Raw genomic sequence first — 52,501 nt, 5'->3', positions numbered from 1 at the left:
TAGAGCGTTTCCGTTTTTCTCTGAATCGAATGCGCTTCCCAAATCAGTTTTGTTCTGATTCACTGATGCTGGCTGGATGGAGGCCAGCGTTGGATGACCGCACCGATATCGAATGATCTTCGAGAGCGCGTTATTGCCGCCGTGCTGAGTGGCGAAAGCGTTCGTTCAGTGGCGACGCGGTTTGAAATTGCCGCATCTTCAGTCGTAAAATGGTCCCAGCGCCATCGTGCGACCGGATCGGTTCATCCCGGCAAGATGGGCGGCCACCGCAAGCGGATACTCGAACCGCATCGTGATATCATTGTGCAACGGCTCGCCGAGAACCCACACCTGACACTCCATGGCCTGAAGGCGGCGTTGACCGAGCGGGGTATTTCCGTCTCGCACAATACGATCTGGGAATTCATTCGCAGTGAAGGGCTGCGCTTCAAAAAAAACACTATTCGCCCTTGAGCAAGCTCGTGCCGACGTCGCTCGCAAAAGACAGCGCTGGAAGACCCTGCAAAATCACCTTGATCCCGAACGGCTGGTCTTCATTGATGAGACCTGGATCAAGACCAACATGTCGCCGATCAGAGGCTGGGGTCCAAAAGGCAAGCGACTGCGGGCATTTGCACCGCATGGCCACTGGCGCACGCTGACATTCCTGGGCGCTTTGAGAAACGATCAGCTTACAGCACCCTGTGTCTTCGACGGACCGATGAACGGCCAGTGTTTCCGCGCCTATGTCGAGCAGCAGTTGGTCCCGGTGCTCAAGCCAGGCGACATTGTCGTCATGGACAATCTCGGCAGCCATAAGTCGGCAACCATCCGTCAATTGATCAAAGCCGCCGGTGCGCGGCTCTGGTTCCTGCCACCCTATTCGCCGGACCTCAATCCGATCGAACAAGCCTTTTCCAAGATCAAGCATTGGATGAGAAATGCACAAAAGCGCACCATCGAAGACACATGGCGTCATATCGGCAGGCTGGTCGAAACCATCCAGCCCGCCGAATGCCAAAACTATTTGGAAAACGCCGGATATGGTTCCGTTAAAAGGTGAAACGCTCTAGACGCATAGTCTTATCCGAAAAGTCTGCAACTTTTCGGGACTGTGCTTGGTCGTACACTGCGCTCCGGTTCTCGAAACCCACCATTTTCACTACGGCCGGACGACCTTTCGATTCAGGCATTACCCCAACCAAATGCTGTTTCTTTATGGCACGGTTAATGAGTTGCTAAGGCTTCAACGCTACTATCCGGAATACCGACCCATGCGGGGAGCACTTCCGCATTAACCGGCTGCTGCCGGATGCGCGATCTGCAATTTGGGACAGGTGAGTTGTGTGTGCCTACCGGAGTATTCTGCGTGACAAATGATCAGTTCCGCGCCCTGGAGGATATTTCAGGCCACCGGAGCCCGTCGGATTCAAAAGCGGGGAGCAGCAAGGCGGACGACCTTCTGGCGGCCGCAATTTCGGCGTTCGCGGGTATCACGCGTCCCGGACGGCAGGATATGCAACAGCTTGAAGATCTCGCCATGCCGCTACTGCAATGCGCGTCCACCCGCGGCAAGCGTCATGCAGCCAATGCGCTGGCACAATTGGAAGACGCACCGCGCCGCCTCATTCTGACGCTGGCCGACGACCCCGTCGAAATCTCCGCACCGATCCTGTTGCGCTCTCCCCTTCTGCGCCCTTCCGACCTCATCGAGATCATCGGCAAGAACGGTCTTGCCCATGCGCGTGCCATTGCGCGACGCCAGTCCGGTGACGTTCTTTTACAAGGCGTGCTGCGCAGTTTCGCCGATCCGGTCATCGATCGCACGCTGACACTTCAGGAAAATCTCGCCAATATCGAGGCCGAACCGCTCGAAAGGCCCGATGTACCCGACCTTTCTGCCGCCAGAGCGCCGCTGATGAAGGAAGACAGTTCCGAACGACTGGCGCGCGCGCTGCAACAGCCTTTCTTCGAGGCTGGCGCAACTACCGGCTCACAGCATCTCATCGATACCGCACTGCTGATCGACAGCCAGTTTTTCCGCAATGCGCTGGCCGATACGCTCGACCTGTCCTTTGAACGGTCCGACGCGATCATCGGACAGTGGCCGGATTCGCATCTGCCGATTGCACTCAAGGCGCTCGGATTGTCGCCTGCGGAATGCTATCTCGTCATGACTGCCATTCTGGGGCCTGTCGACACCAACCGCGACAGCCTGCGTGAGTTTGTGCATATTTATCGCTCCATCGACCGCGAAAAAGCGATGGCGCTTGTGCGGCGCTGGAAGGCGGAAGACATGTCGGCCATGCTGCGTGGGAAATTGCGTGAAATGGCCGAGGACGACACGCCACTCGCCGACGCTGCCAATTCCGATCACCCGTCGGTTCAGCGATTGGTGAAATAGAGTTCATCAGGAAGAAGTTTTAGAAGGCTTCTCCGTCCTGCGAAATCGAGAACAGTGCCGACGCATCGGCTATATCTTCGAGTTCGACCAGCCACAGGTCGGGGTCGAAGCGGGTTTCCCGCGCCATACGGTCACTTGCCGCCATGTCATCGGCATCGTGCAGAATGCGCAGGAACATGCGCTCGCCGTCATTATCCTCTTCATAAGAAGTTTGCGGTGCAGGCGAATATAGATCGCAGGTGCCGAAACGTGAGCTTACTTTGATGAAGATTGCGCCCGCCTCCGGCGATCCGCGACGGGCAAGATAGGCAAAGCCGCCCTTGCCCTGAACCTTGCGGATCAAAGCCGAAACCCAGAAGTCTGATGTCAGGCGCATCGGAAACCCATCAGCTTATCAGGCCGATCTCGCGCATCTTGGTGATGAGCGTCGCATCGATTTCGCCGGTTACCGGCATACTGAACAGTTTCTGGAATTCGCGCACCGCTTCCTGTGTCGTCTTGCCCGGCTGTCCGTTCACCGGCACGGTGTCATTGCCGAATGCTTTCAACCCGGCCTGTACGCGGATGATATCCTGCGAACTCACTTTCACCGATTGCACGGCGGGTGTTGCCGCCACCTGCTTTTTCGGCGCGGGCTTTTCATAGGAAGCGAGAGCGGGTTTCGGTTTTGAAACTGTTTCCGTCTTCAAAACGGCGGGCTGCGGGCGCGGCGTCGGAACCGCTACTTCGATGACTTTGGCAACATCGTCCTGAGCCGGGGCACTGTTTTGGGCATCGGCCTGCAACTGCGCCGGAATATTTGCTTCCTGCACGCCGAGCTTCTGCTGCAAAGCGCGCCAGCGTTCCACCGCTTCGCGGGTCTGTGGCCCGGTGAATCCATCCACCGGCCCCTTGTAAATTCCAAGCGTCGAAAGACGTTGCTGCAGCCGTGCGATTTCCAGATCGGCATTGGGCGCAAGTGCCGGCAGCATGTCATCGACCGATGCGTTCATATTAAACCGATCCGCCGACAGACTTGCAGCTTCCAGTGGCTGGGTTGTTTCATTGCTTGCAGGTTCGGCAGCGACAGTCTCGGTGGGCTTCGGGGCGTCATCGTTTGATGAGGCAGTCCCCGGCAGGACCGCACGCGGTGTCGGCTTGAACACGAAATCTGGCCTTGTGCTGAAGAACACGGCCTTGTGCGCCTCCGGCTGATACCAGAGCGCGTTAGCCGAGACGAAACTCATTACCACCAAAAACGCAGTTGCCCCACCTGTCAGAACGGGGTTGCGCACAATGAAATCCCCGGCAGCAATTGCAAGCGCCGAAGCCGTGGTGAAGAAGAAATGGAGGAGCCGCGAGCCGAGACTACGCCGTTTTGCGGGTTTGCGCATCTTTCTGCTCCCGGATCTCGTCGCTGTCTTCGTCGTTCTGCCAGTCATTACGCCTTTCCCCCTGGTGACGGTGCATGTCGATCACCGTGCCAAGTTCCTGATATTCGTCTTCTCCCATGACAAACTGCGGGCCTGCCACCGGAAGGCGGATCGTGACGATCGTGCCTTCGCCAGGGCAACTCTTGAGTTGCATGCTTCCCTGATGCAGTTCCACGAGCCCCTTGACCACCGAAAGTCCGAGGCCACTTCCCTCCTGCGCGCGCGTATAGTTATTGTCGGCGCGCACGAATGGCGTGCCGATGCGCTGCATATATTCCGGCTCGATACCGATACCCGTATCTGACACGCTGATTTCCAGCATCTCGCGCCCGCTCACCATCATACGGATCGCATCGATAGTGACGCAGCCGCCACTTTGCGTGAACTTCACCGCATTTCCTGCCAGATTGAGCAGAATCTGCTGGATGGCGCGACGATCCGCTACCAGTTCACCAATGCCGGTGCCGACGCGGTGGCAGAAGGCAACGCCTTTCTTTTCAGCCTGCGGCAGCATGACAGCAGTACACATTTCAACCGCTTCACGGAAAGCAAAGTTCTGCGGGTCGATGCTGTAATTTCCGGTTTCCAGACGCGAATTGTCGAGAACAGCATTCACGAGCTCCAGCAGGTAATGACCGGACTGGTGAATGAGGCCGGCATATTCGCGCTGCTTCTCATTAGCCAGCTTGCCGCCCATTTCATGCGACAGCATATCGGAAAATCCGATGATCGAATTGAGCGGCGTGCGCAGCTCATGGCTGACAGCTGCAAGCAGACGGCCCTTGCCGATGCGCTCCGATTCCAGCTCCGCTTTCAGCGTTGCAATCTCGTCCAGAAGCTTCAGTTCACCTTCGAGCGAGCGGCCAATCAGCATGATGGCGTGAGCGCTTGCGACACCTTCGAGACGATAGGTACGAAAGAACATATCGCCATTTTCGATGGAACGCAGGCGTACGTCTATCTTGCGTGAAGCTGTGCCAGAGCGAAGATCGGCCAGAAGCGAAAGATATTCTACGCGGTCGGCGACATGAACGCGGTCGATCAGGGCCGTGCCTTCCAGCATTTTGGGCTGTACGCCCAGGAGCTTTGCCGAATTCATATCGACCGAGGATACCACTCCATCCGCATCAAGCCCGAACTGCACATCGCCTGCAGCTACACCAACTTGCGGCGTGCTAATCCTGATCTGCGCGGGCCTCGCGGCGCTCGCATAACCACGCGCAACAAGGCTTGCCGCATAAAGTACCAACACAGCGACGGACACATAGCTGCCGCCGGAAATGGCGCCACCGCTTGCCGTCGCAAAATAGCCGAGAATCATGGCCGCGAATGCAGCGCCTGCTACGGCAGCAGGCTTGCGGGTCGCAAACCAGACTTCAAGCGGCAGACCCGCCACCATCAACCATAGAACCACATCGCCATGAGAAAAAGTGCCAATGGCAGCAAGACCCGCACCATAGGCAGCAAAGTTCAGACCAGCCAGAACAGGTGCAGCAACGCCCATCAGCGACAGCGCGCAAAGGATCATTGCGACGCCCGCAAAACTTGCCGCAAGAATAGCGAATTCCGTAAAGCCTGGTGTTACACCCGAAGCGACCACTGCAGCGCAAAGCAGGACCGGCACAGTTATGACCGAACCGATAACACGTATGGAGGCCGCATCAGGATTGGATACCCAGCGGCGGCAGAAACGTTCGTAAAAACGGCTGATCGCCTGCACATTCATGCGGACGGTCTCGGCTGTTTTCAAAAGAATGGCGTTCAACGTGCCGTACTCACTCAATACTCTTGCATAATCAAAACCGGAAAACCGTTCGCCGTGACGACGCTCTCCCAGCCAGCAACAGATTGCAGCCGAGGCTTTAAAGAAACGATAAAACGAGACCGCCCAAAGTGGATAAGTGACACGCCGGGCCTGCTTTTCTGCCTATGGTAAACAGAGAGTAGCGATGAGGCGGTGAAACCACAGCCACGGCACAATTTTGACGTTCAAATGCTTTACCATGACGCGCATCTTGTCCGAAAACCGTTTCACACGTTTCGGGATGTGCTCCAATAAACCGAACAGTTACGGAATCTTTTCGAATTCATCGGACATTGGCGCAAACCGAAGGCACGCAACCGCAAGAAGGCAATGATCCGTTTTCTCCTCAAATCCGTATTCTGGTTGTCGTTGGCATTCATCGTGATGCCGCGCTTCTTCCCTGCGGATGAGCAAAACAAGCCGCAGGAGAAGCTAGCCATTGCCGAGACGAAGCGGGAGCCGGATTCAATCGACCAGCTTCTCGCCAATGGCAAAACCGCCGTGGAACTGGGCAAGCTGTGCATCGACAACTCTTCCTTCTGCCAGAACGGTACCTCGCTTGTTTCCAACGCCGGAAGCGGCCTTCTGGAAGGAAGCCGCGTGGCCCTTGAATATCTGAGCGACCGTTTCGGCGCCAAACCGCAACCGCCTGCAAAAGTGGGACCGACAGCCGCCACCCCTGTACAGGCCGCAACAGGCATCCCCATCCCGACATCGCGGGAAGAAGCCCTGCGCGCACTGGACCGTCGCTCGACTGGTTCAATTGTGCGCTAGTTTTCCGTGACCTTGCAGAGTTTCATGACTATATAAGCGGCAAGAAACTTCTTTCAGGCGAGTATTATGACCACGACCATCGATAGCATCATATCCGATTTCGAATTTCTCGATGATTGGGAAGACCGCTATCGCTATGTTATCGACCTCGGTAAGGAACTGCCGCCCTATCCCGACGATGCGCGCGATGCTGCACACAAGGTTCAGGGCTGCGTCAGCCAGGTCTGGCTGAAGACGCTTCCACAAGACGGTAACGATCCGGTTATCGAATTTCTCGGCGATTCCGATGCGCATATCGTGCGCGGTCTGGTGGCCATTGTGCTAGCGCTTTATTCTGGCCACAAGGCTTCAGAAATTCTCGCCGTCGACCCGGAGGCCATCCTGAAAAAGCTCGGCCTTGATGAACATCTCACGCCGCAGCGCTCCAACGGCCTGCGCGCCATGGTGGCACGCATCCGTCGTGAAGCTGAGCTCGCGAAAGAATCAGCCTAAGAGCTGCTCCAAAAGTCGCCCTGTGCGGCTGCAAATGGCAATTTACCTGCGTTCCGGTGCTCATCTACCTAAAAGTACATTGCGCTCCGGCACTCGAAAATTACCATTCTTGCACTCACATGCCGCTTTTTAATTCAGGCTCCAAGAGTTTCTCAACCGACAGGGCTGCGGCGAGCAGCCTTTTGTCCGTGCCGCCGCGCGCGCTGAGCATGAAGCCCGTCGGCAGCTTCATGCCCAACATGGGCACGGTGATGCTGCACAGGTCGAACTGGTTTCCAACCTGCGTATCACGCAGCAGCAGCCCTTCCACGCGATCATATTCAGCCTCGTCATTGCTGACTGAAGCGATTGTCGGCGCAACAATCGGCGTAGCGGGCGTTACGAACATATCGAAGCCGCTCAGGCGCTCGTCCATTTCCTCAACCAGCGTTGCGCGTGTTTCCATGATCCCGCGATAGGTTTCCATTGGAACCTTGACGCGGACGGACAGCGGGTGCTTCACCCGGAAATCGACATTGGCATCAGGATCGCCAAGCCAGGTCGATGCGTGGATATGACTTGCCTCGATCCCGGCAATGGAGCCGACGCGAGTTGCCTCGCGCAAACGCTGGATCAGATCATCCACCTCCAGATCGACAATGATCACTCCCGCCTTTTCAAGAAGCGCAACCGTTGCCTCGAAGTGCTTTGCGACGTCGGGCTCCATATCGGCCAGAAGATAGCCCTTTGGCAACGCGATGCGCAGACCCTTCAGTGGCAAGGCATCCGGCAATATTGGTGTTTCGCCTGCCATAACGGCATCGGTGATGATCGCATCAGTAACCGTCTTGGTGAGGGGGCCGACGGAATCGAGCGACGGCGCCAGCGGAAACGCACCGTCGAGCGGAATGCGCCGGGCGGTCGGCTTGAAGCCGACAATGCCGTTTAGCGCCGCCGGAATGCGCACCGATCCGCCCGTATCCGAACCGATAGCGATTTCGGTTGTGCCTTCCGCTGCCGAAACTGCGGCACCCGACGACGATCCGCCCGGAACACGTGTCGGATCGATCGCATTGCCCGGCTCGCCGTAATGCGGATTGAGACCGACAGGCGTGAAGGCGAATTCCGTCATGTGGGTCTTGCCGACAATGACCGCACCCGCATCGCGCAGACGGCTGACAATCGTAGCGTCCCGTGTCGCCGGGGCAGCATCGCGGCGAATAACCGAACCGGCAAGCGTAGGCTCTCCGGCAACATCGAAAAGATCCTTGATCGAAACAATGCGCCCATCGAGCGGCCCGGCGGAGCGCCCATCACGAAGGCGCGCATCGGCGGCATCCGCCTCAGCGCGCGCCTGTTGTGCATAGACCTTGCTGAAAACGTGTTCGCATGCTGTCCGCGCTTCGAGCCGCGAGAGAATACTTTCCAGCCGATCCCGTACAGAATTCATGTGATTTCTCCCCACTTCCCCAACGGGCCCAGAGCCCCTTCGAGAAAGAGGCGATAGACCTACCCCGGAAAGGTGTCAATGAGGGCGCCACCTCACATATTCTGCGGACGCTTTTGCGGTCGATAGTCGTCTGTTCCCCAATGCAACACGACTGCTTTTTCTCGCTCCTTTTGAAGGTGAGGATTATAGTGCCGGTGCAGCGCGGCCAGCCCCACCTTGAGCAACATCTTGGCAGAACGAACGGGCCATTGCCGCTCATGTTCCACGGTTTCAAGCCCTTTCAGGAAGCAGCAGACATCGACCAGAACGCCGTTCAGTTCCGGCCCGATTGCTTCCAGTGCCCGCTCAACGCGGATACGGCTGGCCAACGCGATATCGGTGAGATCAGCCATGCCCCCCGACCCGCTGCGCCCACTTCCGACATTTGTATCCCAGCGCATGGTGACGGATGGCATGAGCGATCCGCGGGTGAAGTCGGCCCGCAGCCTTTCACCGGCAAGGAACTCGCTCTCCGAGATAAAGGAAGAACCATTTGCATTTTTGCGTCTATAGAGCATGGCAAGCGGCGATTCCTCTGGATTGATCTCAATCTTGTCGCCCCGCTCATAATCGATGGTCTGCAAGCTTCTTGCCGGGTTGGGCAACGGTTTGCCGCCTTCCTTTGCACACTTGATAGCAGCCGGCGATGGAACAAGCCGCTCCTCCTCCCAATGCAGCAACCCCTTTTTCTGCATGGTCTCCAGTTCGGCGCGGGAGGCCGCAATCGTCCCGTGCTCCGTTGCAAGAAACATGCGAAGCGCGAATGGAATCCTGAACCTCACAGCCACCGTTCTTCAGAAAGCTCATGATTCTTGTTTCGGTCGCTGACAGTTGGGTGGTCATGCCGCCATCCTCCAGGCCGTGAAAGCAATTTGTGCAATACGCTCGAACGTCGAGACGATTGCATCGAACTCCGTATCGTCCCGCATGTCTTCCACCAGATGGCAGGCATGCATCACGGTTGTCCGGTCCCGCGCAAATCCGGCAGCCACTTCACGCACAGCTAACCCAAAAGCCGTATGCGCGACGTACATGCCGATCTGCCGCACGCGTGCAACCTCACGCCTGCACCGCAACGGTGACCGCAATTCCATGCCGGACACACCGAACATGGCGGCCAGGAGATCGATAAGGGCATCGCACAGCGCCGTGTTCTGCTGCTCTCGCGATCGGTCGGCGACACCCCCCACCGTTTCGAGGTTAACGCTTCGCCCACGCAGCGCAGCAAGCACCTTCGGTGCTTCGAAAGCTTCCGCCCGCGTATGAATGACATCCGATAGTTTCAAAGACATTCATCTTTCCTCGCCATAGTAGGAATATCTTCTTATACCGGGGAAATTGTAAGTGGGGATAAGTTTCGTAGACAGAATTGCTGTTTCTGTTTATTTTCGACACCCCTAACATAGGCCAAAGCCTTGTCACGACGGCATTACCGAACTCGATCCATAGCGTTCAATCGCCATTTTACTGAAAAATCAGGCAAATTCTAGGAATATTATCCATAATCATTTTTCGTGGCTCATGCTCATTCGCATCAAGAAATGAGGAATGATCGCGATCTGAGGCAAGCCCGCACGCTATTTTTTGCCCGGCAAAAAACACAATCAACTGACCGCGATGCAACGCATTGCGTTACAGATCATTCCGGCATCGATCTTGATGAAGTTCTCTACGCACCGCTTGAAGAGAGGGAACGGACCAAACGGTGTCTGACACGCCTCATGGAGTGAGAGCACCTGAAAGGAGTGCGCGGTGACTGCAGTTATGACCTAACAGACACTCGACCGGATCGGTGAAAAGACCATCAGTTTCCCGAAGCGTTCAAATCCAAAACAAAATGGCCAGTATCATGGAGCGCAAGCTCAACGATACTGGCCATTTCTATAAAGTTCTCGGAACCGATGCGACAAAGCGCAGTATGCTCTAAAGTCGAAGCGATTAAGCGTCCTTAGGCTTGCGGCCCAGGCCCATCTTCTTAGCCAGGCGCGAGCGAGCAGCAGCGTAGTTCGGAGCGACCATCGGATAGTTCGGATCGAGATCCCACTTTTCGCGGTACTGTTCCGGCGTCATGTTGTAATGGGTCATCAGGTGACGCTTCAGCGACTTGAACTTCTTGCCGTCTTCGAGGCAGATGATGTAGTCGTCATGAATTGACTTCTTCGGATTGACGGCAGGTTTCGGCTTCTCGACAACGACAGGCGCTTCTTCGCGTTCGACGTGACGCTTGAAAGCGGCATGTACTTCTGCGATCAGCAGCGGCAATTCACCTGCGCGAATCGAATTATTGCCGACATATGCAGCGACAACATCTGCAGTAAGGCTCAGAAGCAGCTCTGCGCTTTCGTCGTGCGTGTCCAGATTTTCCATTGTATTTCCTTTTTACTTCTTATTGTTGCGCAATCGACGACTGGAGATCCCCGCCTGCCATCGCCGTTACGTATTCCTAAACCCTGCCCCATCCGTTCTCGACTGCGAATATCAGTTGATAATGTCATTTGCAATAGAATTGTCAAACCACATTACATTAACAACAAGTCTTTCTTCTTGAAACATCAAATAGAAAAACTCGAACTCAACCTTACTGAGACAGGGAAACTTTGAATCGCGATGTGTTCGCGTTGCCGCCCCTGCCGTTTATTGAAGGATATGGATGAAGCTGCAGTTCACAGCCGTGCTTCCTTTAATTTGCTCGACCTGCGTTAGCAATAGTTTTCTCCCTCAAGTTTTCTTGTACGAAGTCCAAGACTAGTATGTTACCGTCAGGTAGCTTTTGGCGGCAAAATCGGGCCTCAAAAAGGCATTGCTCAAATATATTTCAACGAAATCAACTCGCTTTCGCCTCTTCGGCCAACTATATAAATGTCACTATCACCCGCCAGAAGGCACGGCTTACCGGCCTTGCAGCAAATTGAAACAGTTTTCATCGGAATTGTGGATGTCTCAAAGCTCCTCCCACCTTCAACCACCGCATGCAGCCAAACATCCGGTCAATGACACTCGTCACGGGATCACCCGCACCGACGATTATGCTTGGTTGCGCGCAGATAACTGGCAGGAAGTATTCAGGGATCCATCGGTGCTGAACCTCGAAATCCGCGCGCATCTGGAAGCAGAGAATGCCTATCAGGCGGCGTTGATGAAGGACACGGAAGCGCTCCAGAAAAACCTGTTTGTCGAAATGCGCGGACGCATCAAGGAAGACGACTCCTCCGTTCCTTCCAAGGATGGCCCTTTCGCCTATGGCGTGTCCTATCGCACCGGTGGCGAGCAGCCCTATTTCATTCGCACTCCGCGCGATGGTGGCGTGGTAACCATCCTTCTCGACGGCGATGTCGAAGGCAAGGACAAGGCCTATTTCCGTCTCGCTTCAGCCGATCATGCCCCGGATCACAAGCTTTTGATCTGGGGATATGACGACAAGGGATCGGAATTCTACAAGCTGAAAGTTCGTGACCTGTCTTCCATGAATGACCTTGAAGACATTGTCACCGACACGAATGGTGGCGGTGCATGGGACGCGGAGAGCAAAGGCTTCTTCTATACGCGCCTCGATGAGAACCATAGACCGTCCAAGGTCTTTTATCACAAAATCGGCACGGACCAGTCGGATGATCCGCTGATCTATGAAGAGAAAGATCCGGGCTTTTTCCTCGGTGTCGGCGGCTCGGCGCTGGACGACTATATCTTCATCGACATTCACGACCATGAAACATCGGAATGCTGGCTCCTGCCCGCCAACGATCCGGCGGCAAAACCGCAGCTCGTCATGGAGCGCAAGACCGGCACGGAATATGACATAGCGCCGGGAGGTGACGTCTTCTACATTCTGACCAATGCGGATGGCGCCAAGGATTTCAAGATTTGTCAGGTGCCAACTGCTGCGCCGCAGCCAGAAAACTGGGTGGAGGTCGTGGCAGAAAAGCCGGGGCGGCTGATCCTCTCGCACTCCGCCTACAAGCACCATCTTGTCTGGATGGAACGCGACAACGGTCTGCCGCGCATCGTGATCCGCGACCGCGAAACCGGCGAGGAGCATGCCATCGCCTTCGACGAGGAGGCCTATTCGCTCGGCCTTCATGGCAACGCCGAATATGATACGGATGTGATCCGCTTCTCCTATTCGTCCATGACCACGCCGGAACAGCTCTTCGACTACAATATGCGGACACGAGAACGGAAGCTCTTGAAAACGCAGGAAGTTCCTTCCGGCCACAACGCCCAGGACTATGTTACGCGTCGGGTTTTCGCTACCGCGTCGGATGGCGAACTGGTGCCTGTGTCCCTGCTCTACCACAAGGACACGAAGCTCGACGGCTCAGCACCTTGCCTGCTCTATGGTTATGGTTCTTATGGCATCACCATTCCTGCGAGCTTCAGCACGTCGCGTCTGTCGCTTGTGGATCGGGGATTCGTCTACGCCATCGCCCATATCCGCGGCGGCAAGGACAAGGGTTTCGCCTGGTATGAAAACGGCAAGCGCGACAAGAAGGTGAACACATTCACCGATTTCATTGCCGCCGCAAAGCACCTCGTTGCAGAGAGATTCACCAGTCATGACCGCATCGTCGCCCATGGCGGTTCCGCTGGCGGTATGCTGATGGGTGCAATTGCCAATATGGCGCCTGGCGCATTCGGCGGCATCATTGCCGAAGTACCATTCGTAGACGTGCTGAATACGATGCTGGACGATACCCTGCCGCTAACCCCGCCGGAATGGCCGGAATGGGGCAATCCAATCACATCGGAAATCGATTACCGGACGATTGCCGGCTATTCGCCTTACGACAATGTCAGCCGTCAGGATTATCCGGCCATTCTGGCCGTGGCCGGGCTTACCGACCCGCGCGTCACTTACTGGGAGCCTGCGAAATGGGTTGCCAGACTGCGTGAACTGAAGACCGATAGCCACCCGGTTTTGTTCCGTATCAATATGGATGCGGGCCATGCCGGTGCGTCGGGTCGCTTCTCGCGGCTCGACGAAGTCGCCTATACCTATGCCTTCGCTCTCAAGGTGACAGGCAAGGCGGGCGACACGCTCTAAACGCCTGAATCCGGCATCGCATCCATGTTTTAAGGGTGCGATGCTTCTCCATAGGAGAAAGCGCTCTGTTTCGATTATAATCTTATAGTATTGTTCTATAGCTATTCTTGCAAGGAGAGACCGATGCTGCGTCAAGTCATTGCTGTTTGCCTCACTTCCGCATCGCTTGCGGTTTCCGGTCTTGTCGCGCTACCGGTGTCGGCTGAAGCGCAGGTGCGCAAGGATGTCAGCGAATATGCAGGCCAGCGCTGCAACGTGCCGAGAAGGGGCAGCGGCATCATTGTCGGCCAGTTCAGCGGCGTGGATGACTCGCCTTTCATCACAGGCGGTGATGGTCTGGTCGCGATCGACCGCGTCCGATGCTTCAGCAGCATGTCTGAATGCAAAGGATGGCTTTATACAATGCAGAGCAAATACACCAATGCCGGTGCCGCTACTCTGGTGCGCTGCACCAAGCGTTGAACCGCAACATAAAAACTGCGGTTTTCACGGAGCCTCATGAATGGCATCCTCCCACCACTTGATGCATCGCCTTCGGGCGTCATCTTCGGTTTGGGAGGATCGGAAATGCAGCAGGCCAGCTATGTTCCAAGCTATGTTCACGGTGCGAGCGACAAGCTTCTCATTGGCAATACGATCGGTCGGCATCTTGACCAGATCGCGGAAAAATATCCCGAACGTCCTGCCGTCATTGTCCGGCACCAGAATATCCGGCTGACCTATTCCGAACTCAGACAACTGACCGATCAGCTTGCCGAAGGCTTCCTCGCCATCGGGCTGCGCCCCGGCGAACGTCTCGGCATCTGGTCACCGAACAATCTCGAATGGATTCTCACCCAGTTTGCGAGCGCAAAAGCGGGACTGATCCTTGTCAACATCAACCCGGCCTATCGGGCGCATGAACTTGAATATGTGCTGGGGAAAGTCGAATGCGCAGCGCTGATCCTCGCGCCGTCACTGAAAACCAGCAACTATATCGATATCCTGCGCAGCATCATGCCTGAACTGGATGAGTCCCGACCCGGTCATGTGATATCCGAGCGGCTTCCCAATCTGCGGTGCGTGATCCGGCTCGGTGCGGAACAGACGCCAGGCACGCTGAATTTCAACGATGTCGCCCAGTCCGGCGACGCAGTCACACGGGAAGAACTGGCGCAGCTTGCCGAAGAACTGCAATTTGACGATCCCATCAATATCCAGTTCACCAGCGGCACAACCGGCAGCCCGAAGGGTGCGACGCTCTCCCACCACAATATCCTCAATAACGGGTTTTTCGTCGGCGAAGCGATGCAGCTTTCCGAACAGGACCGGCTCTGTATTCCGGTGCCGTTCTATCATTGCTTCGGCATGGTACTCGGCAATCTTGCCTGTGTGACCCATGGGTCCTGTATGGTAATTCCAAACGACAGCTTCGATCCTCTACTGACGCTCCAGACTGTCGAGGAAGAGCAATGCACCGGCCTGCACGGCGTGCCGACAATGTTCATTGCCATGTTGGATCACCCGGAATTCAGTCGTTTCAACCTCACCAGCCTGCGCACCGGTATCATGGCCGGATCGCCCTGCCCCATCGAAGTGATGCGGCGTGTTGTGAGCGAGATGCATCAGAGCGAAATTACGATTGCCTATGGCATGACCGAAACAAGCCCGGTCAGTTTCCAGAGCTCGACGAGCGATCCACTGGAACGGCGCGTTTCCACCGTCGGGCGCATCCATCCGAATCTGGAGGTGAAGATCGTTGATGCGGATGGCAAGGTGGTGCCGCGTGGCGAAAAGGGCGAATTGCTGACGCGCGGCTATAGCGTCATGCGCGGCTACTGGAACGATGCCGAAAGTTCCGCTGGCGCCATCGACGATGCTGGCTGGATGCACACAGGAGACCTCGCGACGATAGACGAGGAAGGCTATTGCAACATTGTCGGGCGCATCAAGGATCTTATCATTCGCGGCGGCGAAAACATCTACCCGCGCGAAATTGAAGAGTTTCTCTTTACCCATTCCGCGATCAGCGATGTCCAGATATTCGGTATTCCCGACCGCAAGTTCGGCGAAATCATCTGTGCCTGGGTCAAGCTGCACAAGGATGGTCAGGTTTCCGAAGAAGAACTGATTGAGTATTGCCGACAGCGCATCGCGCATTACAAGGTTCCGGCCCATATCCGCTTCGTGGATCAGTTTCCGATGACCGTGACCGGCAAAATCCAGAAATTCGTCATGCGCCAGGTCATGATCGAAGAACTGGAATTGCAGGAAATTCGAACAGCGTAATTAACCCGTCATTATATCGTCTGGCCACGTGTCATATTCTCCTAGAGTGTGTTTCGATCTGATTGGATCAGATCGAAACACACTCTAGGTTCTTCTATTTCTATCATGTCTCCCAAAACCGGTTCCCACTTTTGGGAGACATGTTTTAATATTTTCGCTCATGGCGGCTTGCAAAGCGAAGGCGAGAATGCATATTACGTAAACGTAAGATTTTTGGGAGAGTTTCCATGGAAGAATTGATCGCTCGCATCACCTCCAAAGTTGGCATCGATGCGGCAACGGCAGAAAAGGCAGTAGGCATGATCCTCGCCTTCCTGCAGAAGGAAGGCCCGGCAGCGGAAGTCCAGAAGCTTCTGGCAGCATTCCCCGGCGCTGAAGAAGCAATCGCGCAGGTCAAGGGCGGCGGGTTTCTGTCCGGCCTCATGGGCGGCGTGATGGGCCTTGGTTCCCAGCTCATGGGCGCTGGACTCGGTATGGGTGAAATTTCCGGCGTTGCAAAGGAAACCATCCGCTTTGCCAAGGAAAAGGCCGGTGACGAACCGGTTGATGCCGTCATCGGCGCAATTCCGGGCCTCGGCCAGTTCGTCTGATCAAACTTTACATGTTCGAAAAGGCCCCGGTTTCCGGGGCTTTTTTTGTTTGGACTGCCCAACCGAGTGTAACGGCACAAATAATGACACGACTCAGTATAAACAATAGTATTTAAGTCATGTTTTTCACGATAACGTGAAATCGATGTAATAATCCCTATAAAATCAGGATGATACTTGCTGCACTGGGGATTTAACCGACGCAATGATTGCAATGCTCCGGATTGTATCGGATATTTGAACCAAGGGACGAAGTCTGTTCAATTTTTAAATGCGGAGGATCGCATGCGTTTGTTTTTCCTGACAGTCAGCTCTGCAGCTATATTGATCGCCGGCGCAGCACAGGCTGACGTCACTGCGGATCGTCAGGCAATCATGAAGGACCTTGGACGCTCGGTCGGGTCAATTGCTCCGATGATCAAGGGTGAGAAGCCATTCGACGCCACCACAGCACTTGCTGCGCTGGAAAAGATCGATGCCGATGCCAAGAAGCTGGATGTGGATGCGTTGTTCCCAGCCGGTTCGGATCAGGGCGATACCGAAGCTTCGCCGAAAATCTGGGAAACCAAAGACGACTTCGTCAAGCACGTTGAAAAATTCCGGACCGACGCTGCTACGGCACTGGCTGCCAAACCGCAGGACTTGGATGCGCTGAAGCCAGCCTTCCAGCAGGTCGCCGCCAATTGCGGTTCCTGTCATCAGGCCTATCGCGTCAAGAAGAACTGATCTTCGCTGTTGACAGAGAGCACACCGAAAGGAAACACTCGGTGTGCAAAGGCTTTTCCAGCAAAAGTGCGGTGCAATTCCAGCGCATCCGTACTTTGGAACTATCACGCTGAATAACGGTCACAAGAGCGGTCCGGCTCATGCTGGAACCGCCTCACGGGAACGGATGGGATGGTCCGAAAACTAGCATATGTTGCAGGCGCCGTGGTCGTCCTTGGAGCCGCTGCCTTCTGGATTCTGACCGCTCCACAAAAGGTGGACGCAACCGTGCTGGACGCTATGAAACCGGGCGACCCCGTGAAGGGCGAACAGGTTTTCTGGGCGGGCGGCTGCGCTTCCTGCCATGCAGCACCAGGCGCATCGGGTGACGCGCGCAAGGTTCTCGCGGGCGGACATGAGCTGGTTTCAGATTTCGGGACTTTCATTGCGCCCAATATTTCCCCGTCCGAGCAGGGAATTGGCACCTGGACCATCCAGGATTTTGCCAATGCGATGCTGAAGGGGGTCGGCAAGCAGGATGAGCATCTTTATCCATCTTTCCCCTACACCTCTTATACCAAAATGCGACCGCAGGACGTGGCCGATCTTTTTGCCTTTATGAAAACCTTGCCTCCCTCCGACAATGTCGCAGCGCCGCACAAACTTTCTTTCCCTTTCACGATCCGGCGGGGGCTCGGCCTCTGGAAACAGCTTTACCTGTCAGACCAGCCTGCGGTGGAAATCGCAAATGCTTCCGACCAGGTGAAGCGCGGCCAATACCTGACCGAAGCCCTTGGCCATTGCGGCGAATGTCACACACCGCGTAATGCGATTGGGGGGGTAGACACAAGCAAATGGCTCGCCGGAGCATTGTCGCCTGAAACCGACAGTGACGGGAAAAAAGGCGTAGTGCCGAACATTACACCGGATGAAGCGGGTATCGGCAGCTGGAGCGAGAAAGACATTTCCTATGCGCTGCAAAGCGGCTTTACCCCGGATTTCGATTCTCTCGGCGGATCGATGACCGACGTGGTTGCGAACATGTCTCACCTTGCCGAAGCAGACCGCAATGCCATTGCCGCCTATCTGGAAGCTATTCCGGCGCACCCGAACGGCTATCCTGCGCGTTGAGGGCAGCGATCCGGCATAATCTTGCCGATCCTCGTTTCACTCCAGTTGGATTTTGCTCTATATCATAAGTTATAGTTGAACAGAGGGAGCAAGCTGCCTGATGACTGCCGAAGACGCTATTTTTCTTGGCGCGAGCCGCAAGCCTGACGACTCCTACCAGCAGCCGGAATATCTAGCGCTGAAATACGGCAACCGGCACGGCCTCGTCACCGGCGCGACCGGCACGGGTAAAACGGTCACGCTGCAGGTTCTGGCCGAAAGCTTTTCAGCGGCTGGCGTTCCAGTTTTCTGTGCTGACATCAAGGGCGACCTTTCCGGCATTGGCGCAATCGGCGTTCAAAATGACGGCCTTCTCAAGCGTGCAGCGGAAGTGAAGCTCGATCCGTACGAAATGCGCGCTGCACCTGTGATCTTCTGGGATATTTTCGGGGAACAGGGTCATCCCGTCCGCGCGACCATTTCCGAAATGGGACCGCTGCTCCTGTCGCGCCTGATGAGCCTGACCGAGGCGCAGGAAGGCGTGTTGAACATCGCCTTCCGCCTGGCGGATGAAGAAGGGTTGCTGCTTCTGGACCTGAAGGACTTGCAGGCGATCCTCGCCGAAATGGCGGAGCGCTCGGCCGAGCTTTCCGGCAAGTATGGCAATGTGAACAAGGCTTCGGTAGGCGCGATCCAGCGCTCGCTTCTAGTTCTGGACCAGCAGGGCGGCTCGAAATTCTTCGGGGAACCGGCGCTCAAGATTTCAGACCTGATGCGCACCACGACCGACGGGCGCGGTGTGGTAAGCGTGCTCGCCGCCGACAAGCTGATGATGAGCCCGCGGCTCTATTCCACTTTCCTGCTTTGGCTGATGTCGGAACTCTTCGAGGAACTGCCGGAAGTCGGCGATCCCGACAAGCCGCGGCTCGTCTTCTTCTTCGATGAAGCGCACCTTCTCTTCGATGAAGCGCCGAAGGCTCTGGTCGACCGTGTCGAACAGGTAGTGCGTCTGATCCGCTCCAAGGGCGTCGGCGTCTATTTCGTGACGCAGAACCCGCTCGACGTGCCGGAAACAGTTCTGGCGCAGCTTGGCAATCGCGTGCAGCACGCCTTGCGCGCCTATACCCCGCGCGAAACCAATGCCGTGAAGACGGCTGCCGATACATTCCGTCCAAACCCGGATTTCAACACGTTTCAGGCGATCACCAATCTCGCCACTGGCGAAGCGCTGATTTCCACACTGCAAGCCAAGGGTGTGCCTTCAATCGTGCAGCGCACGCTCATGCGTCCGCCTTCGTCGCGCATCGGCCCGCTGACGCCTGAAGAACGTGCGAAGATCATCGCCGCAAGCCCGGTTGCCGGGCAATACGATCAGGTACTGGATCGCGATTCCGCTTTCGAAATGCTGGCCCGCAAGGCGCAGAATGCGGCAGCAGCCCAGCAAAAGGCCAAGGAAGAGGAAGAAGGCGGCGGTAGTATCCTTGGCGATCTCGTCGGCACCGCACTTGGCACTGGCCGTCGCTCCGGTCGCCAGACGGTCGCGGAAACGGCCATGAAGTCTGTTGTCCGCTCGGTCGGCAATTCGCTTGGCCGCGCACTTGTGCGCGGCATTCTCGGCGGCTTCAAACGGTAGAAGGCGCCAGAGTCACGCCTTCGCCGGTTTGGCGAGGGCGTAGGCGACAAGGGCATTGGCATGACCATGCCCCATCTCGAATTCCGACTTCAGCCAGTTGACGATTTCCATATGCTTGTCGCCCTTTCGCTGCTCGATCAGCGAAAGCCAATGCTGGACAGGCTGCCCGTATTTTTTCTCGATGGACGGGAAATAGGATGCAGGACCCTTCACGACTTCCTTGGCGGCTCGTTCCTCGAACATGAATTCCCTCTCCTTGTTCCGACGATTTGTCCGCGCGGAAAGTGACTTATTTTCAAGGTGGCGGCAAGTTGGCGCGCGGCTCAATAGAAAAAGCCCCGGACAGTTGGCTATCCGGGGCTTTGCAATTTGCGGTTTCGGCACTCGCTATTACATCACGAGAATTGGTGACTTCGCCGGAACGCGATCATAGAGATCGATGATGTCCTGGTTCAGGAATCGTACGCAGCCCGAAGAGACTGCCTTGCCGATAGACCACCATTCCGGATTACCGTGCAGGCGGTACAGCGTGTCCTTGCCGTCCTGGAAAATATAGAGTGCGCGGGCGCCGAGCGGGTTCTTTAGACCCGGCGCCATGCCGCCGTTCCTGGCGCTGTACTGCACCAGTTCCGGCTGGCGGGCGACCATTTCATCCGGTGGGGTCCAGCGCGGCCACTGGCGCTTGTACTGGATCACAGCACGGCCCGACCATGCGAAACCTTCGCGGCCAATGCCCACGCCGTAGCGCATTGCCTGTCCGTTTTCGAGGACCAGATAGCAGAAGCGGTTGGCCGTATCGATAACCAGCGTACCAGGCAGTTCGCCGGTTGGATCCTGCACAACCTGACGCAAGAAGCGCTTGTCCATCTTCTGGATCGGAATTGCCGGAAGCTGGAAGCCACCATCCTCGACGGCGGCATACATCTGTGCCCAGCCGCCATAGGAAGAGTCGACGTTGGCCTGCGGAGTGCGGTTGATCGGGTTGCCCGACTGATCCACATCAATGATTGGAACATTCTGCCCCAACTGAGCGCAACCGGCCAGACCGGCGGCCGCTGTTGCTGTCATTGCCGTCAGAAAGGAACGGCGGGTAAGGGTCGTTTGCATATGAAAACCAGTTTGGTGACGGGAGGAGTTACAGATACACATTCAGGGTTAACGAATTGCGACCCGGCCAATTGTGGCAGATACGCGGTGATCCAACGAAAGAGCCGTAAATGGTGGGGTCCGGTGTTTGGTTGCACGGAAAACGCCCGAAAAATGTGGCGTACACCCGTTCGGAATGCGGCCTAAACATGGCGAACGCCTACCAGCATGGCTCGTGTTGCAGCCGCGACACAATTTTGGGTGCAGCAGCCAATTTTCCCTAAACCCAAAAGTTCAAATTTTTGTGAGAATTCAATCAAGCAACTGGAGGCTTGGCAGAATCAGTGTCGGAGCAAACTGTTTATATTCGTCGGGCTGGCTGGTCCGATTGATCCAGACCCCGCGCATACCGAACCGTACCGCACCTGCCACATCCCAGCGATTTGAAGACTGGAACGAGATCGCGGATGGATAAAGCCGCCATTGCAGTGTGATGAGTTCATAGACCGCCGGGGATGTCTTGTATTTCTTGACTTCATCGACCGAAATCACATCGTCCAGCAAAACATCGAGCGCTGCCGAACGGACAGCGGAGTCCAGCATTGCGGGCGAACCGTTGGAAAGAATTGCAAGCCGTGCGCCCTTTTCCTTCAAACTTTTGAGGGCAGCGGGTACCTCCGGATAGCAATCGAGCTTCCAATAGGCATCAAGCAGGTCATTACGAAGTGCGGGATCAACGGAAGGATAGCGCGCGAATGCGAAATCGAGCGACTCCTCGGTGAGTTTCCAGAAATCGCTATAGGCACCCATGAGGCTCAGCACCCAGGAATATTCGAGCTGCTTTGCACGCCACAGTTCTGAAAATGCCCGACCGTCCGGCCCGGCTTTATCCGCATGTCGCCGCACCGCAGAATGGACATCAAATAATGTGCCATAAGCGTCGAAGACATAGGAACTATGGGACACCGTTTCCTCCTGTTAGGGTCCGCCACGCATCGCGAAGCATAAAATCTAGAATTGCGTCATCCTACTGTGATTTCAATAATAATTCATTGTCTTGAAGCTGAATTGCTCATTCGCGCCATTGCCGCCCGCACCGATGCGGCCTATGTAGATTCCGCACGCAAGTTTTGAGGCAGCATCTGCTCGGCCCGCCGCAAGCTGCCCACGTAAGCTGCCATGTAAGCAGAAAGAAAAGAGGAGAGTTTCCAATGGCTTTCGAACTGCCCGCCCTGCCGTATGACTATGACGCCCTTGCGCCTTTCATGTCGCGCGAGACGCTTGAACTTCATCACGACAAGCACCATCAGGCCTATGTCACCAACGGCAACAAGCTGCTCGAAGGCTCCGGCCTCGAAGGCAAGAGCCTGGAAGAGATCGTCAAGGAAAGCTACGGCAAGAACCAGGGCCTCTTCAACAATGCCGGCCAGCACTACAATCACATCCTGTTCTGGAAGTGGATGAAGAAGGACGGCGGCGGCAAGAAGCTGCCGGGCAAGCTTGAAAAGGCAATCGAGTCCGATCTTGGCGGCTACGACAAGTTCCGTGCGGATTTCATCGCTGCGGGCGTTGGCCAATTCGGTTCAGGCTGGGCCTGGCTGTCGGTCAAGGACGGCAAGCTTGAAATATCCAAGACCCCGAACGGCGAAAATCCGCTGGTTCACGGCGCAACGCCGATCCTCGGTGTCGACGTGTGGGAACATTCCTACTATGTCGATTATCGCAATCTGCGTCCGAAGTATCTCGAAGCCTTCGTCGACAATCTCATCAATTGGGAATTCGTCGAAGAACTGTACGAAAAGGCCTGATGTCTTTCGTATGAAAGTAAAGAAAAACCCCGGTTTTTTACCGGGGTTTTTTGTTGCCGCTATTCCTTGATTACCTGCACACCCACATGTTGCGCGCGCCCTGCGCCCCATCCGGCGATAGCAGCACCTAACCCCAACACGGCGAAGAAAAGGCCACAGGCGGTAAAGCTGCCCGTTGCGCTGTGGATCAGACCCACGATGAGCGGGCCAATGGCTGCAAGCGTATAGCCGACGCATTGCGCCATGCCGGATAGATGCGCTGCGGTGTGCGAATCCGGTGCGCGCAGCACGATCACCATCATGGCGGCGGCGATGAGACCGCCCTGCCCGATGCCCTGAATGACCGCCAGTCCCCAATAAGTCCATAGCGGCAGATACAGAAAGCCGATCAACGGCAAGGCCGCACAGGCACAAAGAGTGACATTGAGCAGGCTCTGGTTCTTTTGACGGGTAGCAATGGAAGGCACTGCGAGACAGGTAATGACCTGAGCCAATATCGAGAAGGAAACCAGACCGCCTGCCGCTGCCGGGCTGAGGCCCTGCTCGCGCAGGATCGGCGCCAGCCATCCGAACACGATGTAAGCGGTGGAGGATTGCAAACCCATGAACAGGGTTACCTGCCAGGCCAGCTTATCTTTCCACAAGCCGATCACCTTGAAACCCGAATGGGCGACATTGTGTTTCGCACGCATAGCCTGCGGCAGCCACAACAGCAGAACGATTGCCGCCGGAACGGCCCAGAATGCCAGAGCGAGATTCCAGGAACCGCCGAGCATCCCCTTGATGGGAATGGTGAAACCGGCTGCGGATGCAGCGCCGCCACATAGCGCCATTGTATAAAGGCCGGTCATGATGGCTGCGGTTTTCGGAAAATCACGTTTGACGACGCCGGGAAGCAGCACGTTGCCCGTAGCAATTGCCGCACCGGCCAGCGCTGCGCCGATATAAAGCGAATAGAACGAACCAAAGCCGCGAATGGCGGTGCCGACAGTCAGCACGGCCAGCACGAAAAGCAGGACCCGTTCTGCGCCGAAACGCTGCGCCAGCCATGGTGCGAATGGCGCAAAGACGCCAAGGCAGACGACGGGCAAAGTGGTCAGGATACCGGCTGCAACGGACGACATGCCGGTGGCATCGATGATTTCCGGCAAAAGCACGGAAACGCTGGAGAACACAGGCCGCAAATTGGCGGCGATCAGCACGAGGCTCAGGCCCAGTAAAATTCGCAGCGCCTTGCTTGGCGGCTGCTGGACAGGTGGTGGCGGAACGCTGTCCGCTTCCGCATCGACCAGCGCTTCAGGCTGCAGCATCGCCTCGTTTTCCGCCGTGCCCGACAGGGCTGTATTCGTGTGGCTCATGATGCCAGCAACCTTTCAAGTTCTTCAATCAGGGGCGCCATGAAGCGGCGAACCGTTGCACCGGCCCTGTCAGGATCGCCCGAAGCGATGGCTTCGACGATCTGGCGGTGCGCCTCATGGTTTGGCTCCGGCAGTTCGCCGTCGAGCGTAGCTTCTATGGATTCGCGGATGGAGGCGGAGAAAAAGGCATAGACCTCGATCAGTGCGCTATTGCCCGAGGCCGCGACAATTGCCTCATGAAAGGCAAAGTCTCGGGCCACAAAAGTTGCCCGGTCGAGTACGTCACGATTGCCGCGCTGTGCCAGCATTTTCTCAAGATGGGCAATCCCCTTCGGCTTGATGCGCAAGGCGGCCAGACGTGCGGCTTCCGTTTCCAGAACAGCTCGCGTTTCAAACCGGTCGCGCAGACTGGTATGGCGGATACGGTCGAGACTGCGCGCCGTGTCGGCAGTCGAACGGACATAGGTTCCCGAACCCTGCCGGGTTTCCAGCATTCCTTGAGCCACCAGCGCCCGAACAGCTTCGCGCACCGTGCCGCGGCTGACATCGAGCTTTGCAGAAAGTGCGGCTTCATTTGGCAACTGGTCACCTATCGACCAGCGTCCCGACGTGATTTCGCCGCGCAATGCCTGCGTGGCCGAATCCGTCAAAGTCTTGCGGGATATCGCCTTCATATCTTCACCAAAGTCATCTGATGACTTGATGAATTAGACCTATGTAATGGAGCTGTCAACCATCATGAAGAAAGCTGATTGCAGGCTAATGTGGTGGAGTTGAAATTCCTGTCGCCACACTGGTAACCGCCGCCGCATTCCGTTAACAATTTTCACGCACGTGCCCCACAATCCAGCCGCTCGAGATTTCGGGCCAGACTTCAGGTGCCAGTATGATCACACTTTACAGCCTTTCCGGAGACCATCTAGAACAAGTGGAAGTCGAGCCCGGCACTCCGCTGCCCGAGAATGTGATCTGGATCGATCTGTTTGCTCCTGGCGTCAATGAAGACAGTATTGTCGAAGCATGGATGGGCATTTCGATCCCGACGCGCGAAGACATGACGGAAATCGAGGAATCGAGCCGCTTCTACATGGAAACCGGCGCGCAATATCTCACAGTGCCGATCCTGCACGCGGTCGATCTCGACCATCGCGAGCTGGCGCCCGTCACCTTCATCCTGCATGGTTCGCGGCTGATCACTGTTCGTTATGCCAATCCGAAATCGTTCAGCACCTATATCCTGCGCTCCACCAAACCGGGCAATGGGTTGATATCACCCAAATGCTCGGGCCTGTCGATCATGCTTGGTATTACCGAAGCCACGACGAACCGCCTCGCCGACATTCTGGAAGGTGTCGCAGGCAAGATCGATGCTGCCTCGCATTCCATCTATCGCCGTCAGCCGAAAGCGCGACCGATGACGACGGAGGATTTCCGTCACATACTGACCCAGATCGGTGGACAGGGAACATTTCTCTCGCGAATGCGCGAAAGTCTGGCGGGGATCAGCCGCATGCTGGTCTATCTGTCGGCCATAAACAATCCCGCAGCCGGCAAGAAGGAAACGCGCAGCTGGATCAAGTCGCTGGAACGCGACACGCAATCCCTGACCGCCTATGTGGACTTTCTGTCCAACAAGGTCACATTCCTTCTCGATACGATCGTTGGTCTGATTTCGGTAGAACAGAACGCCATCATCAAGATTTTCTCTGTGGCGGCGGTCGGTTTTATGCCGCCGACGCTGGTGGCTTCCATCTACGGCATGAACTTCTCCTTCATGCCGGAACTGCAATCGCCATGGGGTTATCCAATGGCACTTGGTCTGATGATCGCCTCCGCCCTGCTGCCGCTGTACTATTTCCGCCGAAAGGGTTGGCTGTAGCTTGTGGTGACAACGCAGGCGCACCACGTTATATCATGCGTTATAACATAGGAGAGCAGCCATGAACGTGACCCTGCGCAAGATCGGCAATTCCGACGGTGTAATCATCCCAAAGGAAATGCTGGAGCAGTTGAACGTGCAAACTGGCGACACTCTGGTCCTGACCGCAGACAAAGATGGACTGAGACTAACCAGGAGCACGGAAGATCCGGAGGTCTTCGAGAAGAAAATGAAGATTGCCCGCGAGCGGATGAAAAAATATGAGACCGCTTATCGCGTGCTCGCTCAATGATCGGCTTTCATTCGCGAGCTTTCATAGAAGCGCTGCACCAGGAGCAGTTGCGTCTGCATGGTGGTGCAGCGGGTATTCGCGATTCCGGTTTGCTTGATTCAGCGCTTGCGCGTCCGTTGCAAAAGGAAGCCTATGGCGATCCGGATATCTTCGATCTGGCGGCGGTCTATCTGTTCGGTGTGCTGAAGAACCACCCTTTCGTGGACGGCAGCAAGGGAACTGGACTGGCTGCCGCTGACTTGTTTCTTTATTTCAACGGCTTCAGTCTTGAATCCGTACAGGAAGACATTATCCAGCTCGTCCTGATGGTTTCGACGAGTGAAATCGATGAAGCTGGTGCTGCAGCATTTTTCCGTGACCATACCGTCGCTATAGACGAAGACTAAACAATCTTCAGCGACACGATTTCCCATTCGACGTTATTGATTTTCACGACATCGCCAACCGGTTTACCAAACAGCAGGATGGCGACGGGTGCCACATGGGAAATCTTGCCGTTTGACGGGTCAGCCTCGTCCTCGCCCACGATGGTCCAGCGGCGGACCTTGCCGTCGTCCAGATTTTCCAGTTCCACCGTCATGCCGAAACGCACGACATCGCTGTCGGGAGCGGGAACGGAAAGCTCGGCATTTTCGCGCCGCGCCACCCAGTAACGCAGATCACGTGAGATACGCGCAATCGCCGAACGCTCGCCCGCGACATTGGCGTCCGCCAGCTCGCGTTGCAGCCGGGCGATTTCATCCTCGATCATCTTTAAGCCCGTCGGTGTGACGAGATTGCGATGCGGACTAACCGGGCGCTCGCCAAGATCGGTCGGCGCATCGTCCTGTTCTTTGGTGAAAGCTCTACTCATCACCTGAATGTAAGCAGTCTGCGCCTTCCCGGCAAGCCTCCTCCATCATATCCGCCGCCAGCTCTTGTGTGGGGTAAATGCATGATTTGTATGGGTGGTTTTTATTGATTGATGAGTCAATCAACGTTAAACTGACCGCTCGATAGCCTGAGAACGGACCAGGATTATGCCCAAGATCGGGATGGAACCCTTGCGGCGGCGTGAGTTGATCGATGCCGCTATTCGTACCATCGGCCAGCGTGGTTCGCTGGACGTGACCGTCGCGCAGATCGCGCATGAGGCGGGCGTTTCGCCAGCGCTTGCGCATCATTATTTCGGCGGCAAGGACAAGCTCATCCTGGCCACGATGCGCCATCTGCTGCGCGAACTTGGGCAGGACCTCAACGCCGCCATCGGACGGACCGAGACGCCGCAGGAACGTATCGCAGCCATCATTGCGGTCAATTTTTCCGCATCGCAGTTCACACAGGAAACCATTGCCGCCTGGCTTACTTTCTATGTGCATGCGCAACAGTCGGAAGATACGCGCCGGCTCTTGCGTATTTATGCGCGCCGTCTGCATTCGAACCTCGTTTTCGCGCTTGAACAACTGACCTCGCACGAGCGGGCCAGCCGCATTGCCGAGGGTGCAGGTGCCATGATCGATGGCCTCTATATTCGTCACGCACTTGGCGTCGATGCGCCCAATGCTGCCTCGGCCATGGCGCTGGTGGAAGACTATATTGCGGTTCAGCTTACGGGGGAAAAATGAGTATGGAAGCGGATTTCATCATCATCGGCTCCGGCTCCGCCGGATCGGCCATGGCCTATCGCCTGTCGGAAGACGGTCGCTATTCGGTGATCGTGATCGAATATGGCGTGCCCGATGTCGGCCCGTTGATTCAGATGCCGGCCGCCCTCTCCTTCCCCATGAATATGGAAACCTATGACTGGGGCTTTTCCACGGAACCGGAACCGCATATTGGCGGGCGCAGTCTTGTGACGCCGCGCGGCAAGGTGTTGGGTGGCTCGTCTTCGATCAACGGCATGGTCTATGTGCGTGGCCATGCCCGCGACTACGACCACTGGTCGGAAAGCGGTGCACGGGGCTGGGCTTATGCCGATGTTCTCCCCTATTTCAAGCGCATGGAAAATTCGAGTGGCGGCCAGGAGGGCTGGCGCGGCACCAGCGGCCCGCTTTATATCCAGCGCGGCAAACGCGACAATCCGCTGTTCCATGCCTTTGTCGAGGCTGGCCATGAAGCAGGCTTTGAGGTCACGGAAGACTATAATGGCGAGAAGCAGGAAGGCTTTGGCCCGATGGAACAGACGATCCATAATGGTCGTCGCTGGTCTGCCGCCAATGCCTATCTGAAGCCGGCCCTCAAGCGCCCGAATGTCAAGCTGGTCAAGGGTCTTGCGCGCAAGATCGTGCTTGAGGGAAAGCGCGCAGTTGGTGTTGAGATCGAGGCAGGCCGTAGCTTCTCAACCATCCGTGCGCGGCGTGAAGTCATCATTGCCGCCTCGTCGATCAATTCGCCGAAACTCCTGATGCTCTCTGGCATCGGCCCTGCCGCACAACTGAAAGAGCACGGAATTGAAGTGATCGCCGATCGCCCCGGCGTCGGCCAGAACCTGCAGGACCATCTGGAAGTCTATATCCAGCAGGAATGCACGCAACCGATCACGCTTTACTCCAAGCTAAACCTGTTTTCGAAAGCGAAGATCGGTGCAGAATGGCTGTTCTTCAAGACGGGTGACGGCGCAACCAACCACTTCGAATCTGCTGCTTTCGTACGCTCGAAAGCAGGTGTGGAATATCCAGATATCCAGTATCACTTCCTGCCGGTCGCCATCCGCTATGACGGTAAGGCCGCGGCGCAGTCACACGGCTTTCAGGCGCATGTCGGGCCGATGCGGTCGAAATCGCGTGGCAGCGTAACGCTTCGCTCGGCCAATCCGCGTGAGAAACCTGTCATCAAGTTCAACTATATGTCGCACGAAGACGACTGGGCCGACTTCCGCCATTGTGTGCGGCTCACCCGTGAAATCTTCGGACAAACGGCATTCGACGCCTATCGCGGCGCAGAAATCCAGCCCGGCGCGCATGTGCAGAGCGACGATGAAATCGACTATTTCATCCGCGAGCATGTCGAGAGCGCCTTCCATCCATGCGGAACCTGCAAGATGGGTGCGGTTGACGATCCAACGGCGGTGGTCGATGCTGAATGCCGGGTGATCGGTGTCGAAGGCCTGCGCGTTGCAGATTCATCCATCTTCCCGCGCATTACCAACGGCAATCTCAACGGCCCGTCGATCATGGTCGGCGAAAAGGCTTCCGATCATATTCTGGGCCGCACACCGCTGGCGCGCTCCAATCAGGAGCCCTGGATCAATCCGCGCTGGCAAGTTTCCGACCGCTGATAAAATTTAAGGAATAACAATGAAAGCACAACCCAAAGCCTCGCATTTCATCGGCGGCACATTCATGGAAGACAAGGCGGGCAAGTCGTTGCCGGTCATCTATCCGGCAACCGGCGAGGAAATTGCCAAGCTCTATTCGGCGACACCCGATGTGATCGAGGCGGCTTATGCGGCAGCGCTGAAAGCGCAAGGTGAATGGGCAGCGCTGAAACCTGTCGAGCGCGGACGCATCCTGCGCCGCACGGCAGAAATCCTGCGCGAGAAGAACAAGAAGCTATCGAAGCTCGAAACGCTCGATACCGGCAAGGCTCTTCAGGAAACGCTCGTGGCGGATGCAGCTTCGGCAGCGGATGCACTGGAATTTTTCGGCGGCATCATTTCCGGCTTCAACGGCGAGTTCGTGGAACTTGGCGGCTCGTTCGCCTATACGCGCCGCGAAGCGCTCGGCATTTGCGTCGGTATCGGCGCATGGAACTATCCGATCCAGATCGCCGCGTGGAAATCAGCGCCTGCGCTCGCCATGGGTAATGCCTTTATCTTCAAGCCGTCCGAAAACACGCCGCTTTCAGCACTTGCATTGGCAGAAGCATACCAGGAAGCGGGCCTTCCCGATGGCTTGTTCAATGTCGTGCAGGGCTTCGGCGATGTCGGTGCCGCGCTCGTCAATCATCGCCTGACGGCCAAGGTCTCGCTGACGGGTTCCGTACCAACAGGCAAGCGCATCATGGCGCAGGCGGGCGAACACCTGAAGCACATCACCATGGAGCTTGGTGGCAAGTCGCCGATCATCGTGTTCGATGACGCTGACCTTGAAAGCGCTATCGGCGGCGCGATGCTCGGTAACTTCTATTCGACCGGGCAGGTTTGCTCGAACGGCACCCGCGTTTTCGTTCACCAGAAGATGCACGAGCGTTTTGTCGAACGGCTGGTCGAACGCACACGCAAGATCCGCATTGGCGATCCGCTGGATGAAGCGACCCAGATGGGGCCACTGGTCAACGGCGCACAGCGCGACAAGGTTCTGTCCTATATCGAGAAGGGCAAGGCAGAAGGGGCGAAGCTTGCCTGCGGTGGTGGCGTGCCGAAACTGCAAGGCTTCGACAAAGGCTTCTTCATCGAACCGACCGTCTTCACGGATGTGACCGACGAAATGACCATCGCTCGCGAAGAAATCTTCGGACCAGTGATGAGTGTTCTGGAATTCTCCGACGAGGACGAAGTAATAACACGCGCCAACGATACCGAGTTCGGTCTGGCGGCGGGTGTGTTTACCTCCGACATAGCACGCGGCCATCGCGTAATCAGCCAGATCAAGGCCGGGACCTGCTGGATCAATGCTTATAATCTGACGCCAGTGGAAGTACCCTTCGGCGGCTATAAGCAGTCTGGCATCGGACGTGAGAACGGCATTGCCGCGCTGGCCCATTACAGCCAAATCAAGACTGTCTATGTCGAGATGGGCAAGGTCGACAGCCCTTATTGACCGCTATAATCGGCCCGCGGAACTGAGGTCGGTTCTGCGGGCGTCGGCGTACAGTCATAGCGGTAAAGCTGTGGCGATGGCACCGCCTGGGGATAGACGATGGCACGTTGCGACCGTTGGCTGGCTGGAACTGATGGTGAATTCCATAACGGCATGGCCCAGGACGGCCTTGTCACCGTATCGGAAGCACCTGTACCTTGAACGGGAATACGTCGACACTCGGTCCCGAGAGTACCGTTCAATCCGGTTGCGCTCGCAACACTGGTGAAGCTGATCAGAGTAAGCACCAAAGCGGCAAAAAACAGTCTCATATCGAAACACTTTCAAAATAACACTGCCAAATGCCCCAAGGTCGACCAGGCCCAAGACTATGAGGCGTCTCCTCAACCCGGCTCCATGGGTACCGACAAGGCCATTCGGGACATCTTCAAACCTGAAACCAAAGATAGAAGATTTATCCAGGCGTTCAACAGCGGGCCTTGAACGAGACGTTCAAACTTCTGCGAACAAGCAGAGGGTCTATTCTGGCATACTATCGAGAATAATTCCTGTCCGGCATCAGACAACATATAGTGATAGCTTCAAGCGGGTTGATTTTTTCAGTCAAAATCGGGAGGTTTCATTTATATTAGAGTTTAATAATATACCGTTGGGTGGCTACCTAAACTCAAAACCTCATGCAAAAGAATTTATTTCTTCAAATAGAATAACGTATAAAATCTACACCTGAACAAAAAATATTGATAATAATCTTGCATGTTATCAATATTTCACACATCGTGCGATTTCATATCGACAACCTGCCCTGGGCTGAATGACTTGTGATGGCTATGGAGATTTCAGTTTCGACCGACATGGTCGACGACAAGCTTCGCAATGAGTTTTGGCGAACTGCAATCAAACCCATGTATGAAATCGTAGCCGAGAACAGGAATTACCAGTTTTCTGGAACAATTGCTGCTCGCGCGTTCGGCACTTTCCAGATCGGAACAACTTCCTTCAACACGCAGAACTACTCACGTACACGCAAACTCATCGCACAGGGTGGGCTCGATCACTATGTCTTGCAGCTTATTACAGGAGGCAATTTACGCGGTGATTTCAATGGGATCGATGTCGTGGCAAAGCCCGGAGATATCATTATTATCGATCTGACACAGACCGTGGAGAGCCATGCATCCGCTGGCTCACGCATCACAGTGACAATCCCCCGCAATGAACTGGAGGGGATGGTAGGTTGGCGTAATTTGCACGGCCTTGTCTTATCAGCGAATGCTCCCCTGACGCGTCTGCTTTTTGATTATCTCCATAGTCTGCAATCATTGATTAGCAAACTGGACAAGACCCAAGCAAAATCAGCGCACGAAGCAATGCTGACACTGCTTGGTGCAGGCATCAACGGCGTTGACAGAGAAGAAATGCAGAGCCTTCCCGTCAATCTTCCCATGCGCAAGAGCATCCTCGCCTATATCGACGATAACCTGTTCAATCCTCTGCTGGGGCCAAATCTTATCGTCCAGAATCTTCGCGTCTCCCGCTCACGCCTTTACCGGACATTTGATACAGAGGGTGGTATTGCCACAATCATTCGTGAGAAGCGGCTCGATAATGCCTATCGCATTCTGGTCGGCGAGCGCAGCAGACACGTGTCATTCAAGGAAATCGCTTATCGCTGCGGCTTTCATGACGGCGCACAGTTTACCAGGGCATTCAAAACTCGTTTTGGCATGTCTCCAAAGGAAGCTCGCGAGACAAAAGCGCCGTTGCTATCGTCAGATATGGGCAACTTCGATTATACGGTACATCTTGCGGAAGAAGCCGCCAAACTCGGTGTTGTCAAACCGTAACCCGCCATCCGGGGGAAAGGCGGTCCAGAAAGTCATCGCACCAGTGATTGACGTCGTGGGTGATCAGAAAAGCCATCATGCTTTCAAACCGCTCTCTACGCTCCTCAAGCGGCATGGAAAGTGCGCGGGCCATGGCATAAGCCATCGCCTCGGTGTCATACGGGTTGACCAGAATTGCGCCGTCCAGTTCCTGCGCGGCACCGGCAAAGCGGGACAGGACCAGCACACCCGGATTTTCGGGATCCTGTGCAGCGACATATTCCTTGGCGACAAGATTCATACCATCGCGCAACGGTGTAACCAGTCCGACAGCAGCAAGCCGATATAGCCCTGCCAGCACTTCCCGGTTCAAAGAGCGATTGATGTAACGTATCGGCGTCCAGTCGACGGTAGCGTTCGCACCGTTCACTCGCCCGGCAAGTTCCGCCACCGCGCGCTGCATGTCCTTGTACTCTGGCACTTCGGAGCGGGATTTCGGCGTGACTTGCAGGAAAGTGACCTTGCCGCGATTACCCGCATCGACCTTCAGAAAATGCTCGAAAGCTTCCATTCGGTTGGTGATGCCCTTGGAATAGTCCAGCCGATCAACACCGATGATAAGATCGCGGTCGAGCATGCTGTCGCGCATGCGCTTTACCGTCGGGTGGCGTTGGGCCTTGTTCGCTATCTCGGCGAATGCGGCTGTCTCAATGCCAATGCCGAAGCGCTCGGCACGGAACTGATGTCCGAAAGCCTCGAACAACCCGTCATCATCGAGACGCTTGCCGATTTTCTCCCGCCGCAGACAGCCAATGAAATTATCGACGTCGTTCTCGGTCTGAAAGCCCACCACATCATATGAAGCAAGGCCACGCATGATCGTTTCATGCACGGGCAACGTGAATAGAATATCGGCGGGAGGCCAGGGAATATGCAGGAAGAAGCCGATGCGATTGGTGACACCGAGATTGCGCAGTTCGGCGGCCAGTGGAATGAGATGGTAATCGTGAATCCATATCACATCCTCCGGCTCGATCATCGGCAGAAGATGCTTTGCAAACATGCGGTTAACCCGGAAATATCCCGCCATGTCCTTGCGCGTGTAATCGATCAGGTCGAGACGATAATGACAAAGCGGCCAGAGCATACGGTTGGCAAAGCCCGCATAATATTCATCGATATCCTTTTTGTGAAGATCGAGCAGCGCGTAGCGAATGGAGCCCACATCACGGATCGCCAGTTCCTGTGTCTGGCGATTGGGGAGTGTCTTGCCGGACCAACCGAGCCAAATACCGCCGCGTTCGCCGAGCGCAGCCTGCAAGGCAACTGCCAGCCCGCCCGCAGGCGCCTTGCCCTGCTCATCGGGCAACGGAACACGATTGGAGACCACGATCAGTCGGCCCATACGTCAAGTCCTTTCAGTATTATTTTCATTCACGATTCCAGAAAGCCAAACCCATAACTCACCCGGGCTTGCCAGTCTGGCAGCGCCCGGATGGTCGATTGCACGACCGATCACAACGGCTGTACCGCCGAGATCGCTTGCTGCACCAAGCATCGTTAAATCCGTCAGATCATCGCCAAATGCGACCGGTGCCCTCCCCACAAATGGCTTCTCTTTCATAAAGCGGCGCAAGGCAGCACCCTTGTCGCTGATTGCCGGGCGCAGTTCGAAAACCATCTTGCCAGACTGCACAATCCAATCCGGCCCGGCGAGCTTCAGTGCCTTCCTGACGAGATTATGCGCCAGATCGGCTTTTTCTGGCGCAGCGCGATAATGAAGGGCAACCGCACTGCCCTTGTCTTCGACGAGAACGCCGCTGACGCGAGATGCAGCCTGCCGTAGAAAATCCTTTGCGATCAGAAAATGTTCGTCCGGCTCGATCAGCTCGACCAACCCGGATGCGTGCCGGAACTCCGCACCGTGCAACGCGGCTATGGGACCGCGATAATCGGGAAAGCGTTCTTCGATGAACGCAATTGCCCGGCCCGTGACCAGTGCCATCGCACCAGACAGCCGCTCGGAAATGATCGAAAGCGATTTTTGCAGACCAATTGGAACGATAACGCCATCGGGGTTGGCGGCAATATCGAGCAGTGTTCCGTCCACATCGAAGAAAAGGGCGTGTTTTTGAAAGTCGATGACCGGCATACCGATCAGATCGGTAGCCGGATCCTGTTCCTTGCTGGGCATGTAAAGGCAAACATTCCCGGCAGCGAATGGTTCCCGAATAAATGCAACACGCGCCGATTCCCTGCTTAGGTCTCGTCGTTCAGGCGGCCCTACGTGCGCCCATAGACATCATCGAAACGCACAATGTCGTCTTCGCCCAAATACTCGCCGCTTTGCACCTCGATAAGCACGAGCGGCAGGATGCCCGGGTTTTCCAGCCGATGGCGGAAGCCACAGGGGATATAGGTCGACTGATTGGTCGTGAGCAGGATCTCGCGATCGCCGTTGGTGACTTTCGCCGTTCCCGAAACGACAATCCAGTGTTCGGAACGATGATGATGCGCCTGAAGGCTCAAGCGCCGTCCTGGCTTCACTTCGATCCGCTTGATCTTGAAGCCATCACCTTCCTCGAGAACCGTATAAGTGCCCCATGGTCGATGCGCAGTGCGGTGGAGCTTGGCCGCTTCATGACCGCTCGCCCGCAGCTTGTTGAAGACCTTTCGCACTTCCTGCGCCTTGTCGCGATGCGCCACAAGCAAAGCATCAGGTGTGTCCACGACAAGCAGATCGTGAACGCCGACGAGGCTGACGAGCCTGGTTTCGGACAAGACAAAGCTGTCGGTCGTGTCTTCTATAACCGTTTCACCGCGCAGACGGTTACCCTCATTGTCCGGCGTGATGAGATCCGCCATCGCTGCCCATGAACCGATATCAGACCAGCCGCAAGACACCGGAATGCAGGCAATATTTTCGGCCTTTTCCATAATCGCGTAATCGATGGAAATCGCAGGAGCAGTCGCAAAATCATCCTTTGCGATTTCGATGGTTCTGGTCTCACCGTTGACGCCGCGCCGGGCATGTTCGAGCGAAGCCTGCACGGAATTGAAAATTTCCGGCGCGAAATGTTGCATTGCTGCGAGCATGGTTCCGGCCGTGAAACAGAACATGCCGGAGTTCCAGAAGTAACGGCCGCTTTCGACATAGGCCTGGGCGGTTTCTGCGTCAGGCTTTTCGACGAAGCGCAGCACGTCGGTGCCTTCGGCCTCGATATAACCGAAGCCGGTTTCCGGATGATCCGGGACGATACCGAAGGTGACAATACGACCGGTTTCAGCCAGTTGCCGTGCCTTTGATACGGCCTCCGAAAATGCCGCTTCGTCCTCGATCAGATGATCGGCGGGCATGACAAGCAATGTCGCATCCGGGCCGTAAGTCGCTGCGGCATGGAGCGCGGCAACGGCAACTGCGGGTGCCGTATCGCGCCCGAGCGGCTCCAGCAGAAACACATTGTCGACCTTGGGCGCCTTCGCATCTGCATAGGCATCAAGTGTCAGGAACAGGAAGTCACGGTTGGTCACTGTGAGGATGTGGTCCACACCGTCGAGCTGGGCCGCGCGCTTGTAGGTCTTGCCGATCAGGGTGCTGCCATCGGGCAGCTCGATGAATGGTTTGGGGTGCGCATCGCGCGAAAGCGGCCATAATCTGGAACCGGAACCGCCGCTGATAATGACAGGAATAAAGCTCATTGCTCAGTTGTCCTTCGTTGCGTTGCGGGCGATGGCAAGTCCCGTTTCCAGAAGCTTCGCTGCCTGGCTCTCATCTGAAGCTTCCACATAGCATCGCAGCTCCGGCGCGTTACCGGAAGCGCGATAATGGACGGCGTTGCCTGAATGGAAAAAGAGTTTCACGCCATCAATCGTCTCGGACCGAACAATCGGATCGGCGATTTGAAACAATGCACTTCGGGTAGATTCCTTCTTCAGCAAGGACAAAAACGCTACGCTCTTTTCCTGCAGGATATTCTGCAGCCTGTCGCTCAGCGCAAAACGGAAATGGAAGCGGACTGCGATTTCAGATAATGGCTTGGCAAGCTCTTTGATGGAGCCAAGGCAGCCGAGAATTGGTAGCAATGCATCGCGGGTAGACAAGGCAGTCAGCACGCGGTCGCCCCGGCTGATATCCGTACCAAGTAACACACCGCCATTGGCTTCGAAACCGAGAACCGCCTCTATGCCCTCGTCGATGGCCTGCGTCATGCCTTCAATAACATAAGGCGACCCCACCCGTGTTCTGATGACCCGCTCGAAATTTTCTTCCAAAGCGGAATTGGACGTCACTGGCGTCACAATCGTTTTGACGCCAAGCCAGTTCGCGGTAATCGCGCCAACAAGATCGCCCCGAACGAAATGCCCTTTCTCGTCTGCGATCAACGGGCGGTCGGCATCCCCATCGGTAGAAACGATAGCGTCGAAACGACTTTCTTTTGCCCACCGGTCGAGAAGCTCAATATCCTCGGAACGAAGGGCCTCCGTATCGACGGGCACAAACACATCGGATCGGCCGAGCGGCACCGCTTCGGCTCCAAGCTCGCTCAGGATACGGACAATCAGGTCGCGCGCCACAGACGAGTGCTGGTAGACACCGACCCGCAATCCCAGAAGGCTTTCAGGTCCCAGGAAACCGACATAGCGCTTCACATAGCTGTCGGTCGCATCTTCACCATGGGGCGCCTTATGCAGGTGACGAAAGGCAAGATTTTCAGGCAGAGCGGCATAGGCCGCGCTGATGCCGCTCTCGTCGTTCTTATCGATTTCGCCGTCGTTGCGATAGAATTTAAGTCCATTGCGATCATCCGGAATATGGCTGCCCGTGACCATGATGCTCGGAGCTTGCTGCGCGATCGCGTAATAGCTCAGTGCCGGAGTCGGCAGAACGCCGCAGTCCACTGGCTGGAAACCCGCATCCTCGATTGCCGCCATACAGAGTGCCGCAATAGCCGGACTGGACGGGCGAAGATCGCGACCGACGAAGACCCTTGTACCCTTCTGCAGCTTTCCAGCATCGGCCAGCATTCCAACGAAAGCAAAAGAATAGGCATAAGCGGGCAAACTATTCAGTTCGTCCGCCAGTCCCCTCAGACCGCTTGTGCCAAATTTAAGCGATTTACCGCTCATGCTTTCCGCCAGATCTTTTCCAATGTCGAAGAGACAGCCCCTGCGAGCGCCTCTAAGCTCAAAAGTTTTGTCATCTTATAATGTGAACATGAAAACTATCATCCCCACAATGGTGCAATCATATGCACCTTATTGCTGGTGATAATCCGTATATGCAGGCAATTTCAAATCCTTAACGTCGTCTGCGTTAACAATTGCTGTTTTGTGCCTTTTGGCGGGAAATATTGCCACCCGAAACGAAAAACGCGACACCGATCACTGAACGATGCCGCGGTAAAAAATTTGCTTGCAGAATGCTACACGAGTCTGGTCACGACATCCCGCAACGATGATTGCCAATGCGGCGCAGACCAGTTGAACACCTTCTGGAACTTGGCAGTCGACAGGCGCGAATTGGCAGGCCGTGCGGCCTTGGTTGGATAATCGGCTGTCGTGATATCCGTAACACTCGCGGTTGGACCGCCAAGCCTGGCGCTTTCATCGAAGATGGCGCGCGCAAAACCGCTCCAGTTCGTGTCACCCGTACCAACCAGATGATAAACACCGAAAGCGGAGAAGTCCGGCGTCGCCGCCAGATGATCGGCCACCTGAATAATCGCATCAGCAATATCAAGGGCGCTGGTCGGATTGCCCTTCTGGTCAGAAACGACCGAAAGAGAATCACGGCTCTCTGCGAGCTTCAGCATCGTCTTGACGAAATTCTTGCCGAAAGGGCTGTAGACCCACGCTGTTCGCAAAATGATGTGCCGTGGATTGGCTAGCGCAACCAGACGCTCGCCTTCAAGCTTGGAGCTTCCATAAACGCTGCGAGGTCCGGTTTTATCCGCTTCGACATATGGTTCTTCCGCATCACCGGCAAAAACATAATCCGTCGACAGGTGGATGATGGGAACACCGCAGGCCTTTGCCCCTTCAGCAACCGCATCAGCGCCCGTTGCATTCACCGCAAAAGCCAGTTCGCGCTCATCTTCAGCCAGATCCACTGCCGTATAGGCGGCAGCGGAGACGACAAGGTCGGGCTTGATCGCGGCGATTGCGCCTTGCACGGTTTCTGGCTTTGCCAGATCCAGTTCCGGGCGGCCGAGCGCAATCACTTCCAGATCGGGACGTTGAGAGGCCTTCTCAAGAAGGCTCTGGACAACCTGCCCTACCTGCCCGGTTACCAGGATTTTCATGCCTTGACCTCTTTCGCAGGTGTGCCGCCAAGACGCTCGCCAGCATAGGTACCGCTGCGGATCGGCTCCCACCACCAGCCATTATCGAGATACCACTGAATGGTCTTCTCAAGTCCAGTCTCGAAGGTTTCCTGTGGCTTCCAGCCAAGCTCACGCTCGATCTTCGAAGCGTCAATCGCATAACGACGGTCATGACCGGGACGATCCGTCACGAAGGTGATCAGGTCGGCATAGCTCTTGCCGCTTGCACGTGGCCGCTTCTTGTCGAGAATGGCGCAAATGGTTTCAACCACATTCAAATTGGTGCGTTCTGCGCGCCCACCGATATTGTAGCTTTCGCCCAGTTTGCCTGTGGTTGCGACCAGTGCCAGAGCACGGGCATGGTCCTCGACATAGAGCCAGTCACGTACGTTTGCCCCCGCCCCGTAAACCGGCAGCGGCTTTTCATCGAGTGCGTTGAGAATGACAAGCGGGATCAGCTTTTCAGGGAAATGGAACGGCCCATAATTGTTCGAACAATTGGTCAGCACGACCGGCAGGCCATAGGTTTCATGCCATGCGCGGACCAAATGATCGGACGCAGCTTTCGAAGCCGAATAAGGCGACGACGGCTGATATGGCGTCTCTTCCGTGAAAATGCCGCTGTCAAACGGCAGATCGCCAAACACTTCATCCGTCGAAATATGATGAAACCGGAAAGCCGACTTGCGCGGCTCCGGCAGTTCCCGCCAATAGGCGAGTGCGGCATTGAGCAGGCGGAATGTTCCAACAATATTCGTTTCGATAAACGCACCCGGACCATCGATCGAACGATCAACGTGGCTTTCAGCAGCCAAATGCATAACCACATCGATTTCATTGGTGCGCAGGGATTCCAGAACGCTCGTGTCGTCACAAATATCGGCCTGAAGAAAGCTGTAATTCGGGTGGTTTTCAATCTGACGGAGAGATGCCAGATTGCCCGCATAGGTTAGCTTGTCGAGATTGACGACATTGACCTTGGGATCAGACGCCAGATGACGGCACACTGCAGAACCAATGAAACCTGCGCCTCCCGTAACAAGAATATTCATATCATTCCTCAAGCAAAAACTTCTGCATCTGCTAGAAACGGCGCATTCTTATCCTTTTCTGACAGTTGCACATCAGAAGTTGGAATTGGCCATTCTATACCTATTGCCGGATCATCAAAGCGGATTGAACGATCATGCTCCGGCGCATAATAATCTGTGACCTTATATAAGACCTCTGTGTCCTCGGTGAGTGTCATGAAACCGTGAGCAAAACCCTTTGGAACCAGTATCTGATTCCATTTTACAGCAGACACTTCCTGAGCGACCCATCTACCGAAAGTTGGTGAGCTTTTGCGGATATCAACGGCAACATCCAAGATCGCACCGCGAATAACGCGCAGTAATTTATCCTGAGCAAACGGGGGCAGTTGATAGTGAAGACCACGTACAACTCCTCTAGCTGCTGAATAGGAATGGTTATCCTGAACGAAATTGAAGACAATACCCGCTTCACTTAGTGTTTTGGCCTTATAGGTTTCGGAAAAGAACCCGCGATCATCACCGAACCTTTGTGGAAGTATCTCGAAAACACCGTCTAAACCTAAAGGGCGGACTTCCATCAGTTTTTCCCGAGTTCATCAACACGTCGACGCAAATAAGCTGCATATTCGGTTTTGCCAAGCTTGGCTGCGCGTTCCAACACCGCATCACGGCTGAGCCAGCCTTTATCCAGCCCGATTTCTTCGGGACAAGCGATTTTGATTCCCTGACGCTTTTCAATAGTCTGAACAAATGAAGATGCTTCGTGAAGACTGTCATGTGTACCGGTATCAAGCCACGCGTACCCACGTCCGAAGCGCTGAACGTTTAACTCACCCCGTTCGAGATAGACATTATTGACTGTTGTAATTTCTAGCTCGCCACGCGCGGACGGTGTTATCGAACGTGCGATATCGACGACTTGATTGTCGTAAAAATAAAGACCTGTGACGGCCCAATGAGACTTTGGATTCTCGGGCTTCTCTTCTATCGATATTGCTTGGCCGGTCTTGTTATCAAATTCGACAACACCGTAACGCTGCGGATCGTCCACACGATAGGCGAAAACAGTTCCGCCCTTGATGGGCTGGGAGGAGAGTTGTGACAGTTTCGAAAGACCGTCACCAAAGTAGATATTATCACCAAGTATCATGGCTACGCTGTCATCGCCGATGAAGTCTCGACCAATGATAAAGGCTTCAGCCAGCCCGTTAGGGTGTGCCTGTTCAGCGTAAGAAAAATTAATACCGAAATCAGAACCGTCACCAAGCAGCTTTTGGAAAAGTGGTAGGTCGTGCGGTGTCGAGATGATTAGGATTTCGCGAATTCCAGCTAACATAAGAACGCTAAGCGGATAATAGATCATCGGCTTATCATATATCGGCAGAATTTGCTTTGAAACTGCGATTGTTAAAGGGTACAGTCTTGTACCACTACCGCCAGCCAGAATAATCCCCTTCATGCGTTTTCACTTCCTATCATCTTATTTCTTTCGTTTCGTTCATATAAGCACGTAATATGCCTAAGATGATGGCTTCGATTTGACGACAGCCAGAGCTACCTAGTGAACCGAGAATTCAAAGAATGACCAATAGTGTTTCAGCTGCTGATCCTCAAACCAATAAGCAGCCATTGCTAACGATTTCAATCGTAACATTTAATCCTGACTTTGATGAACTCAAAAAAACGCTGGACAGCCTGAAAATTGCACTAAATACGTTCGCGCCCAGATCTTTCTCAATCTCAATTGTGGACAACTCCTCTGACAACGAAGTTGCCTCTTTTTTGCTGCGTTGCTATCCAGAATTGCCAGTTAAACTCATTGAAGGTCACGGAAATATCGGCTTTGGCCGGGCTCATAACCTCGCAATGCAGCAGATGGGTGAATTTCATCTCATTCTCAATCCAGATATCCAGCTCGATCCGGATGCACTGACAAAGGCCCTCGCGTTTATGAGAGACAATGAAAATTGTGGCCTATTGAGTCCTCATGCCGCTTGGCCAAATGCGCAACGACAATATCTATGTAAGCGCTACCCGGCTGTCTTTGACTTAATCATAAGAGGCTTTGCACCCAAGATAGTTCGCTCGCTTTTCTCCGCACGATTGGCGCGATATGAATTGCAAGCTGAAACGCAGAACGCCGTCTTTTGGAACCCTCCCACCGTGAGCGGGTGTTTTATGTTTTTTAGAAGCACTACTTTAAGCAATACAGGCGGTTTCAATGATAAATTCTTCTTATATTTCGAGGATTTCGATCTTTCTTTAAGATCGCGTAAAATTACCGACACAGCTTATGTGCCCACAATAAGAGTGATCCATGCAGGTGGACATGCTTCGAAGAAAGGATTTTGGCATATAAGGGTTTTTATCAAGTCCGCAATGACCTTCTATAAAACCCATGGACTTAAAATATTCTAATATTTAGAAAAAACCAAACAATACTATTGCAATAATAAAAATATATTTATGATTTACTTTTATTTTTTGAGCATCAAGAATATAATGAGGATCGTCCTCACTCGGCAATCGGATATAACGTGCCGATTGCCTTGCATAATCCCGATGGCGTCATCAGCCCGCCATTGGCATAAGAGCCGGAAAATTCTAATTCCCGGCGGTCCAATCTTGGGGCTCAGTGCACACCCCCGGACGAACTCAAAATTGGATAAAACTTGAGGCAAAGGTCAGGATATCGCCACCCGTGCTAGGCGACTGCAGTGACCGCAGCCATCAAAGCGCATCGAAGATCGTGCTTGCACCGGTCAGCAGTTACCGCAGGATGCCTTGGTGCGAGAGACGATTTCTTCGTTATCGACAAGGTATTGATGACGGGCCTTGATGGAAGTCCCGCCGACGCAGCATTCGATCTGAATGTTGATAGCATGCTTTAGGCGAAAAAATTTCGCTTGATAACAGCCAGATGGCGTTGTGGGGAGTGCTGCTCTTCTATTAGCTTCAAAGCGGCTCTCCCCATAGAACGTCTAATCGAGGCACTGCTGCGAATTTTTCTTACCGCTTCTACATAGGCCTCGATAAGTTCTTCATCCGACAGGTGCGGATCAACTAATACGCCGGTGACTCCGTCGATAACGATCTCAGGAATCCCGCCCAACCTAGGAGCAACGACAGGCATCCCGGCCCCAAGTGCTGAAAGAAGGACAGTCGGTATCCCGTCGAACCGCGATGTATAAAGGAACAGATCAGACTGCCGGTAAGGGATATCTTCGAAGGAGGAAAATGTCCCCTTAACTTCGACATTGCTGTGGGTTTGTAGTTGCAAAATGTCTCCTGTTCCCAAGACAGCAGCCCCCCAGACCTCAAGCGTTACTGATGGAAACTCCTCTTTTAATGCATCGGCAAGAAGAGGAAGCAGTTCAGGACGTTTCTGTGGGTCGAAACGTGACGCCCAAATGATACGATCATGTAGGTCTTCGAAGCGGCTGTCTATTTCTTCCGCATCAGTAACTCCACTGGCTACCGAATACAGTACGTCTTGCTTGCCCGCCATATATGGTAATCGGGCGCGGTCTGCATCATTTATATATTTATTGTCAGAGAGAAAGAGCGATATTGTTTCGCCATACTCTGAAATAAAGTTGAAGTCGAAGCCAACGGTGAACGGTAGTGACTGCATTTCAAAGGAACCGTCACAGAAGCGAAGAAGTACACTTTCGTGATCCGTCAGCAGTTTGCCATACCTACCCCAGAAACGATAGCCGTAAGGCGAGCTTTTGATATATACGCGCGAGCCTGGTGCGAAAGCCTGTATTGTCCGCAAAGTCACCAGGTCAAGCGTTTCTTCTGACGCCAAGCGGCAGAAATAGGCAATGTCACACGTCGTAACTTGCTCAGGCAGTCTATCGAGCCACTGGTGCTCACTGAGTCTCATCCCGAAAACGAAAAGGATTTCCTTGGCTGGATCAAGCGACAACAAGTTGTCAATGATATTGAGAATTACCTTCTCAGCTCCGCCCATCGTGAAGAATGGTAGTATGAAGACATCGGTAAACCGCTTTCCTCCAAGCAGTTCGCAAACTTGAAAATATGCGCTGCCCGCTGCAAGGTCGTCTTTTCGATTTGAGAATGTATTCGAGGGATTTATATGACGAAGGTCAATAGCCGGATCTATAAAATTGGCCGCTGAGCATAACTCCAACAAAAATGTTGAAGATGTAAACGCGGAGTACAGGGTCTCTCCCGAAGCTGCCGGACATTTTTCCATGCTATTATATTTCTGGTATGCAGTTGCACATAAATCAATGTACTTTCTTGGAAGAAAATATTCAGAAAATGGTATAATTTTACTAGATGACGAATTAACAGTGTTCAGCATGCTGACACCTTTCTTCCTGTAAAAGAAAACAGTGTCAGGACAGACAATCAATTCAAAACCGTTTGCAGCGAGACTAGCATTGTGATGCCAATCCTCGTAAGCATATGGACCATTAACCGGTACATTGGCTAGCCGTATTTCTTGAGCATGTTCACGGGCCAGAAATGACCGTGAAATGAATGGATGATGGTCAAATAAGGCTAGCTCGTTAACCTCTGCCAGTGAGAACATCTTGTACAGGTGATGCTGACCGCCAAATGCCACCAACCAATCGGGAAATAGCACGGCTTTGCCTTGAAGCTTTTCTGCCTGCTGGTACATGTCTGAAATCAGGTTATAGGAAATTAAGTCGTCCGCATCGCTAAGTGCGACATACTTTCCTTCGGCTACATCGATACCCGCTTGACGGCATGGTCCTAGAGAGCCAACTGACACTGTAATTCGCTTGACATTCGCGAAAGCGGCAAAGTCACTTTGCTCCAGAGCATGTGGGATGGAGGGGTGTGGATTATCCTGAACTATAACGAGTTCAGTAGTAATGCCGCTTTGCGCCGCAAAATTCGCCGCGTCGGAGAACGACCATATCGTGCGGGCCAAATATTTTGCGTCATTGTGGACGCTAACAATTATTGAAACGTCATACTTGATCGGAGATGGCATGAGTTTACCTAAAGAAAATGTTAGCAACTTTACGGGCAGCTCTCAACGCATGGCCGATGCCTGGCATTTCGTAGAGCCGATTGATTTTACGACCAAGCCGTACAAACTTGGAGTGCCGGTACATTTCAACCTCAGCGTTTAATTGTTGAATCGCCTCAACGCCAGACTGCCCGGAATCGCGAGTGACGCGATAAAGCTTTTCTGCATTCAGTTCTCGTGCCAGTTTTGATACCTTCGTCTTGTAAAGGCTGGTCTCAGAGCGTAGTTCGTTCAGACGGTTATTCAACGTTTCAATGACTTCAGCTTTGGAAGCTAATGACTGCTCGAGAAATTCAATCTTCTTCCAGGGGGATAGGAACGACGGATATGAAAGTGTGGAAATAACCGACGTTGTTTTGACGTCCACGCCCCATAAGCCTACAAAGTAAAAGCAGTTCGCTTGAGACGGAGCGACGTGAGAGGCGGGAGGAATAACAGAAGCAGTCGATACTTCAGAGGCGTTGAGAATATCCAATAGCCGCGCATCCTCTTTCAACGATACCCCATCATTCACGGGAACATTGACTATCCCCTGTGTTGGGGTCCCGAAAAGCCACCCATTAGCCTTTCCAAGAACGCCTTCTGTCAGCGATTTGAATTCGTCGAACGTGTACACGCCAAGATGGAAGGGGTTGTCGTTTTCGTTCGAGAAATCGTTCTTTTCGTTCGGGCAACTTATTACAATAATTGCCCCCTTATTCAGCAGCTTCTTGATCGCTTTCAGAAAAATCACCGGCTCCCGAAGGTGTTCGATGGTTTCGAAGCACGCAACCATATCAAACTTCTTTCCATTGAGAAGCTTGTCGACTTGGTGTGCATCATATTTATAGAAATTGACCTTATCGTTCGCGAACAGCTTATTGGCGTTATTAATGGCGTCGTCCGAAACGTCAACCCCCACCACCTCTTTGGCACCCCACTTTGAAAGCAGTGCAGAGCCGTAACCTTCGCCACAGGCGATGTCTAGAACAACTTTATCGGCGCATATCGAGCGCAATATCTCATATCGCCCGACGTGCTGGCTGGCATAAAATGGATCATAATGATCACTTTCCAAATGCATACGTTCTTCAGACATGAAGCCTCCCGCAGAGCGAATTTAAGGTATTATTGGTGAGTAGCCCTAGCCGAAAAGGCGAGAAAGCTTGCGTACAGCAGAGCGCAGGGTCAGGTTGTTAGGTCGCTGTGGCTGCGTTTGTTGGGATATCCCCTGTAATAGGCGGCGCCTCTCGTTATCCAGATCCATGATCCAACGGGTGAGATGTTCGGTTTCAGAAGCAACCCATGTTGAACGACCGCTGTCGTCGTAAGGAACAGATATACCGTTTTCAACGTCTAAAGGCGCGGTTATGGCCGGTACCAAACGGTCAGAGACGAGACGGTGTTTAACACCGTTTTTGGTCAGAAAGGCGGAATAATTCTTGTAATTCTGTTCGTAGCAGCGTTCGAATTTAGAAAAATCGGAGTGCTCAATAATATAGTTGAGGTCGACTGGTCTAAAGTTGTCCACCTCAATCGTAGGAAGTCCGAAAAGCGCCGTCAGTTCACGAATTCTGCTATCGTACGTAAAGTAGGCAGAAGGTATGCCTTGATGAAGCGCAATAACATTCCCGTGAAGACGAAATCCGATCATGAAATCCACGTTCTTACCGACGTGCTCGGACCAGTCGTCAATCGTAAAAGGACTGTACACACGAGTTGAGAGGAAGTGCTGCGCGGCATCAGAGTTCGGAAGGTCGAACTGAACTCTTATTCTGTCTATCTGCTGTTGCTTTTCCTCTCCATCGACAAGTGTTGAGAGAGTTTCTTCGCGTTCTCCTTGCGAGTACAGAAAAGAGTTGCCACGAGCGATACATTCTAAAAACAATGAACGTTGAGTACGAAGGGCCTTGATCCAATTTGAAGCATACTCACCCCAAAGATACTTGTTGAGAGTAAACCCGACAGCAATATTGCACGTATCTGTCGGCTTTTTTATCTCAACTCGTGAGGAAGTAGAGCGGTAGAAGCTGGGGCAACCGATAACGCTAATGTTCTTAATTCCCAGATCATTTAACACTTCAGCGGAGTAGTTTCCCCGAACGCCCATTGTCTCGCACTTGTCGGCCATTACATGGAGAGCCTTTATTGTTCCATTGTGCAGCGACATTTTCTTATATGAAGGCGCTTGGACACCAATGCCAAGAGGAATGATCGGAGTATTAATTTTTTTAAGGACGTCGACCATGTATCCAAGATCAATCGATTCAGTGATGTAGTTCGATCCTCGAATAATGGCGGTATCAAAATTGTATTCGTCCTGAAGCTTGCCCATGCCTTCCTTGATCTGGACATTTCGTACTTCGTCATAAGTCAGCTGCTTCAAGATGGAGTCGAAGACCAACAGGTCGCCAGTATTGACATCTCCATTCCGGAAGTGTGTTATCGGGTCTGAGAATGGTAGACGTGCTGTCGCCAGACCCTCCTTTTGCACTATAATGCCTCCTCCATTAAGTGTAAGTAGCTTGGTCAATGTCTTCCCTTTATTTGAATGGTGATGAACGTCCATTTCGATGGTGAAATCCAGAACGCATCGATTATGACATTCAGGTTTTCTATGAAATGACCCGCGATAATACGAACAAAGTTGCAGCAAGATTCGGTACAACGAACGTAGTTCGCGAGAAATGCTTCAAACGATTTATTATCATTCTCGATTTCGAAGCGCCAGCAAACGACAACCCACGCTCTTGATGGCTATTGTTCAACAGAAACGAAATGTAAAATCCAAGCGCCAGAAATATCGGCAGAAGTTGAGCCGAAGAGAAGATAATTGATCTGGGCATGGACTTCACTCACTTAACAATAACTACGAACTGCCGAAGCACCCCCGTAAAGACTTAATTGCATAGATTTTGCTCCAATGACAACGACAAATATTCGCCCCTACCGATGGAAGGGGCCGATAGCGTGGAGCGGGACAAGCGGCAGCTATCGGCGCCGGCGGACTTTTTATTCTCTAGTGCTTGCACCAGATGCGAACGATTTGAAACGCTTTGTCAACGAGGACCGCGCGTCAATCAGTTCCTCAAACGACATTTCGGTGACCGGCTTTGGCAATTGGTTCTGATTGTTACCGCGATGGTATCGTATCCGCGATGCGCAAAGCTTCGATGCTTTCAATGAAATTAAACAACATCGCCGCGCCAGGTGGTACAGTTCTATCCATTATGTACTCGTTAATATGTAAGACGACATTCAGGCCTCGGTGAGATGTAGTAATCGATCAGACGTAGCCTCGTAACCTTGGTTGCCGTTGCGTGCCGGGACTTTTATTGGCAGTTTCCCTATACCGCTATCCATCGTGATGACGCCATCCCCCTTTATTTTCGGATGAAAAACCGGCTTAGTGGGTGGCTAAGCATTTGTCATTCGCACTGCAATTCGATAAGGCAGTCGTATTCAGAACTAGAGGGACGCGGGAATGAAAACGATACTGAACAGAATCCGTTCGCTAGCTTCTAGTGTCAGCAAATATCCTTCAGATCAGGAAGCCGATCCAATCTTTTCCCTCCGGCATGAAACGGCCAGCGTTACCAACTACGAAAAACTCTACGCGCAGAACTATTACGCTCATCAATCCGACTCCACATCATATGATGTTGAACGGTTCCCACGACTACTTAGACAGTTGGCTGATGAACTTGGCGTCGATAGCCTTCTAGATATCGGTGGCGGTAACGGAAAACTCTCCCAAATCTGGCGCAACGGCGGTGGGAAAGCCGCATCTCTAGACTATTACGACAACCCAGAAGCTTTTTGTAAAAAGTTCGATTTATCTCGAAATGAAAGCAGTAAAACATCCGAAATTTCTTCTTTCCTTTCGAGATCACTTGGAAAATCTTGGATTTCCACCTGCCTAGATGTGGCAGAACACATTGACAACGAGCATCTTGCTGACTTTATGCTGAATCTGAAAAGCATAACTGGCAAAGCTCTTGTTATCTCCATCAGCACGCGTCCAAGCTCGCAAGCCAATAGTTTTCATTCGACGGTCATTCCAATTGAAACCTGGAAAAAAATTTTCCAAACATCCGGCTTCGAAATTTACTCTGACAACTATTTTGATGAACTGGTTCGAGACGTTCACTTTGTAGGAACTGGGGCGGAGATTATATCTGTTTCTCATTGGCATAAGGTCAACCCTTTTCGAGATACCAAGAACCACCAGCATTATTTGATTGTACGGAATAATCAGAGAAAGAAACCGTTATCTCTGCCCGATCTTCGAAAGAAACTATCGGATATTCTGGACATTTCTTACCGGTGGAGAAAACGAGCCTTAGACCGCACATATCCCAAGCTAACATACTCTATTCATTTCATCCAAGATTGGGCCTTCGTCCGTAGCATCATGGATACTTGGCCGGCCGATCTATTGCGTGTCACTTTGCGGGAAGATTGCATCAGTAAATCATACCTGAAGGTAATTAAAGGATTTTTGACCCAAAAGGGTATCGAATTCACGATATTACATACGTCACATGATGCTCGTTCACTCATGTCCCCATCTCCTCACGAGAGCGAGATATGGATGACGGCAACTGAAGGAAATCACAGTGTTACCCATCAGTTAAACACCTCCGTCATGGCCATGGCGCGCGAGGCTGGATATCATACCGTTTCGCTCCAGCACGGGATGACGATTGCATCCTCAATATCCCCGGCCTCAGAAGTGATTGGTGTCTGGGACAGCAAGGCGAGTGGCGCTTTTGCTGCTGCTGTGGCAGACCCTTCAGCCCACACTATAGAGGTTGTTGGTTCACCTAAGGCTATCGATGCATCAATTGAACAACACATAGATGCCATCGCTAACAGGTTTGGTGACTGGACCAATGAATTCGAGAGCAAGCTTTTGGTTGCACTGAACCTTCATTGGTCGGTTCATCGCCACGGAGCGAATGAAACCCATTCATGGATCGAACGTTTAGTCACTCGTAATCCCGCACAGCTGTTCTTCGTAAAGCCTCATCCCGACGACAGTTCAATTTATGATTTTGTTTCTAGGAGGTTATATAAAAATATCATTCTGATTGATGATATTCTACTCACCTCAATGGACTGGCCCTTGATGCGGCTTTTAAAGGCAGTTGACGGGGTAATTACTACACAATCAACACTTATTCTTGATGCACTTATAGCTGGCACACCAGTTGCTCGACTTCCGGTGGAGGAGTTGAAAGCCTTTGATTCCGGTCTAAACAATGCTTCCTTCCCGTTTGATGATATTTCGATCATACCGATGATATCGCATGATGAATGGAGCCAAGGCGCTATTCCAATTGCGTTGTCAAACCCGACGATTTCTCTGCCGAAAGCCTTCGGTAATCATCCGTGTTTTTTCTCAAACATCATTGCTTTGAGCAATAATCGGAAAAGCCTAAATGCCAGTTCTGTTAAGGCTTCTACAGCTAAGGCTCTTTCTGAGGCGATGCAGCATTTGAACCTAAATGGCAATCCACATAAAGATATTTATGCAATTGATGCGGCGCTGGAGATATTTCTTAGCTAGATTTATTCCACTACTTATTTCTATGTGACCTGCCACTGAGAATTTCCTCCGGAATGGATTAGAATCCGGCCCGATAAAGGACGGACGAATGAAGAAGCAGCGATTTACGGAAGAGCGTAAGCGGTGTGCTGCTGGAGAAGCATACCGCCGTTCGCAAGGGCCGCATCCATGACGGCAAGGTCATGGTTATGCGATCCAACCTGCGCTGGTGCTCGGACGGTCTGGAGTTCACCTGCTGGAATGGCGAGGTCATTCGTCTCGCTTTCATCATCGATGCCTTCGACCGGGAGATCATTGCCTGGACGGCAGTTGCCAATGCGGGCATCTCCGGCTCGGACGTGCGCGATATGATGCTGGAGGCGGTCGAGAAACGCTTCCAGGCAACACGAGCCCCGCATGCTATCGAGCATCTCTCTGACAACGTCCTAAGTGCGGAAGAAAAAGGGCTTGGCAGACAAAGTTTCTCTGCTCGTCAGCATGCTCACGCTGCATGACGCTCGTCAAGTCACATCGTCGAACCAGGCGGCTTCCACTGGCATGGGAAAAGGTCTCGTCCATAGCAAACACAGGGTCCATCATTTTGGCCCTCACCGTCCTTAACACGAGCTTCTGATCCAGGTGGAAGACCCAAGCATTGTCTACAGGATCATCCGAAGGATGCCCTCACGGCTCTAACTGAAAGAGGTTCTTCCACCTGGTACCCGCCCTTCAACGAAGGGCCGGTAGTCTGAACCGCTTTTGACGACGGCGTGTACGACACGCGCCATCTTGTAACGGCCCGATTGTTACCGTGGAGAATATGTCTTGACGCGGGCGACGATCTCTTCGTCATCGACAAAGCATTCGAGGAATTCTTGCCATTTTGCGGCTGATTTGCGTGCGTCGGCCAGCAACTGTCTGAGTTCATCGATGCCGTCGTCCGTCAAAGCGGAAGTGGTTTGATCGTCGCCGGTTACGACGGTGATGATATTGCCATAGGTCAGGTTGTCGTCATTGTAGATGATCGCTTGAAGAAGATCGACATCCTCTTCGAGCATTTCGGCAACATAGTCGAGCGTGAAGACAAATCTGACCGTCGCCATCAGGCTGCCTCAGCGTGTTCTGCTGCGAGAGGCTTCCAGTTCCAAGGGAGCAACTCATCGAGCCGATTGATTTTGTGATCATGAATGCGGTCGAGCACATCGGCCAGATAAGCCTGCGGATTGAGACCGCTCATCTTCGCCGTTTCGATGATCGTCATGGCACGTGCCAGAGTTTCTGCGCCAGTATCAGCGCCCGCGAATAACCAATTCCGGCGTCCTACTCCTATCGGCCTCAGGGCTCGCTCCGCAGCATTGTTGTCCATGGCCACACGCCCGTCCTCCAGGAACAGGGATAATGACGGCCATCTGCTCAGCCCATAGCGCAAAGCCTTCGCCAGTTCGCTTTTGCCCGGAATGCGAAGCAACTGCTTTTCCGCCCATGCGCGCAGTTCCTCGACCTTTGGCTTGCTGTGCTTTTGACGCGTGACAAGCCGTACATCGGCGGGCCGACCTGCAATATCCCGCTCGATATCATACAGCGCGCCGATCTGATCGAGAGCCTCGCGCGCAATCTCGGATTTGTTCGCGGTCCAGATGTCATGAAAGTCACGCCGCCAATGTGCCCAGCAGGAAGCTTCGCGGAAGCGGCGCTTCCCGTCCGATCCCGGCTCATATAACTTCGCATAGCCTTTATAGCCATCAGCCTGAAGGATGCCGCTCGCCTCTCGCAGATGATGGACGTGTTCTTCCTTCCAGTCGGGAGCGAAGTAATAAACCGCACCCGGCGGTGCGCCGCCTGCCCATGGACGCTGATCGCGGACATATGTCCAGATCCTGCCCTTCTTCACACCTTTGCCCAGTCCCTTGTCGC

General features: G+C 53.9%; 46 protein-coding genes and 2 pseudogenes. 22 read left to right on the top strand and 26 right to left on the bottom strand.

What is annotated here, in order from left to right; genetic code table 11:
• Nucleotides 1-93 precede the first annotated feature (93 nt).
• Together AAE521_RS23915 and AAE521_RS23910 are read left to right on the top strand one after the other, a co-directional pair.
• Nucleotides 94-1,042, top strand: a protein-coding gene (locus tag AAE521_RS23915) for an IS630 family transposase (protein ID WP_144405900.1) whose coding sequence is annotated in 2 segments (ribosomal slippage) — nucleotides 94-429 and nucleotides 431-1,042 — 948 coding nt in all. Because the reading frame shifts where the segments join, the coding sequence is not laid out codon by codon here.
• Nucleotides 1,043-1,348: 306 nt separating this feature from the next.
• Nucleotides 1,349-2,383 carry a DUF2336 domain-containing protein gene (locus tag AAE521_RS23910; RefSeq protein ID WP_342062734.1) on the top strand — a complete coding sequence of 345 codons (1,035 nt, stop codon included), beginning with the start codon at nucleotides 1,349-1,351 and terminating at the stop codon, nucleotides 2,381-2,383.
• Nucleotides 2,384-2,402: 19 nt separating this feature from the next.
• Here the strand turns inward: AAE521_RS23910 and AAE521_RS23905 are convergent, their stop codons facing one another.
• From AAE521_RS23905 to AAE521_RS23895, 3 genes are read right to left on the bottom strand one after another with little or no spacing between them, the layout of a single operon-like run.
• Nucleotides 2,403-2,759 carry a DUF1491 family protein gene (locus tag AAE521_RS23905; RefSeq protein ID WP_342062733.1) on the bottom strand — a complete coding sequence of 119 codons (357 nt, stop codon included), beginning with the start codon at nucleotides 2,757-2,759 and terminating at the stop codon, nucleotides 2,403-2,405.
• A gap of 10 nt (nucleotides 2,760-2,769) precedes the next feature.
• Nucleotides 2,770-3,756 carry a peptidoglycan-binding domain-containing protein gene (locus AAE521_RS23900; RefSeq protein WP_342062732.1) on the bottom strand — a complete coding sequence of 329 codons (987 nt, stop codon included), beginning with the start codon at nucleotides 3,754-3,756 and terminating at the stop codon, nucleotides 2,770-2,772.
• The gene (locus AAE521_RS23895; protein ID WP_342062731.1) at nucleotides 3,731-5,560 is read right to left on the bottom strand and encodes an ATP-binding protein; all 1,830 of its coding nucleotides are present in this window, start codon (nucleotides 5,558-5,560) and stop codon (nucleotides 3,731-3,733) included. The genes AAE521_RS23900 and AAE521_RS23895 overlap by 26 nt, the downstream gene beginning before the upstream one ends.
• A 369-nt stretch (nucleotides 5,561-5,929) precedes the next feature.
• Here AAE521_RS23895 and AAE521_RS23890 point away from each other — a divergent pair, with 369 nt between their 5' ends.
• The gene (locus AAE521_RS23890) at nucleotides 5,930-6,373 is read left to right on the top strand and encodes a hypothetical protein (protein ID WP_342062730.1); all 444 of its coding nucleotides are present in this window, start codon (nucleotides 5,930-5,932) and stop codon (nucleotides 6,371-6,373) included.
• A 66-nt stretch (nucleotides 6,374-6,439) separates the two neighbouring features.
• On the top strand, nucleotides 6,440-6,865 hold the full coding sequence (locus tag AAE521_RS23885) for a SufE family protein (protein WP_342062729.1): 426 nt from the start codon (nucleotides 6,440-6,442) through the stop codon (nucleotides 6,863-6,865).
• A gap of 115 nt (nucleotides 6,866-6,980) precedes the next feature.
• On the opposite strand, the gene AAE521_RS23880 is transcribed toward AAE521_RS23885, so the two are convergent.
• The 4 genes and pseudogenes from AAE521_RS23880 to AAE521_RS23865 form a co-directional block, all read right to left on the bottom strand.
• Entirely contained in the window at nucleotides 6,981-8,294 is a 1,314-nt protein-coding gene (locus tag AAE521_RS23880) for an amidase (protein WP_342062728.1), read from the bottom strand.
• Between the two features lie 92 nt (nucleotides 8,295-8,386).
• A pseudogene (locus AAE521_RS23875) lies at nucleotides 8,387-9,176 on the bottom strand (DUF6456 domain-containing protein).
• Entirely contained in the window at nucleotides 9,173-9,625 is a 453-nt protein-coding gene (locus tag AAE521_RS23870; protein WP_374865129.1) for a helix-turn-helix domain-containing protein, read from the bottom strand. The pseudogene AAE521_RS23875 and the gene AAE521_RS23870 overlap by 4 nt, the downstream one beginning before the upstream one ends.
• A 646-nt stretch (nucleotides 9,626-10,271) precedes the next feature.
• A complete protein-coding gene (locus AAE521_RS23865; RefSeq protein ID WP_342062727.1) occupies nucleotides 10,272-10,700 on the bottom strand; it encodes a Ros/MucR family transcriptional regulator in 429 nt (142 codons plus the stop codon).
• A gap of 568 nt (nucleotides 10,701-11,268) precedes the next feature.
• On the opposite strand from AAE521_RS23865, the gene AAE521_RS23860 reads away from it, so the two are divergent.
• The 7 genes from AAE521_RS23860 (at nucleotide 11,269) to AAE521_RS23830 (ending at nucleotide 19,680) form a co-directional block, all read left to right on the top strand.
• A complete protein-coding gene (locus AAE521_RS23860) occupies nucleotides 11,269-13,374 on the top strand; it encodes a S9 family peptidase (RefSeq protein ID WP_342062726.1) in 2,106 nt (701 codons plus the stop codon).
• 123 nt (nucleotides 13,375-13,497) lie between these two features.
• A complete protein-coding gene (locus AAE521_RS23855) occupies nucleotides 13,498-13,836 on the top strand; it encodes a hypothetical protein (protein ID WP_071631503.1) in 339 nt (112 codons plus the stop codon).
• A 105-nt stretch (nucleotides 13,837-13,941) separates the two neighbouring features.
• On the top strand, nucleotides 13,942-15,642 hold the full coding sequence (locus AAE521_RS23850) for an AMP-binding protein (protein WP_342062736.1): 1,701 nt from the start codon (nucleotides 13,942-13,944) through the stop codon (nucleotides 15,640-15,642).
• Nucleotides 15,643-15,869: 227 nt separating this feature from the next.
• A complete protein-coding gene (locus tag AAE521_RS23845) occupies nucleotides 15,870-16,232 on the top strand; it encodes a DUF2267 domain-containing protein (RefSeq protein ID WP_010661572.1) in 363 nt (120 codons plus the stop codon).
• A gap of 285 nt (nucleotides 16,233-16,517) precedes the next feature.
• On the top strand, nucleotides 16,518-16,958 hold the full coding sequence (locus AAE521_RS23840) for a c-type cytochrome (protein ID WP_071631504.1): 441 nt from the start codon (nucleotides 16,518-16,520) through the stop codon (nucleotides 16,956-16,958).
• A 171-nt stretch (nucleotides 16,959-17,129) separates the two neighbouring features.
• Complete coding sequence (locus tag AAE521_RS23835) at nucleotides 17,130-18,068, top strand: cytochrome c (RefSeq protein WP_071631505.1); 939 nt, start codon at nucleotides 17,130-17,132, stop codon at nucleotides 18,066-18,068.
• Nucleotides 18,069-18,168: 100 nt separating this feature from the next.
• Entirely contained in the window at nucleotides 18,169-19,680 is a 1,512-nt protein-coding gene (locus AAE521_RS23830) for a helicase HerA-like C-terminal domain-containing protein (RefSeq protein WP_071631506.1), read from the top strand.
• Nucleotides 19,681-19,692: 12 nt separating this feature from the next.
• On the opposite strand, the gene AAE521_RS23825 is transcribed toward AAE521_RS23830, so the two are convergent.
• From AAE521_RS23825 to AAE521_RS23815, 3 genes are all read right to left on the bottom strand, one after another.
• A complete protein-coding gene (locus AAE521_RS23825; RefSeq protein WP_071631507.1) occupies nucleotides 19,693-19,923 on the bottom strand; it encodes a DUF4287 domain-containing protein in 231 nt (76 codons plus the stop codon).
• 147 nt (nucleotides 19,924-20,070) lie between these two features.
• Nucleotides 20,071-20,787 carry a L,D-transpeptidase gene (locus AAE521_RS23820; RefSeq protein ID WP_010661567.1) on the bottom strand — a complete coding sequence of 239 codons (717 nt, stop codon included), beginning with the start codon at nucleotides 20,785-20,787 and terminating at the stop codon, nucleotides 20,071-20,073.
• A gap of 291 nt (nucleotides 20,788-21,078) precedes the next feature.
• On the bottom strand, nucleotides 21,079-21,732 hold the full coding sequence (locus AAE521_RS23815) for a haloacid dehalogenase type II (protein WP_071631508.1): 654 nt from the start codon (nucleotides 21,730-21,732) through the stop codon (nucleotides 21,079-21,081).
• 245 nt (nucleotides 21,733-21,977) lie between these two features.
• Between AAE521_RS23815 and AAE521_RS23810 the strand changes: the two genes are divergently transcribed.
• Complete coding sequence (locus AAE521_RS23810) at nucleotides 21,978-22,574, top strand: superoxide dismutase (RefSeq protein WP_071631509.1); 597 nt, start codon at nucleotides 21,978-21,980, stop codon at nucleotides 22,572-22,574.
• Nucleotides 22,575-22,633: 59 nt separating this feature from the next.
• Here the strand turns inward: AAE521_RS23810 and AAE521_RS23805 are convergent, their stop codons facing one another.
• Together AAE521_RS23805 and AAE521_RS23800 are read right to left on the bottom strand one after the other, a co-directional pair.
• The gene (locus tag AAE521_RS23805; protein ID WP_374865138.1) at nucleotides 22,634-23,884 is read right to left on the bottom strand and encodes a CynX/NimT family MFS transporter; all 1,251 of its coding nucleotides are present in this window, start codon (nucleotides 23,882-23,884) and stop codon (nucleotides 22,634-22,636) included.
• Nucleotides 23,885-23,928: 44 nt separating this feature from the next.
• Nucleotides 23,929-24,606 carry a FadR/GntR family transcriptional regulator gene (locus AAE521_RS23800; RefSeq protein WP_342062724.1) on the bottom strand — a complete coding sequence of 226 codons (678 nt, stop codon included), beginning with the start codon at nucleotides 24,604-24,606 and terminating at the stop codon, nucleotides 23,929-23,931.
• Nucleotides 24,607-24,818: 212 nt separating this feature from the next.
• On the opposite strand from AAE521_RS23800, the gene AAE521_RS23795 reads away from it, so the two are divergent.
• The 3 genes from AAE521_RS23795 to AAE521_RS23785 all read left to right on the top strand — a co-directional run bounded on the left by AAE521_RS23795 (nucleotide 24,819) and on the right by AAE521_RS23785 (nucleotide 26,489).
• On the top strand, nucleotides 24,819-25,811 hold the full coding sequence (locus AAE521_RS23795) for a magnesium transporter CorA family protein (protein WP_010661562.1): 993 nt from the start codon (nucleotides 24,819-24,821) through the stop codon (nucleotides 25,809-25,811).
• Between the two features lie 61 nt (nucleotides 25,812-25,872).
• Nucleotides 25,873-26,103, top strand: a complete 231-nt coding sequence (locus AAE521_RS23790; protein ID WP_010661561.1) for an AbrB/MazE/SpoVT family DNA-binding domain-containing protein — start codon at nucleotides 25,873-25,875, stop codon at nucleotides 26,101-26,103.
• Nucleotides 26,100-26,489 carry a type II toxin-antitoxin system death-on-curing family toxin gene (locus tag AAE521_RS23785; protein WP_342062723.1) on the top strand — a complete coding sequence of 130 codons (390 nt, stop codon included), beginning with the start codon at nucleotides 26,100-26,102 and terminating at the stop codon, nucleotides 26,487-26,489. Before AAE521_RS23790 ends, AAE521_RS23785 begins: the two co-directional genes overlap by 4 nt.
• Here the strand turns inward: AAE521_RS23785 and AAE521_RS23780 are convergent.
• The gene (locus AAE521_RS23780) at nucleotides 26,486-26,956 is read right to left on the bottom strand and encodes a GreA/GreB family elongation factor (protein WP_071631513.1); all 471 of its coding nucleotides are present in this window, start codon (nucleotides 26,954-26,956) and stop codon (nucleotides 26,486-26,488) included. The genes AAE521_RS23785 and AAE521_RS23780 overlap by 4 nt on opposite strands.
• Before the next feature lie 166 nt (nucleotides 26,957-27,122).
• Between AAE521_RS23780 and betI the strand changes: the two genes are divergently transcribed.
• From betI to AAE521_RS23760, 4 genes are all read left to right on the top strand, one after another.
• Nucleotides 27,123-27,707: a transcriptional regulator BetI gene (gene betI / locus AAE521_RS23775; RefSeq protein ID WP_071631514.1), complete on the top strand. Its 585-nt coding sequence runs from the start codon at nucleotides 27,123-27,125 to the stop codon at nucleotides 27,705-27,707.
• 2 nt (nucleotides 27,708-27,709) lie between these two features.
• Entirely contained in the window at nucleotides 27,710-29,359 is a 1,650-nt protein-coding gene (gene betA / locus AAE521_RS23770; protein WP_342062735.1) for a choline dehydrogenase, read from the top strand.
• A 19-nt stretch (nucleotides 29,360-29,378) separates the two neighbouring features.
• The gene (gene betB / locus AAE521_RS23765) at nucleotides 29,379-30,842 is read left to right on the top strand and encodes a betaine-aldehyde dehydrogenase (protein WP_342062722.1); all 1,464 of its coding nucleotides are present in this window, start codon (nucleotides 29,379-29,381) and stop codon (nucleotides 30,840-30,842) included.
• An 824-nt stretch (nucleotides 30,843-31,666) separates the two neighbouring features.
• On the top strand, nucleotides 31,667-32,689 hold the full coding sequence (locus tag AAE521_RS23760) for a helix-turn-helix domain-containing protein (protein ID WP_342062721.1): 1,023 nt from the start codon (nucleotides 31,667-31,669) through the stop codon (nucleotides 32,687-32,689).
• Here the strand turns inward: AAE521_RS23760 and otsA are convergent.
• The 8 genes from otsA to rfbA all read right to left on the bottom strand — a co-directional run bounded on the left by otsA (nucleotide 32,679) and on the right by rfbA (nucleotide 41,484).
• A complete protein-coding gene (gene otsA, locus AAE521_RS23755; RefSeq protein ID WP_342062720.1) occupies nucleotides 32,679-34,073 on the bottom strand; it encodes an alpha,alpha-trehalose-phosphate synthase (UDP-forming) in 1,395 nt (464 codons plus the stop codon). The genes AAE521_RS23760 and otsA overlap by 11 nt on opposite strands.
• 3 nt (nucleotides 34,074-34,076) lie before the next feature.
• The gene (otsB, locus tag AAE521_RS23750) at nucleotides 34,077-34,862 is read right to left on the bottom strand and encodes a trehalose-phosphatase (protein WP_342062719.1); all 786 of its coding nucleotides are present in this window, start codon (nucleotides 34,860-34,862) and stop codon (nucleotides 34,077-34,079) included.
• Nucleotides 34,863-34,951: 89 nt separating this feature from the next.
• Complete coding sequence (locus AAE521_RS23745) at nucleotides 34,952-36,367, bottom strand: mannose-1-phosphate guanylyltransferase/mannose-6-phosphate isomerase (protein ID WP_342062717.1); 1,416 nt, start codon at nucleotides 36,365-36,367, stop codon at nucleotides 34,952-34,954.
• 3 nt (nucleotides 36,368-36,370) lie between these two features.
• A complete protein-coding gene (locus AAE521_RS23740; RefSeq protein ID WP_342062716.1) occupies nucleotides 36,371-37,795 on the bottom strand; it encodes a phosphomannomutase in 1,425 nt (474 codons plus the stop codon).
• A gap of 296 nt (nucleotides 37,796-38,091) precedes the next feature.
• Nucleotides 38,092-38,970 carry a dTDP-4-dehydrorhamnose reductase gene (gene rfbD, locus AAE521_RS23735; protein ID WP_342062714.1) on the bottom strand — a complete coding sequence of 293 codons (879 nt, stop codon included), beginning with the start codon at nucleotides 38,968-38,970 and terminating at the stop codon, nucleotides 38,092-38,094.
• Nucleotides 38,967-40,043: a dTDP-glucose 4,6-dehydratase gene (rfbB, locus tag AAE521_RS23730; protein ID WP_342062713.1), complete on the bottom strand. Its 1,077-nt coding sequence runs from the start codon at nucleotides 40,041-40,043 to the stop codon at nucleotides 38,967-38,969. Before rfbB ends, rfbD begins: the two co-directional genes overlap by 4 nt.
• Nucleotides 40,044-40,051: 8 nt before the next feature.
• Nucleotides 40,052-40,603: a dTDP-4-dehydrorhamnose 3,5-epimerase gene (rfbC, locus tag AAE521_RS23725; protein WP_342062710.1), complete on the bottom strand. Its 552-nt coding sequence runs from the start codon at nucleotides 40,601-40,603 to the stop codon at nucleotides 40,052-40,054.
• Nucleotides 40,603-41,484, bottom strand: coding sequence for a glucose-1-phosphate thymidylyltransferase RfbA (rfbA, locus tag AAE521_RS23720; protein WP_342062708.1), 882 nt, complete (start codon nucleotides 41,482-41,484; stop codon nucleotides 40,603-40,605). The genes rfbC and rfbA overlap by 1 nt, the downstream gene beginning before the upstream one ends.
• 122 nt (nucleotides 41,485-41,606) lie before the next feature.
• On the opposite strand from rfbA, the gene AAE521_RS23715 reads away from it, so the two are divergent.
• Nucleotides 41,607-42,443, top strand: coding sequence for a glycosyltransferase family 2 protein (locus AAE521_RS23715; RefSeq protein ID WP_342062706.1), 837 nt, complete (start codon nucleotides 41,607-41,609; stop codon nucleotides 42,441-42,443).
• Nucleotides 42,444-42,912: 469 nt separating this feature from the next.
• Here the strand turns inward: AAE521_RS23715 and AAE521_RS23710 are convergent, their stop codons facing one another.
• From AAE521_RS23710 to AAE521_RS23700, 3 genes are read right to left on the bottom strand one after another with little or no spacing between them, the layout of a single operon-like run.
• Entirely contained in the window at nucleotides 42,913-45,018 is a 2,106-nt protein-coding gene (locus tag AAE521_RS23710) for a glycosyltransferase (RefSeq protein ID WP_342062704.1), read from the bottom strand.
• 4 nt (nucleotides 45,019-45,022) lie between these two features.
• Nucleotides 45,023-46,135 carry a class I SAM-dependent methyltransferase gene (locus AAE521_RS23705; protein WP_342062702.1) on the bottom strand — a complete coding sequence of 371 codons (1,113 nt, stop codon included), beginning with the start codon at nucleotides 46,133-46,135 and terminating at the stop codon, nucleotides 45,023-45,025.
• A 45-nt stretch (nucleotides 46,136-46,180) separates the two neighbouring features.
• A complete protein-coding gene (locus AAE521_RS23700) occupies nucleotides 46,181-47,530 on the bottom strand; it encodes a polysaccharide pyruvyl transferase family protein (RefSeq protein ID WP_342062700.1) in 1,350 nt (449 codons plus the stop codon).
• Between the two features lie 990 nt (nucleotides 47,531-48,520).
• On the opposite strand from AAE521_RS23700, the gene AAE521_RS23695 reads away from it, so the two are divergent.
• The gene (locus AAE521_RS23695; RefSeq protein ID WP_342062698.1) at nucleotides 48,521-50,608 is read left to right on the top strand and encodes a capsular polysaccharide export protein, LipB/KpsS family; all 2,088 of its coding nucleotides are present in this window, start codon (nucleotides 48,521-48,523) and stop codon (nucleotides 50,606-50,608) included.
• Nucleotides 50,609-50,769: 161 nt separating this feature from the next.
• Nucleotides 50,770-51,030: pseudogene (locus AAE521_RS23690) on the top strand (DDE-type integrase/transposase/recombinase); the annotation flags it as partial.
• A 363-nt stretch (nucleotides 51,031-51,393) separates the two neighbouring features.
• Here the strand turns inward: AAE521_RS23690 and AAE521_RS23685 are convergent.
• Together AAE521_RS23685 and tnpC are read right to left on the bottom strand one after the other, a co-directional pair.
• The gene (locus AAE521_RS23685) at nucleotides 51,394-51,690 is read right to left on the bottom strand and encodes a hypothetical protein (protein ID WP_125303268.1); all 297 of its coding nucleotides are present in this window, start codon (nucleotides 51,688-51,690) and stop codon (nucleotides 51,394-51,396) included.
• Nucleotides 51,690-52,501: IS66 family transposase (gene tnpC / locus AAE521_RS23680; RefSeq protein ID WP_342062695.1), on the bottom strand; the 812-nt coding region annotated here is incomplete at its 5' end. The genes AAE521_RS23685 and tnpC, both read right to left, overlap by 1 nt.

The sequence above is a fragment of the Brucella cytisi genome (genome assembly GCF_038433355.1).
In the GTDB taxonomy this organism is placed as follows: Bacteria; Pseudomonadota; Alphaproteobacteria; order Rhizobiales; family Rhizobiaceae; genus Brucella; species Brucella cytisi.
The sequence above is the reverse complement of the archived record's forward strand: the minus strand, read 5'-3'. Positions and strand labels throughout refer to the sequence as shown.

Coding starts and splice junctions, on each gene's coding strand:
- AAE521_RS23905 (WP_342062733.1), bottom strand. CDS start 2,759: ATGCGCCTGACATCAGACTTCTGGGTTTCGGCTTTGATCCGCAAGGTT.
- AAE521_RS23900 (WP_342062732.1), bottom strand. CDS start 3,756: ATGCGCAAACCCGCAAAACGGCGTAGTCTCGGCTCGCGGCTCCTCCAT.
- AAE521_RS23890 (WP_342062730.1), top strand. CDS start 5,930: ATGATCCGTTTTCTCCTCAAATCCGTATTCTGGTTGTCGTTGGCATTC.
- AAE521_RS23885 (WP_342062729.1), top strand. CDS start 6,440: ATGACCACGACCATCGATAGCATCATATCCGATTTCGAATTTCTCGAT.
- AAE521_RS23880 (WP_342062728.1), bottom strand. CDS start 8,294: ATGAATTCTGTACGGGATCGGCTGGAAAGTATTCTCTCGCGGCTCGAA.
- AAE521_RS23870 (WP_374865129.1), bottom strand. CDS start 9,625: ATGTCTTTGAAACTATCGGATGTCATTCATACGCGGGCGGAAGCTTTC.
- AAE521_RS23865 (WP_342062727.1), bottom strand. CDS start 10,700: ATGGAAAATCTGGACACGCACGACGAAAGCGCAGAGCTGCTTCTGAGC.
- AAE521_RS23860 (WP_342062726.1), top strand. CDS start 11,269: ATGTCTCAAAGCTCCTCCCACCTTCAACCACCGCATGCAGCCAAACAT.
- AAE521_RS23855 (WP_071631503.1), top strand. CDS start 13,498: ATGCTGCGTCAAGTCATTGCTGTTTGCCTCACTTCCGCATCGCTTGCG.
- AAE521_RS23850 (WP_342062736.1), top strand. CDS start 13,942: ATGCAGCAGGCCAGCTATGTTCCAAGCTATGTTCACGGTGCGAGCGAC.
- AAE521_RS23845 (WP_010661572.1), top strand. CDS start 15,870: ATGGAAGAATTGATCGCTCGCATCACCTCCAAAGTTGGCATCGATGCG.
- AAE521_RS23840 (WP_071631504.1), top strand. CDS start 16,518: ATGCGTTTGTTTTTCCTGACAGTCAGCTCTGCAGCTATATTGATCGCC.
- AAE521_RS23835 (WP_071631505.1), top strand. CDS start 17,130: ATGGTCCGAAAACTAGCATATGTTGCAGGCGCCGTGGTCGTCCTTGGA.
- AAE521_RS23830 (WP_071631506.1), top strand. CDS start 18,169: ATGACTGCCGAAGACGCTATTTTTCTTGGCGCGAGCCGCAAGCCTGAC.
- AAE521_RS23825 (WP_071631507.1), bottom strand. CDS start 19,923: ATGTTCGAGGAACGAGCCGCCAAGGAAGTCGTGAAGGGTCCTGCATCC.
- AAE521_RS23820 (WP_010661567.1), bottom strand. CDS start 20,787: ATGCAAACGACCCTTACCCGCCGTTCCTTTCTGACGGCAATGACAGCA.
- AAE521_RS23810 (WP_071631509.1), top strand. CDS start 21,978: ATGGCTTTCGAACTGCCCGCCCTGCCGTATGACTATGACGCCCTTGCG.
- AAE521_RS23805 (WP_374865138.1), bottom strand. CDS start 23,884: ATGCTGCAGCCTGAAGCGCTGGTCGATGCGGAAGCGGACAGCGTTCCG.
- AAE521_RS23800 (WP_342062724.1), bottom strand. CDS start 24,606: ATGAAGGCGATATCCCGCAAGACTTTGACGGATTCGGCCACGCAGGCA.
- AAE521_RS23795 (WP_010661562.1), top strand. CDS start 24,819: ATGATCACACTTTACAGCCTTTCCGGAGACCATCTAGAACAAGTGGAA.
- AAE521_RS23790 (WP_010661561.1), top strand. CDS start 25,873: ATGAACGTGACCCTGCGCAAGATCGGCAATTCCGACGGTGTAATCATC.
- AAE521_RS23785 (WP_342062723.1), top strand. CDS start 26,100: ATGATCGGCTTTCATTCGCGAGCTTTCATAGAAGCGCTGCACCAGGAG.
- AAE521_RS23780 (WP_071631513.1), bottom strand. CDS start 26,956: ATGAGTAGAGCTTTCACCAAAGAACAGGACGATGCGCCGACCGATCTT.
- betI (WP_071631514.1), top strand. CDS start 27,123: ATGCCCAAGATCGGGATGGAACCCTTGCGGCGGCGTGAGTTGATCGAT.
- betA (WP_342062735.1), top strand. CDS start 27,710: ATGGAAGCGGATTTCATCATCATCGGCTCCGGCTCCGCCGGATCGGCC.
- betB (WP_342062722.1), top strand. CDS start 29,379: ATGAAAGCACAACCCAAAGCCTCGCATTTCATCGGCGGCACATTCATG.
- AAE521_RS23760 (WP_342062721.1), top strand. CDS start 31,667: ATGGCTATGGAGATTTCAGTTTCGACCGACATGGTCGACGACAAGCTT.
- otsA (WP_342062720.1), bottom strand. CDS start 34,073: ATGGGCCGACTGATCGTGGTCTCCAATCGTGTTCCGTTGCCCGATGAG.
- otsB (WP_342062719.1), bottom strand. CDS start 34,862: ATGCCCAGCAAGGAACAGGATCCGGCTACCGATCTGATCGGTATGCCG.
- AAE521_RS23745 (WP_342062717.1), bottom strand. CDS start 36,367: ATGAGCTTTATTCCTGTCATTATCAGCGGCGGTTCCGGTTCCAGATTA.
- AAE521_RS23740 (WP_342062716.1), bottom strand. CDS start 37,795: ATGAGCGGTAAATCGCTTAAATTTGGCACAAGCGGTCTGAGGGGACTG.
- rfbD (WP_342062714.1), bottom strand. CDS start 38,970: ATGAAAATCCTGGTAACCGGGCAGGTAGGGCAGGTTGTCCAGAGCCTT.
- rfbB (WP_342062713.1), bottom strand. CDS start 40,043: ATGAATATTCTTGTTACGGGAGGCGCAGGTTTCATTGGTTCTGCAGTG.
- rfbC (WP_342062710.1), bottom strand. CDS start 40,603: ATGGAAGTCCGCCCTTTAGGTTTAGACGGTGTTTTCGAGATACTTCCA.
- rfbA (WP_342062708.1), bottom strand. CDS start 41,484: ATGAAGGGGATTATTCTGGCTGGCGGTAGTGGTACAAGACTGTACCCT.
- AAE521_RS23715 (WP_342062706.1), top strand. CDS start 41,607: ATGACCAATAGTGTTTCAGCTGCTGATCCTCAAACCAATAAGCAGCCA.
- AAE521_RS23710 (WP_342062704.1), bottom strand. CDS start 45,018: ATGCCATCTCCGATCAAGTATGACGTTTCAATAATTGTTAGCGTCCAC.
- AAE521_RS23705 (WP_342062702.1), bottom strand. CDS start 46,135: ATGTCTGAAGAACGTATGCATTTGGAAAGTGATCATTATGATCCATTT.
- AAE521_RS23695 (WP_342062698.1), top strand. CDS start 48,521: ATGAAAACGATACTGAACAGAATCCGTTCGCTAGCTTCTAGTGTCAGC.
- AAE521_RS23685 (WP_125303268.1), bottom strand. CDS start 51,690: ATGGCGACGGTCAGATTTGTCTTCACGCTCGACTATGTTGCCGAAATG.